The organism is Streptomyces tendae (genome assembly GCF_014650435.1).
Taxonomy (GTDB): Bacteria; Actinomycetota; Actinomycetes; order Streptomycetales; family Streptomycetaceae; genus Streptomyces; species Streptomyces tendae.
Map to the genome: position 1 here is coordinate 338,600 of NZ_BMUY01000001.1, position 57,671 is coordinate 396,270.

Genomic DNA, 57,671 nt, shown 5'->3' on the forward strand with positions numbered 1-57,671 from the left:
GTGAACGCCGCCAAGTACGGTGGCGAGGGCGGCGCCGTACAGGTCTACGCCGAAGTCGAGGGCAGGACGGTCTTCGTGTCCGTCCGGGACCGCGGCCCCGGCTTCGACCTCGACTCGATACCCGCCGACCGCATGGGCGTCAGAGAATCGATCATCGGCCGCATGGAGCGCAACGGCGGCACGGCGCGGCTGCGCGCGGTGCCGGACGGCGGCACGGAGGTCGAACTGGAAATGGAGAGGGCGGAGAAGACGTCATGAGCGACCCGACCGAGGCGAACGGAACGGCGGGAACGGCGGGAGCGGACGAGACGGCCGAGCCCGCGCAGTCCACCGGTGGCGGCACGGGGGAGCGCCACGTACGCGTGGTGCTCGTCGACGACCACCGCATGTTCCGCACCGGTGTCCAGGCCGAGATCGGCCAGACCGCCGAGACCGGGGTCGAGGTCGTGGGCGAGGCCGCCGACGTCGACCAGGCCGTCACCGTCATCACCGCGACCCGCCCCGAGGTCGTGCTCCTCGACGTCCACCTCCCCGGCGGCGGCGGGGTCGAGGTGCTGCGCCGCTGCGCGCCCCTGATGAGCGACGCCGAGCGGCCCGTCCGCTTCCTCGCCCTGTCCGTCTCGGACGCGGCGGAGGACGTGATCGGAGTGATCCGCGGCGGCGCCCGGGGCTATGTGACCAAGACCATCACCGGCACCGACCTGGTCAACTCCGTCTTCCGCGTCCAGGAGGGCGACGCCGTCTTCTCCCCGCGCCTGGCCGGCTTCGTCCTCGACGCGTTCGCCTCCACGGACGCGCCGCCGGTCGACGAGGACCTCGACCGGCTCACCCAGCGCGAGCGCGAGGTGCTGCGCCTGATCGCCCGCGGCTACGCGTACAAGGAGATCGCCAAGCAGCTCTACATCTCGGTGAAGACGGTCGAGTCCCACGTCTCGGCGGTCCTGCGCAAGCTCCAGCTGTCCAACCGCCACGAGCTGACCCGGTGGGCGACGGCACGCCGGCTGGTCTGACGGCCCGGCACGGTGCGGCGGCTCACACCACCCGCGTCGCCCCCGCGAACGGCATCTCGTCGACCGGGGCGACGCGGACCGGGGCCGACGGGTTCGGGGCGTGGATCATCTGCCCGTTGCCGACGTAGATGCCGACGTGGCTGATGCCCGAGTAGAAGAAGACCAGGTCGCCCGGGGCGAGTTCGGAGCGCGGGACGCGGCGGCCCGCGTCGATCTGGGCGTAGGTCGTGCGGGGGAGGGAGACCCCGGCGGCGCGGTAGGCGGCCTGGGTGAGGCCCGAGCAGTCGAAGGCGTTCGGGCCGGTCGCGCCCCACACATAGGGGCTGCCGAGCTTCTGGTAGGCGTAGGCGACGGCCGCCGCCGCGCGGGAGTTGGGGGCCTGGGCCGAGGCGGACAGGCTCTCCCGGGGTCCCGGCGCCGAGCGAGAGGCCCGGTCGCCGACGTCGGCGCGTTCCTCGGCGGTCAGCCGGGACAGCAGGCGGCGGGCCGATTCCAGTTTGCCGGTGACGGTCTCGCGGTGACGTTTCAGCTCGGCCCGGCGCGACTTCAGCGAGGACACCTCGACGCGGGCGGCGCCGCGCAGTTGCTCGATCTCCCGGAGCCCCTTGCGTACGCGGCCCACCTCGGCCTGCTGCCGGCTGCCCGCGCGCTCGGCGAACGCGGCGCCGTCGAGATACCGGTCCGGGTCGGACGAGAGCGCGAGTTGCAGGGCCGGGTCGAGGCCGCCGCTGCGGTACTGCGCCGCCGCGACCGAACCCAGCGCCTCCCGTGCCGAGTTCAGCCGGTCCTCCTTGCGGGCTGCCTCGTCGCGCAGGTCCTCCAGGCGCTGTTCGGCGGCGTCCGCCTTCTCCTTCGCGCCGTTGTACTTCTCCGTGGCCACCTCGGCCTCCTGGTAGAGCTTGTCCACCTTGGCCCTGACCTGTGCCGCCGTCGGCTGCGGGTCGGCGTGTCCGGTCCCGCCGCCCAGGCCCGTCGCGGTGGCCGCACCCGCGAGGGTGATCGTGGCCGCCGTACGGGCCCTGCCGCCGCCCGTCGCGCGCTGTCGCGGCCTGCGGTGCGTTCCCACCTGCGATCCACGTCCTTCCGTACGACTCGACTCCGGCCCGCGCCGGGTCGGCTCCGGTCCGCTCCGGCTGCCTGAGCGAGGACGCTAGGCGCGTCGATAACGGTCCGGTGACGGGATGCGCGGAAGTGGCGACACCGGATCGCACGGCGACCGCAAGTGACCGCCGACGCCTCCGGGGCGCGTCGTCTTCACGCAGGGTGATGACCGATGTGCCGGATCGGAGGCGGGTGGGGGAGGGGAGCTGTTATGGGGGCGGCGGGGCAGGCCGGTGTCCGGGCGTGCCGGGGCCCTCATTAGGCTCCGGCCCCATGGACGTACTCATCCACATCTTCGTCGGCCTGCACATCATCGGTATCGCCTCGCTCCTGGGCGGCTTCCTGACCCAGATGAAGGCGATGGGCCAGGGCGCGGCCCGGTTCACCCCCGCGATGCTGCACGGCGCGCTGACGATGCTGGTCACCGGCGCCGTCCTGGTCGGCCTCAACCAGGCCCAGGACTACTCCGTCGACAACGTCAAGATCGGCGTGAAGCTCGCCGTACTGATCGTGATCCTCGGCCTGGTCTACGTGAAGCGGGACGAGGAGAAGGTGGAGAAGCCGCTGTTCGCACTGGTGGGCGGGCTGACCCTGGTGAACGTCTTCATCGCGGTGCTGTGGACCTGACGGCCGTACCGGGGTCCGCTGCCGCGGACCGCAGCCCGTCCCGGGCCCGGACGACCGCGCCGGTGGCGACCGCCAGCCACCCGGCCACCGCGATCCACAGCAGCGCCCGGCCGGGCCCGTCCAGCCACGGGACGTCGACGACGGCGGCCACCGACAGCGTCGCCGCCGCCGTCATGCCGAGCGGGAAGACGGTCGACCAGCGGCGCACGTCGTAGCGCAGGCGGGGCCAGGCGATCTCCGCCGCCAGGAGCACGGCGTACCAGGCGAGGTCGAGCGTGAGCAGGAAGACGGTCACGTCGTGCAGGACGGCCTGGTCGTCGGCGTTCCACAGGTACATGCCGGTCCCGGCCGTCGCGAGCAGCTTGGCACCGGCGAGGGCCGAGATGGCCAGCGCACCGCCCGCCACCCAGTGGTCCCCGGAGCCCCGGGCCACCTGCCGCAGATCGAAGCGGAACAGCGCGATCAGGTAGAGCACGATGCCCAGCCAGAACGGCACCAGCGCCGCGTGCGCCAGCCAGGGCGTGGAGGTGGCCGCGGCCAGTGTGGCGGCCAGCACGGCGAGCCCTTCCGTGGCCACACAGCTCAGGAACACCGCCCCGGGCATCCGCCGCCCCCAGTGCCGCACCACCAGGAGCAGCAGCCACGGCCACAGCAGGGCCGCCAGCGCCAGCAGCACCGCCGCCAGGAGCGACCAGCCGAGCAGCGAGAAACGCGTGCCGAGCACGGTCGTCGCGGCGACGGCGGTGAGCGCCCCCGGCGTCCCCGCCCGCTTCACCCACTGGGCGTGGTCGGCCAGCAGCAGGTAGACGAAGTTCGCGGCCAGTATCAGCCAGGCGGCGCAGGCCAGGACGAGGGCGATCCGGGACAGGACCTCGCGGCCCGTCAGATGCAGGGCGACCGACACGATGCCGGTCGCCATCACCGCGGCCCCGGCCGCCGGTGGACGCTGCGCCCACCAGGCACGCAGCGCGGAGGGATGGGTGGCCGATGACATGGGCCCGATGCTAAAGACCCTCGACGATCAGGCCGGGCGCACCACGCTGTAGATCGACGACTCGCCGTCGTAGAAGATCGACTCCTCGCGGACGTACGCCCCCGGCTTCGGGGCGTGGATCATCATGCCGTCGCCGATGTACAGGCCGACGTGGCTGATGTCGTCGTAGAAGAAGACCAGGTCACCGGGTTGCGCCTGGGAGACGGAGACGGTCGTGCCGGCGTTGACCTGGTCGTAGGTGACGCGCGGCAGTGTCACGCCCGCGGCCTTCCAGGCGGCCTGGGTCAGGCCCGAGCAGTCGTAGGAGCCGGGGCCCGTGGCGCCCCAGACGTACGGCTTGCCGATCTGGGCGCGGGCGAAGGCGATCGCCTTCTCGGCCTTGGTGCCGGTCGAGGTGCCCGGTGTCGACGAGCCGGAGTCCGACGAACCGGTGCCGTCGGAGGTGCCCGAGGACCCGGAGCCGCTCTCCTGCTGCCGGGCGGCCTCCTCCCGGCGCTCGCGCTCGGCCTCCTCCTGCGCCGCCTGCTGCTTCGCCAGCTCGGCGGCCCTGCGGGCGGCCTCCTGCTGCTTCTTCTTCTCGATCGCCGCCAGCCGGGCCTTCTCCTCGGCGGTCAGCTCCGAGAGCAGCTCCCGCGCGGTGGCGAGCTTCTTCTGGACGGTCGACTTCGCCGTCTTGAGGTCCTTCTGCGAGTCGGTGAGCGTCTCGAGGCTCTCGGTGGCCTCCCGACGCTTCTTCATCGTCTCGGACTGCTGCGTGACGTAGTCGTCGACGGCGGTCTTCTGCCGGCCGGTGAGCCGGTTCATCAGCTGGTTCTGGTCGAAGTAGTCCTGCGGCGAGTCCGCGAGCAGCAGCGTCGCGGTCTCCGGGACCGAGGCGCCCGTGCGGTACTGGGCGGAGGCGAAGGAACCCAGCTCCTCGCGCGCGTCGTTGAGCTTCTGGGTGCGCTGGGCGACGTCGTCGAGGAGGGTGTCGACCTTCTTGCGCTGCTTGGTGGTCTTCTCCTTGGCCGCGTTGTACTTCTCGGTCGCCGACCCGGCCTGGCGGTAGAGGTCGTCGACCTTCTTCTCGACCTCTTCGAGGGTCGGCCGGTCGTCCGACGGCGTGGCGTTCGCCGTCTGGGACAGCAGGGCGACGGAGGTGAGGGCCGCGGTGGCGAGGGCCGGGGTCCGTATGCCCGCGACGCGGGTACCGGTGGGACGCGACTTGCGGTGCGACGCCAAGGAGGCGACTCCTTCCAGTGCTCCGCCTACCGGGTTAGCTGTCGGGTTCGGGCGGTGTGATGCGGAAGGGTTGCCCTACGGCGAGTCCGTCCCTCATGGAGGGCGGTGTCGCCGATTCACCCCAAAGTTCTCGGTTGGGTCCCCGGCTCCGGCTGCCGTGCGGCGTACCGGACTCGGCGGAGGCCGCGCGGCCCGGCGAGGTTCGCCGGAGGGGGTCGAGCGGCCTGTCCCGCACCGTAGCCAACTCGTGTGGCCGCTGTGAAGGTTGGTGGGTGATATGCCCGATACATTTTCGTGACCTTCTGTTCGGGTGCCTTCGGGGCGGTCACGGGCGTCACTCTTCGTGGTTCCGCTGGTCGCAGGGCGTGTCCGCGCCCGGGGTGGTGGGCATTTTCCGGGGTGGCACCGGGTTGTCGGTGGGGCGCCCTAGACTCGGAGAGCGATGAGCAGCCTCTTTGACGACAGCTTCCTGGCGAGCCTCCAGACCCCCCGGGGTCACGAGGAGGAACCCCCGCCGCCGCCCGAGGACGATCACGGACCGGAGCCGGTTCCGCACGATCTGTTCGGCGGGAAGTTCGACGCGCCCCCGGAGCGGGACACCCACTACCGGGACGGCGCCCCGCGCCCCGCCCTGGACGCCGCGGCGCTCCTGGATGGGCTGAACGACAACCAGAGGGCCGCCGTCGTCCACTCCGGCTCCCCGCTGCTCATCGTGGCCGGTGCCGGCTCCGGCAAGACCCGCGTCCTCACCCACCGCATCGCCCACCTGCTGGCCGAGCGGCACGTCCACCCCGGACAGATCCTCGCGATCACCTTCACCAACAAGGCCGCGGGCGAGATGAAGGAGCGCGTGGAGCAGCTCGTCGGGCCGCGCGCCAACGCGATGTGGGTGATGACCTTCCACAGCGCGTGCGTGCGCATCCTGCGCCGCGAGTCGAAGAAGCTCGGCTTCACCTCGTCGTTCTCGATCTACGACGCCGCCGACTCCAAGCGGCTCATGGCGCTGGTCTGCCGCGATCTGGACCTGGATCCCAAGCGCTTCCCGCCGAAGTCCTTCAGCGCGAAGATCAGCAACCTGAAGAACGAGCTGATCGACGAGGAGGACTTCGCCGCCCAGGCCGCCGACGGCTTCGAGAAGACCCTCGCCCAGGCATACGCCATGTACCAGTCGCGGCTGCGCGAGGCCAACGCCCTCGACTTCGACGACCTGATCATGACGACGGTCAACCTGCTGCGCGCCTTCCCGGACGTCGCCGAGCACTACCGCCGCCGCTTCCGGCACGTCCTGGTCGACGAGTACCAGGACACCAACCACGCCCAGTACGCCCTGGTGCGCGAGCTGGTCGGCGTCCCCTCGGAGCACCCCGTCGACGTGCCGCCCGAGGCCGAGGTGCCGCCCGCCGAGCTGTGCGTGGTGGGCGACGCCGACCAGTCGATCTACGCCTTCCGCGGCGCCACCATCCGCAACATCCTCCAGTTCGAGGAGGACTACCCGGACGCGACGACGATCCTGCTCGAGCAGAACTACCGCTCCACGCAGACCATCCTCAGTGCCGCCAACGCGGTCATCGAGCGCAACGAGTCCCGCCGCCCCAAGAACCTGTGGACCAACCAGGGCAGCGGCGCGCAGATCACCGGGTACGTCGCCGACACCGAGCACGACGAGGCGCAGTTCGTCGCCGACGAGATAGACCGCCTCACCGACGCGGGTGAGGCCAAGGCCGGCGACGTCGCGGTCTTCTACCGGACCAACGCGCAGTCCCGTGTCTTCGAAGAGGTCTTCATCCGCACCGGCCTGCCCTACAAGGTCGTCGGCGGTGTCCGCTTCTACGAGCGCAAGGAGGTCCGGGACGTCCTGGCCTACCTGCGGGTGCTGGCCAACCCGGAGGACTCGGTACCGCTGCGCCGCATCCTCAACGTCCCCAAGCGCGGCATCGGCGACCGCGCCGAGGCGATGATCGACGCCCTGTCCCAGCGCGAGAAGATCAGCTTCCCGCAGGCGCTGCGGCGCGTCGACGAGGCGTACGGCATGGCCGCGCGTTCGGCGAACGCCGTCAAGCGGTTCAACACGCTCATGGAGGACCTTCGTACGATCGTCGAGTCCGGCGCCGGACCGGCGACCGTGCTGGAGGCCATCCTCGAACGCACCGGGTACCTCGCCGAGTTGCAGGCTTCCACCGACCCGCAGGACGAGACCCGCATCGAGAACCTCCAGGAACTCGCGGCCGTCGCCCTGGAGTTCGAGCAGGAGCGGGCCGAGGGCGAAGAGGCCGGAACGCTGGCCGACTTCCTGGAGAAGGTCGCGCTCGTCGCCGACTCGGACCAGATTCCGGACGAGGAGGACGGCGACGGCGTCGTCACCCTGATGACCCTGCACACCGCCAAGGGCCTGGAGTTCCCGGTCGTCTTCCTCACCGGCATGGAGGACGGCGTCTTCCCGCACATGCGCGCCCTCGGCCAGGCCAAGGAGCTGGAGGAGGAACGGCGCCTCGCCTACGTGGGGATCACGCGCGCGCGTGAGCGGCTGTACCTGACCCGGTCGACGCTGCGCAGCGCCTGGGGCCAGCCGTCGTACAACCCGCCCTCCCGGTTCCTGGAGGAGATCCCGGCCCCCCACCTGGAGTGGAAGCGCACCGGGGCGAACGGTCCCGCGCCCTCCGCGCCGGTCTCGGGCGTGGCGGCCTCGCTGTCCTCGTCCCGTTCCCGCTCGTCGGCGTCGGGCGCGTCCGGCTTCGCCACCCGCAGGTCGGCCGGCGCCGAGCAGCCGACGGTCTCGCTGGCGGTCGGCGACCGCGTCACGCACGACCAGTTCGGACTCGGCACGGTGGTCGGGGTCAAGGGCACCGGATCGAACGCCGAGGCGACGATCGACTTCGGGGACACCAAGCCGAAGCGGCTGCTGCTGCGGTACGCGCCGGTGGAGAAGCTCTAGCGGCGTGGCGCGGGTGGCGGGTCTGGGGTATCGGCCCGGGCCCGGCCCGGCTCGGTCTGCTGAGACGTTACGGCGTCACGTCGGGCTGATGCCGTGGCTGCGCAGCCACGGCAGCGGGTCGATCGACGAGCCGCCCGCCGGGCGCACCTCGAAGTGCAGGTGCGGGCCGGTCGAGTTGCCCGAGTTGCCGGAGAACGCGATCGCGTCGCCCGCCTTCACGGTCGTACCGGAGGGGACCTGGTAGCTGGAGAGGTGGCAGTACCAGGTCTCCGTGCCGTCCTTCGCGGTCACGATCATCATGTTGCCGTAGGCGCTGTTGTACTGCGTCCGCACGGTGCCGTCGGTCGCCGCCATCACCTTCGTCCCGTACGACACGGGGAAGTCGATGCCGGTGTGGACGGACATCCAGTTGATGCCGGCCTGACCGTAGTACGCGCTGAGGCCGTGCTGCTCCACCGGGAGCGCGAACTTGGGGCGCAGCCGTTCCTTGCGGGCCGCCTCTTCCGCCGCCCGCCTCTTCTCGGCGTCCTGCTGGGCCTTGAGGTCGATGCGCTCCTGCGTCCGGCTGGCCCGGTCGGCGAAGTCGTCGGCTCCGGCGGCCAGGCTGGTGAGCTGGGTGTCCAGCTTGTTGTTGGCGGCGGACGGTTTCACCGGCGCGGCCTTCGCGTTGCCGGGGTCCGGCGCGGACGCCGCGGCGTCCGCACCCTCGTCGCCGGTCAGGCTGCCGACGGACGCGGCCGCGATACCGGCGACGCTCATCACACAGGCCGACGGCACGGCGATGGTCAGCAGCGCGGAGCGCTTGGCGGGCTGGCGGCGACGGGAACGCGCTCCGGCGCGCGAGCCGGTGCGGGCGGCCGGGATCCGAGCGGCCGGCGTGACCTCTTCCTGGTCGTCCAGCAGGGCGGTCACGGTGGGCAGTTCGCCGGTGGCGGCCAACTCGCCGTCGTACGGGGCGGGTTCGATGCCGTGGTCGACGGGCGTGGCGTCGTCCGGCGTGGGTGCGGGTGCGGGTGCGGGGTGCTCGGCCGGGCGGGCCGGGTCCTCGACCGCGTCGGTGGCCGCGGGGCCCGCGTTCCACTGCGTGGCGTCGTAGGCGCCGGTGTCCACGGGGCCGCCCGCGAACGCGCCGGTGTGGAAGGTGCCGGTCGCGAAGGTACTCGTCTCGTGGGCGCCGGTGTCGAAGGTCTGCGTGCCCCAGCCCCACTGCTGGGTCGCGTCGGCCGGAGCGCCGGACTGGTCCGGGTGGCTCCAGGCGCCGGTGTCCCACTGCCCGGTGGCCTCGGTGCCCGCGCCGTGCGGCGGTACGGCCTCGTGCTGCTGGTATCCGGATGTCCACGTCGTCGTGTCGTAGGCGCCGGTGTCGTAGGCGGCGTGGTGCTGGGCCGCGTACGCGTCGTAGTGCAGGGGCTGCTCGCCGCCGGTGGACCACTGGGTGGTGTCGTACGCACCCGTCGTCTCGTGGGTGCCGGTGTAGTGGCCCGGCATGCTGCCGAAGAGGGGGTCCGCGTCGAAGGCCGAGGTGTCGGCGGTGCCGGTGGAAAAACCGGTGGAGGCGTAGCCGCCGTACGTGGTGAGGTCGCCGTACTGGGCCTCCCCCGTGCCGTACGACGCGTACTGCGCCGAAGCGGCGTCGGAAGCCGGAGTCGGGGTGGTACTTGTCCCCGACGGGTGACGGTCGTTCACCAACTTCTCTTTCGCCTCGACAACAGGGGCTGCCAGAGCAGTGCGGCGACTGTACCCGGCGGTATACGGGCACGACAATCTTCGTCAGGTTTCGCGAGCGAAGGAAACGGGCAATCGGCCGTGATTTGGGGGACGGCGGGCACGAGTTTGGCTTTGTGTTCGAGAGTTGTTCGAGTCCGAACGGGTTGCTCCGGTCTCAGGCGACGGTCAGCCCGCCATGGTGTTTGCCCGTGTCCGTGTCTGTTTCGACGCCTGTTTCCGGTCCGGCCGTGTCGAGTGCCTGCCGAATCCCCGTGGCCACGGTGGGATGCACGGGCAGCGCGAGGTGGCCGATGCCACTCACCCGTACGTTCTGCACGCTCAGGTCGGGGTGGTCCAGGCAGGCCGTCTCCAGCGGGTCCATCACCCGGTCCAGGTCGCTCCAGAAGCTGACGAACCGCGTACGGCAGCCGGGTGCCGGCCGGGTCAGCTCCTCGATCACCGCCGAGCCGGGGCGCATCTGGCGCACGATCGGGTGCGCGTTCGCCAGCGGTACCACCTTGGTACCTGCGTGCGGGGTGCCGAGCGTCACCAGGGTGCGGACGCGGAGGTCGCCGCCGAGGCGCTGCACGTAGTAGCGCGCGATCAGCCCGCCGAGGCTGTGCCCGACGACGTCGACCCGCTCGCTGCCCGTCCGCTCGCAGATCTCCTCGATGTGCCGGCCGAGCAGCTCGGCCGCGGTGCGGATGTCGCAGGTCAGGGGGGAGTAGTTCAGCGACTCGATCTCGTGCCTGCCGTGCTGGGTCAGGCTGCGGCGCAACAACAGGAAGACCGAGCGGTTGTCGATGAAGCCGTGCAGCAGTACGACCGGCGGGCTCACCGGGGCCGGGAGCCTGGGCGGCGGAGGGGACGGCTGCGGATCCTGGGCGTTCTGGGCGTCATGGGTGTCCGTCGGCCGGAGGGTCTGGATCGGGCGCCGCTCCTGGATGATCCCCGAGGGGTAGAGGAGGAGGTGTCCGGCGAGGATCGCGGCCTCCAGGGCGCTTGCCTTCAGGAGGGTCAGCGAGAGACCGGTCAGTCGGCCCGGAAGGCTTGCCAGGTCCGGCAGGCCGGGGACCGCGGGGAGGCCGGGAAGTCCGGGGAGCCCCGGAAGTCCGGGCAGGAGACGCTGGAAGAGCGGGAGAAGGGGCAGTGCTGCCGTGGTGACCTTCATGGGCCGTCCTCCTGTCGGCACGCGCAGGGACGCCTCTGTCCCCCGTGTGCCCTCGTGGAGCGCCGTGACACCAGTGTTTGGTGCTGTTTGCGGGGTTTGTGTTCTTTGTGTTCTCTATGTCTACCCGTGTGTCGGCACGCCGTATCAGAGCCCTGTGGGCCTTGTGAGGCCGGTGGTGTCGGTGAAACGGCGACGGGGCTCGCTGCCGACCTGTGCTGCCCCCGCTGCGGCTCTCCGTGCGCGTATAGCCGCCGCGCCCTGGAGCGGTGCGCGGCGAACATGTCCCACCGTGTGATTTCCCCCTCTGTATCCACCGCGAAACTGCCGGTTGCGGGATGCTGGCGATAACGTTCGTTCACTTCCCCCGGACACAGTGGTGCGGGGTTCGCGTGCCGCGAGGACGTGGAGTGTGCGGTACTTGTCGTACGGATGGATGTAGTCGCTTCATGGAGGCAGTGATGGGTGTGGCAGCCGGTCCGATCCGCGTGGTGGTGGCCAAGCCGGGGCTCGACGGCCACGATCGCGGGGCCAAGGTGATCGCGCGGGCCCTGCGCGACGCCGGTATGGAGGTCATCTACACCGGGCTCCACCAGACGCCCGAGCAGATCGTCGACACCGCGATCCAGGAGGACGCCGACGCGATCGGGCTGTCCATCCTCTCCGGTGCGCACAACACGCTCTTCGCCGCCGTGATCGAGTTGCTCCGGGAGCGGGACGCGGCGGACATCCTGGTCTTCGGCGGCGGGATCATCCCCGAGGCCGACATCGCCCCGCTGAAGGAGAAGGGCGTCGCGGAGATCTTCACGCCCGGTGCCACCACGGCGTCCATCGTGGACTGGGTGCGGGCGAACGTGCGGGAGCCCGCGGGGGCCTAAGGCCGGCCCGTTCGTCAGGTCCGTCCGTCTGTCAGGCGGTGGAGGCCGACTGCTTCGCCGGTGCGGGGCACGCGCGGGCGTCCACCGGGCGCGCCTCGGACCGCGGTGTGCGCGGGCGGCGGGCCACGGGGTGTTGCCTCGCGGGGCGTGCGTCACGGGGCGGTGCCTCACGACCCCGCCCGGAGTTCCTCGGCCATCGCCGCCCGCAGACGCAACGTCGTGACGAGCCGCTGGAAGGCCTCCGCCCAGTACCCGCCGGCCCCCGGCGACGCGTCCTCCGGCTCGTCGGGTATCGCCAGCAGGCCGTCGAGGCGGCCCGCCTCCGAGGGGTCGAGGCAGCGTTCGGCGAGCCCCATGACGCCGCTGAAGCTCCACGGGTAGCTCCCGGCGTCCCGGGCGATGTTGAGCGCGTCGACCACCGCCCGGCCGAGCGGCGTCGCCCACGGCACGCCGCACATGCCGAGCAGCTGGAACGCCTCGGACAGCCCGTGCGTCGCGATGAACCCGGCGACCCACTCGGCGCGTTCGGCGGCGCCCAGCGTGCCGAGCAGCTTGGCCCGCTCGGCCAGGGACACCGCGCCCGGACCGCCCGCGTCGGGCGCCGTGGGCGCGCCCAGCAGCGCCCTCGCCCACACGCCGTCGCGCTGTCGTACCGCGGCTCGGCACCACGCGGCGTGCAGCTCGCCCTGCCAGCCGTCCGACACCGGCAGGGCGACGATCTCCTCGGCCGTACGACCCGCGAGGCGGGCCGGCCAGGTGGCCAGCGGGGCGGCCTCCACCAACTGGCCGAACCACCACGACCGTTCCCCGCGCCCGGCGGGCGGCTTGGTCACCACGCCGTCCCGCTCCATGCCCGCGTCGCACTCGTGCGGTGCCTCGACGACGATCGCCGGCGGGGTGCGGGTGCGGTCCAGCGACACGCACGTCGCGGCCCGCGCCGCCATCCGGGCGGCCAGCGCCGACCGCGGCAGCGCCGACAGCAACTCCGCCGCCGTGGCCCGTACGTTGCGGCTGCGGTCGGCCAAGGCCTGCTCCAGGAAGGGCTCGTCCGCAGCCTCGAGCCCCGTCCGCAGCGAGTCGAGGAACATCAACCGGTCCTCGGCCCGTTCCGTCGCCCAGGTCGACGCCAGCAGCTCGCGTGCGCCGACGGCATCGCGGGCGCGCAGGGCCGCCAGGAGAGCGACCCGTTCGGCGAACAGGCCCTCCGCCCAGAGCCTCCGCGCCCGCTCCATGGCACCGGAGCCCGGCGGCGCGGCCCCACCGCCGGGCGTCGCGCGCAGGGCGAACCGCCAGTCCGGGTTCAACCGGGCCAGCCACAGGGCCCGCGGACCCGCGAACTTCAACGCCGCCGGCCGCAGGTCCGTACGCCCCCGCGCCGCGTCCAGCAGCGCCGGAAGCGTCTGGGGCGGTGCCGCGAAACCGCGGGCGTTCGCCGTCGCCAGCCACTGTGGCAGCAGCTCCATCAGATCGGGCGCGCTGCCCCTGCGGCCGCCGCCCGCAGTGCCGGGGCGGTCGGTGAGCAGCATCGTGAGCCGACGGGCCGCCGCCTCTGGCAGCGGCGGGCGGGGGTCCTCGGGTGCGGGGTCGGGGCGACCGGCCGCGCGGGCCGGTCGGAGTCCTGCGCGACGGCGTACGGTCTCCGCCGCGACCGCGTCCAGCAACACGGCCGCCGCCCCCGGACCGCGCTCGCCGCCCGGTGGCGTACGCCGGTCCGTGCCCAGCAGCGCCGAGGTGACCAGCTCCTCCCACACACCGCCGGGCCCGGACCCCGACGTGCGCGCGCCAGAAGCCGCGGGCGGGCGGCCCGGAACCGGCTGGGCGCCGGCCTCCGCCGGGGGAGCCCACTGTGCGCCGGTCCCCGCGCCTGCGACGGCGTCGGCCCCCGGCGGGGAGTCGGCGGTGTCCGCGTCGGACTCGGGACCGGTGCCGGCCCCGGTGCCGGTGTCCGCGCGGGGCTGTGCGGGGGGTGCGGTCGCGTCGGTCGGTGGGGAGCCCGTGGGGACCACGGACGGCCACGGCACGGTGGTCGGCGTCGGTGCGGACGTGTCCGTGGGAGCGGGCGTCCTGGTCATGTCGTTCCCCTCCGGTTCCAATCCCATGGGACGGGTCAGCACAGCGGCACCGCCGTACCCCGTCCGGCCGGCCAGGCCGTCAGCGGCGCGAAACCGCGGTGCCCGCACTCGCCGAAGACCGTGACGGGCGCACCGCCCGACAGCGCGACCAGCCGCCACAGGCCCGGTTGGCCGCCAGTGGTCCGGGCGAGCGGCAGCGCCGTGTCCCCGTCGGCGTCCGCCAGCTGCCAGCCGTCGCCGTCCGGTACGGGGACGACCCGATCCAGGACCACCGGCACCGAGTCCAGCCACGGATCGTCACGGAGGGCCTCGCCGTACCGGACGGTCGCCCGCGAGGTCGTCACCCCCCTCGGACGGGCCCGGGTCGGCTCGGGCGGGGCGAACCTCCGGCCGAGGGCCACTCGCCGTCGGCCCGCGTCCGGATACGCGGAGACCTCCGCCTCCAGGGCCAGCCCCACCGGCAGCGCAAGCTCCGGTGGCCGCCCCGCGGCGCCGTAGGAGAGGAGGAGCACCGTGCGGTCCGTCTCCGCGCCGTACAACCAGACGCGACGGGTCGTCAGCCGGGCGTCCGCGGTGTCGTACTGGGCGAGGACCAGCCAGTGGTCCCGCACCGGCGGGCCGTCCGCGGAGGTGGACAGACCCACGCGTGAACGGACCGTCGCCGCCAGGGAGTCCGGCAGCCGCTCGCGGTGCAACCAGCCCCGGTCGAGCAAGTGGAGCAGCGCACACTCCTCCAGCAGCCGCACCGGCCAGCCGGGACCCGACGAGGGTATGGCGGCCAACTCCCGCACGCGCGAGGCCAGACCGGGCGCCTGGGCGTCGACCATGCGGGCCGCCGTCTCCTCCCACGGCCCGCCGCCCGTCTGCTCGGCGCCGGCCAGACCGGCGCGCAGGAGGTCCGCGAGCCGCTGCTCCAGCTCCGTGGCGCCCGCGGTGATGCGCTCCGCCCGCCGCTCCGCCCGGCGCCGTGCCGCCTCCGGGTCACCGGGCGCGGTCGCGGGGGCGGACGGGCCCGCGGTCCGCTCCACCGCGCGCTCGCGCCCACCCTCGCCACCCGGCTCTCGAACAGCCCTCACACCGTCCCCCTCGTCGCCAAGTCCCCGCCCCGGCCCACCCCGTGCCGAGCCATGCCATCGAAGGTAGATCCCCCCACTGACAACGACCTCGGCGACGGCATTTGTGCAGGTCAGAGTGATTGTCAGTGGCGTGGTGCACCGTGGATGACAGTTCGGACCGGCCTAGCTGGAGGGGGAATCAGCCATGCCCGCATTCGGAGAACAGACGTCGGCGGCCGAGGTGCTGCGGCCGCACGCCGAGGACGCGTTCGCGGCCGAACTGGCCGCGCTGGCCGCACGGGACGACCGCCCGCGCCCGGCCCGCTGGAAGCTGTCGCCGTGGGCCGTCGCCACCTACCTGCTCGGCGGCACCCTGCCCGACGGCACGGTGATCACCCCGAAGTACGTGGGCCCGCGCCGCCTCGTCGAGGTCGCCGTCACCACGCTCGCCACCGACCGCGCCCTGCTCCTGCTCGGCGTGCCCGGCACCGCGAAGACCTGGGTGTCCGAGCACCTCGCCGCGGCCGTCAGCGGCGACTCGACCCTGCTCGTGCAGGGGACGGCCGGCACCCCCGAGGAAGCGATCCGCTACGGCTGGAACTACGCGCAGCTCCTCGCCCACGGCCCCAGCCGGGACGCCCTGGTGCCCAGCCCGGTCATGAGGGCGATGACGGAGGGCACGACCGTCCGCGTGGAGGAGCTGACCCGCATCCCGGCCGATGTGCAGGACACGCTGATCACGATCCTGTCGGAGAAGACCCTGCCGATACCGGAGCTGGGCCAGGAAGTGCAGGCGGTGCGCGGCTTCAACCTGATCGCCACCGCCAACGACCGCGACCGCGGGGTCAACGACCTCTCCAGCGCCCTGCGCCGGCGTTTCAACACGGTCGTGCTGCCGCTGCCGGCCAGCGCCGAGGCCGAGGTCGACATCGTCACGCGCCGGGTCGACCAGATCGGCCGCTCCCTCGACCTGCCGTCGGCGCCCGACGGCACCGACGAGATCCGACGGGTCGTCACCGTCTTCCGCGAGCTGCGGGACGGGCTGACGAGCGACGGTCGTACGAAGGTCAAGTCGCCCAGCGGCACGCTGTCCACGGCCGAGGCCATCTCGGTCGTCACCGGTGGCCTCGCGCTGTCCGCCCACTTCGGCGACGGAGTGCTGCGGCCCGGCGACGTCGCCGCGGGCGTCCTCGGCGCGGTGGTCCGCGACCCGGGCACCGACCGCGTCGTCTGGCAGGAGTACCTGGAGACGGTCGTGCGCGAGCGGGACGGCTGGCAGGACTTCTACCGGGCCTGCCGGGAGGTGTCGGCGTGAACGCCACGGGGATGCGGACGAGTCGGGGACGGGCGGGTGCGGCGGTGACCGGTGCGACGGGCGACGACGGGGACTCGAGCTGGACCCGCAGGCGAGGAGGACGGTGTGACGGGCACTGACCGGACTGGCAGCGGCGGATCCGGTGGGCCGGGCGGTGCCGGGGAGCCCGGTGGCCGGACGATCCTGCTCGGCGTACGCCACCACGGGCCGGGGTCGGCCCGGGCGGTGCGGGCCGCGCTGGACGCGGTGCGGCCGGGGATCGTGCTGGTCGAAGGGCCGCCCGAGGCCGACGCCCTGATCCCGCTGGCCGCCGACGAGGACATGCGGCCCCCGGTCGCGCTCCTCGCCCACGCCGTGGACGAGCCCGGCCGGTCGGCGTTCTGGCCGCTGGCCGAGTTCTCCCCGGAGTGGGTGGCCGTCCGCTGGGCCCTGGAGCACGACGTTCCGGCCCGCTTCATCGACCTCCCGGCCACCCACACGCTGGCGTGGCAGGCGGCGGACGACCATGACGAGGACCATGCGGACGGCCATGCGGGCGACCGGGCGGGCGGCCGGGAGCCGGGAGACCGGCCCGGCACCGCGGCCCCCGACGTGCGGGGCGACCCGCTCGCCGCCCTCGCCGCGGCCGCCGGACACGACGACCCCGAGCGCTGGTGGGAGGACGTGATCGAGCACCGGAGCCCGGGGGAGGGGGACGCGCTCGCACCGTTCACGGCGCTGGAGGAGGCCATGACGGCGCTGCGCGAGACCGGGGAGGGAAAGGGAGAAGGGGAGGGCGGCGAGCGGGGTGCCCTGGACGCGCGGGACCTCGTGCGGGAGGCCCACATGCGGCTCCAGGTGCGGGCGGCGCGACGGGAGTTCGCCCAGGGGGTGGCCGTGGTCTGCGGGGCGTGGCACGTGCCCGCGCTGCGGCGCCCGGCCACCGTCGCCGCCGACCGGGCCCTGGTGAAGGGGCTGCCCAGGACGAAGGTGGAGATGACCTGGGTGCCCTGGACCCATCGCAGACTGTCCCGAGCGGGTGGCTACGGGGCGGGCATCGAGTCACCGGGCTGGTACGCGCATCTGTTCGCGGCGGCCGACCGGCCCGTCGAGCGATGGCTGACCAAGGTGGCGGGACTGCTGCGGGACGAGGACAGGATCGTCTCCCCGGCCCACGTCATCGAGGCGGCGCGGCTGGCCGGAACGCTCGCGGTGCTCCGTGGCCGCCCGCTGCCCGGGCTGGGCGAGACGACGGACGCCGTACGGGCGGTGATGTGCGACGGCTCGGACGTGCCGCTGGCGCTGGTGCACGACCGTCTGGTGGTCGGCGACGTGATGGGGGAGGTGCCGCCGGGGGCGCCCGCGGTGCCGTTGCAGCGGGACCTGACCCGGATCCAGCGGCGGCTGCGGCTCAAACCCGAGCCGGCACAGCGGGAGCTGGAACTGGACCTGCGCAAGGAGACCGACGCCGGGCGCAGCAGGCTGCTGCACCGGCTGCGGCTGCTCGGCGTCGGCTGGGGCGAGCCGGTCGCGTCGCGCAGCACGGGCACCTTCCGCGAGACGTGGCGGCTGCGGTGGGAGCCGGAGCTGTCGGTGCGGGTCGCCGAGGCCGGGGTGTGGGGCACGACCGTGCTGTCCGCCGCGACCGCCAGGGCCGAGACGGACGCCGTCACCGCGCGGGACCTCGCCGGGATCACCGCGCTCGCCGAACGCTGCCTGCTGGCCGAACTGCCGGACGCGCTCGCGCCGGTGATGCGGATACTCGCCGACCGGGCCGCGCTCGACACGGACGTCGGCCACCTCGCCCAGGCCCTGCCCGCCCTCGTCCGCTCGTTGCGCTACGGCGATGTGCGGGGCACGGACACCGGCGCCCTGGCCGAGGTCGCCGCGGGGCTCGCCGAGCGCGTCTTCGTCGGCCTGCCCGCGGCCTGCGCCGCTCTTGATGCCGACGCGGCCGAGGAGATGCGCGGTCACGTGGACGCCGTGCACACGGCGGTGGGCCTGCTCGGCGACGCCCGCACGCCGGGCCGCGGCGACCTGGGGTCCCGCTGGCGGGCCGTGCTGCGGGTCCTCTCCGCGCGGGCCACCGTGCCGGGCACCGTCCGCGGGCGTGCCGTGCGGCTCCTGCTGGACGACGACGAGCTGGCACCGGAGGAGGCGGCGCGGCTCATGGGCCTGGTGCTGTCCCCGGGGACGCCACCGGCGGACGCCGCGGCCTGGATCGAGGGCTTCGTCGGCGGCGGCTCGGGCGGCGGCATGCTCCTGCTGCACGACGACCGGCTGCTGGGCCTGGTCGACGCCTGGCTGACCGGCGTGCCCGCGGACGCGTTCACGGACGTACTGCCCCTGCTGCGCCGTACGTTCTCGGCCTTCGAGCCGGGAGTGCGCCGCAGCCTCGGCGAGCTGGTCGGACGCGGGCCGGAGGCACGGGGGAGCGTGACGGGGGCCGGTTCCGGCATACCCGGCTTCGCGACCGGCCTCGACACCGAGCGGGCCGACGCGGTGCTGCCGGTCGTCCGGCTGCTGCTGGGCCGGGACCCGGCGCCGGACGACAACGACCTGGTGGGGGCGGACACATGACTGGACGCACGACTGGCCACACGAGGGGACACACGACTGGACGTACGACGGGACACATGGTCGCCGACGCGGCAGAGGAGCGGCTGCGACGGTGGCGTCTCGTACTCGGCGGCGACCCGGCCGACGGCACCGGCCACGCGCTCTCCGGACGGGACGCCGCGATGGACGGGGCGCTCACCGCTCTCTACGGAAAGGGGGACACCCCGCGGGCGGGCCGGGAGCGTGCGGCGGGGCTCGGGGCGTCCGCACCGGCCGTGGCCCGCTGGCTGGGGGACATCCGGACCTACTTCCCCTCCTCCGTCGTCCAGGTCATGCAGCGGGACGCGATCGACCGGCTCGGGCTCGCCACCCTCCTGCTGGAGCCGGAGATGCTCGAGGCGGTGGAGCCCGACGTGCACCTCATCGGCACCCTGCTCTCCCTGCACAAGGCCATGCCGGAAACGACGAAGGAGACGGCGCGGGCCGTCGTGCGCAAGGTCGTCGAGGAGCTGGAGCAGCGACTGGCCACCCGTACCCGTGCCGCACTGACCGGCGCGCTGGACCGCAGTGCCCGCACCGGCCGCCCCCGCCACCACGACATCGACTGGAACCGCACGATCGCGGCCAACCTGAAGCACTACCTGCCGGAGCACCGCACGGTCGTGCCGGAGCGGCTCGTCGGCTACGGACGGGCGTCCCGTTCGGTGAAGAAGGAGGTCGTCCTCTGCGTCGACCAGTCCGGGTCGATGGCGGCGTCCGTCGTGTACGCGTCCGTGTTCGGCGCGGTGCTGGCGTCCATGCGCTCGTTGGAGACCCGGCTCGTCGTCTTCGACACGGCCGTCGTCGACCTCACCGACCAGCTCGACGACCCGGTCGACGTGCTCTTCGGCACCCGGCTCGGCGGCGGCACGGACATCAACCGCGCGCTGGCGTACTGCCAGTCGCGGATCACCCGGCCCGCGGAGACGGTGGTCGTGCTGATCAGCGACCTGTACGAGGGAGGCATACGCGACGAGATGCTCAAGCGGGTCGCGGCGATGCAGGCGGCCGGGGTGCGGTTCGTGACGCTGCTGGCCCTGTCCGACGAGGGGACGCCCGCCTACGACCGGGAGCACGCGGCGGCCCTGGCGGCGCTCGGCGCACCGGCCTTCGCCTGCACGCCCGACCTCTTCCCGGAGGTGATGGCGGCCGCGATCGAGAGGAGACCCCTGCCGATTCCGGACGCCGGGTGACGATTTGTCGATCCGAGGTGACCCGATTCCCGCGGGCAAAACGGATATGACGGCCCATCGGCAGGACCAGGCTTGCGCAACCTCCGGATCCCCGTGCGAGTATCGCGCGGCGTGTCGATGCGTTGTTCGACGCGCGGCCCGTTCCGCCGCACGGGAGGAACCTTCCCCTCTTGATCTGGTCAGCAGCCCTGCCCGGTGCCGCTCTGCGCGTCCTGCGCACGGCGGCCGGGCGGCGTGCGCTGCACCTGGCACTGCTGGTGGGCGGGTTGTTCGTACTGGGGCTGCTCTGCGGAGGGCGGGCACACGCGGCGGACGAAGAGCCGGGAAGCGTGAAGGACGCGGTCGGCCGGGTCCTCGACGTCTCCGCGCAGACCCGGAGCGGCCCGCCGGCCAAGGGATCCGCCCCGGACGCCGAAGTGGCGCCGTCGCGGCAGGGCTCCGGCGCGTTGCTTCCGGGCCTCCGCCCCGTCACCGAGAACCTCGTCCGGGCCGTGGACGACCGGGTCGTACGACCGGTCGGTGACGCGGTGGCGACCGTGGCCGAGGAGGTCGGGCTCCCCGGCCCGTCGGGTCGGCCCGGCCCGACAGACCCGTCGGGCCCGGCCGACGTGCCGGACCTCATCGATGTACCGGACCTCATCGAGGTACCGGACGTCATCGACCTGTCGGGCCTGAGCGACGTGCCGGATCCGGGCGGGCAGAGCGATCCTTCCGGTCGCGCACGGCCGGCCGTCCCGGATCCGCAGGCCGATCCCGCGCCGACGGTGGCGGACACCTCCGGTACCGCAGATCCGTCCGATGCCGCCGATGCCGCCGATGCCATCCGTGCCGCGGTCGCCGAGGGGGCCGGAGGCCCGGCACCCGTCGTCGGGTACGGGCCGGAGTCCGGCATCGGAGCGGCGCCCAGCGCGCACCCCCGCACGCATCGGGCAGCCGGGTCCGCGTACACCGAGTACGCCCCCGCCCACCCCGCACCCCACGGTGGTCACGGCGATCACGGCGATCCCGACGGCGCGCTCGGCACGGCGTCCGGCGCCGACCAGGGCACGCCGCGTCACGGGGACACCCGCGCGGTCGCCCCGCAGTACCGGTTCACGTTCCGGCTCGTACCCGGCGCCGCCGAGCGGGCCGACGCGGCCGGGGTCCGCGAGCCGTACCGGGACATCCCGGTCTCCCCTGCCTAGAACGGGGCGGTCCCTTCGCCGCGCCCCTGTCGCGCGCCCGCCCCTCCGTGCATCCGCCCCGGATGCCGCGTCTGCCCCATCCGCTGCGTACGCCAGGTGCTCCAAGCCCCGCGCCGGCTGCATCGCCCGCACCGGCCGAGAGGACTGCTCACTGTCCGGCGCCTCATGGCCGTTTCCGCGGCAGGCGGGCAGACGCAGCAGACGGCCACGGCAGACAGGCACGACAGACACGCACGGCAGACAGGCACAGCAGGCAGACACAGACCCCGCGGGGCGGCAGGCCCCGGACGGCCGAAATCCGTCGGCCTCCGTCCGGCCGAAACCCCGCGGTCCGGGCCGGATGGTCCCCATTGGGGTGGGGATCATCCGGCCCGCACCCCGGCGAACCGCTCCCGTGCGGCCGCCCGGGGAGCCCACGGGCCTCACCGGGTCATACCCCAGCCCGGTGAGGCCCTCCACCGGCGCTCGGGACTCCTGTGTCCGGCTCACACGCGGCACCGCGTGCCAGTGAGCGCGGCATCATGTGACAGGCATCACCGCTCAGGTGTGACCCACGATTTAGAGACCCCCCGCAAGCGGCGATAACCTGCGAGACGGACATGCCGCGCGCTCGGACACCGTGTGCGCCCCCCTTGTGACTCACAGCGGACGTCACGTTGCCCTTCGCGGCACGCCCACGCATCCAACGAACCGCGAGATCACTGATAGGGACGGAAGCGCGTGGACCTGTTCGAGTACCAGGCGAGGGACCTCTTCGCCAAGCACGATGTACCGGTGCTGGCCGGTGAAGTCATCGACACGCCTGAGGCGGCGCGCGCGATCACCGAGGGTCTGGGCGGCAAGTCCGTCGTCAAGGCTCAGGTGAAGGTCGGTGGCCGCGGCAAGGCCGGCGGCGTGAAGCTCGCCGCCTCGGCGGACGAGGCCGTCGCCCGCGCGACGGACATCCTCGGCATGGACATCAAGGGCCACACGGTCCACAAGGTGATGATCGCCGAGACGGCCCCCGAGATCGTCGAGGAGTACTACGTCTCCTTCCTCCTCGACCGTGCCAACCGCACCTTCCTCTCCATCGCCTCCGTCGAGGGCGGCATGGAGATCGAGGAGGTGGCGGCCACCCGCCCGGAGGCCGTCGCCAAGACCCCGATCGACGCGATCGACGGCGTGACGCCCGAGAAGGCGCGCGAGATCGTCGAGGCCGCGAAGTTCCCGGCCGAGGTCGCCGACAAGGTCGCCGACATCCTGGTCAAGCTGTGGGACACCTTCATCAAGGAGGACGCCCTCCTGGTCGAGGTCAACCCGCTGGCCAAGGTCGTCTCCGGGGACGTCATCGCCCTGGACGGCAAGGTGTCGCTGGACGACAACGCCGAGTTCCGTCACCCCGACTTCGAGGCCCTCCACGACAAGGCCGCGGCCAACCCGCTCGAGGCCGCCGCCAAGGAGAAGAACCTCAACTACGTCAAGCTCGACGGCGAGGTCGGCATCATCGGCAACGGCGCGGGTCTCGTCATGAGCACCCTGGACGTCGTCGCGTACGCCGGTGAGGCGCACGGCAACGTCAAGCCCGCCAACTTCCTGGACATCGGTGGCGGCGCCTCCGCCCAGGTCATGGCGAACGGCCTGGAGATCATCCTCGGCGACCCGGACGTCCGCTCCGTGTTCGTCAACGTCTTCGGCGGCATCACCGCCTGCGACGAGGTCGCCAACGGCATCGTCCAGGCGCTGAAGCTCCTGGAGGACCGCGGCGAGAAGGTCGAGAAGCCGCTCGTCGTCCGTCTCGACGGCAACAACGCCGAGCTGGGCCGCAAGATCCTCACCGACGCCAACCACCCGCTGGTCCAGCGCGTCGACACCATGGACGGCGCGGCCGACAAGGCCGCCGAGCTGGCTCACGCCGCCGCCAAGTAAGCACTCAGGACGAGGACACCAACACACCATGGCTATCTGGCTCAACAAGGACAGCAAGGTCATCGTCCAGGGCATGACCGGCGCCACCGGCATGAAGCACACCAAGCTCATGCTGGGTGACGGCACCGAGGTCGTGGGCGGCGTGAACCCGCGCAAGGCGGGCACCTCCGTGGACTTCGACGGCAACGAGGTACCGGTCTTCGGCACCGTCAAGGAGGCCATCGAGAAGACCGGCGCCAACGTCTCCGTCATCTTCGTGCCGGAGAAGTTCACCAAGGACGCCGTCGTCGAGGCCATCGACGCCGAGATCCCGCTGGCCGTCGTGATCACCGAGGGCATCGCCGTGCACGACTCGGCCGCCTTCTGGTCGTACGCCGGCAAGAAGGGCAACAAGACCCGGATCATCGGCCCGAACTGCCCCGGCATCATCACCCCGGGCCAGTCCAACGTCGGCATCATCCCGGGCGACATCACCAAGCCGGGCCGCATCGGCCTGGTCTCGAAGTCGGGCACGCTGACGTACCAGATGATGTACGAGCTGCGTGACATCGGCTTCTCGACCGCCGTCGGCATCGGTGGCGACCCGATCATCGGCACCACGCACATCGACGCGCTCGCCGCGTTCGAGGCCGACCCCGAGACCGACCTGATCGTCATGATCGGCGAGATCGGCGGCGACGCCGAGGAGCGTGCGGCCGAGTACATCTCGAAGAACGTGACCAAGCCGGTCGTCGGCTACGTCGCGGGCTTCACCGCGCCCGAGGGCAAGACCATGGGCCACGCCGGCGCCATCGTCTCCGGTTCGTCCGGCACCGCCCAGGCGAAGAAGGAGGCCCTGGAGGCCGCCGGCGTCAAGGTCGGCAAGACGCCGACCGAGACGGCGAAGCTCGCCCGCGCCATCCTGGCCGGCTGACACCGCCTCGCGCGAAGTCCCGGCGCCCGCGCCACACCGAGTGGCCCGCTCCCTGCTCCCAGGGGGCGGGCCACTCGGCGTTCCGGACGCCGGGACCGCCCGGGCCAGGACACCTCATTCGAGCCTCGGGCTCAGCCGTTCCGGCCCGTCCTGCACCTGGTCCCGCAGCTTCTGCCGCAGCTCCAGCTCCTCGTCCGACAGTGCGCCCGGGGCCACCCGCTGCGGCACGCCGCGCACCGCCTGCCCGGGGGAGACGGGCGGTTCGTAGTGCGTGGGCGCGGTGCGCACGGTCAGGGCCGTCGTCCCGATGAGGGCGACCGTGAACGCGATCGCGGCCCGGGTCCGCAGTCGCGCCCGCCGTTCGCCGCCCCTGCGCACGGTCGGCGGTTCGGCTGCCCGCAGCCGCTCGTTCGACGCCAGCTCGGCCAGCCTCCGGTGCAGTACCTGCGGGTCGGCCAGCGCGGGCAGCCGTCCTGCGACGGCCTCGCGGGCGCGCAGCAGCCGGTTCGCCGTCGCCGGGGTGCTCGCCTCCGTCTCCGCCGCCGTCTCGGGCAGGTCCAGGCCCACACCGTCGTACAGCACGAGCGTGCGGCGGTGCCGCGGGGGGAGCCTGAGCAGGGTGTTCAGCAGCGTGCGGTCGCCGGGATCGGCGGGCGGCGGCTCCGGGTGCCGGTGACGCGGGCGCAGCCGCTGCCAGGGCGAGAGCGCGTACTCGTACGCCGTCGCCCGCACCCAGCCCACCGGGTCCCGGTCTCGGGCCACCTCGGGCCAGTGCTCCCAGGCGGCCTGGAAGGCCCGCTCCACCGACTCGCGCGCCTGCTCGCGCCGGCCGGTCAGCAGGAAGGTCTGCCGTACGAGGGCGGGGGCGCTGAACGCGTAGAGCGCGTCGAATGCCTGAGCGGGCGTCAGCGCGACGGGCTCGGGCGCCGCAACGGGCTGCGGCTGCGGCTGCGGCTGGGGTTGTGGCTGCGGCTCCGGCTGCGGCTCGGGCTTCGCGTCCGGCTCCGGCTCCGGCTGGGGCTGGGGCTTCGCCTCCGGCTCAAGTTTCGGCTCCGGCTCCGGCTCCGGCGCTTGTACCGTCTCCTCCTCGGCCAGCGTCTTCAGCAACTTCGCGTACGCCTCCCGCTTCCGGCCTCGCGGAGTCGTGCGGCCGCTCTCCCACGCACGGACCGTCGCGGGCGTGACGCCCACCCGGTCGGCGAGCTGAGTCTGTGTCAGGGCGGCGGTCTCACGCAGGCGTCGGCGGGCCTTGGGAGGGGGGAGCGGGGTCGCGGGACTGCGTGTCACAGGGCACCCCTTCGTACGAAAAAGTACATAAGCATATATTGAGCGACACAACGGTGCTTCGCCCGTTACACCGCGAAAGCGCGTGTCGTTGGGAGCATGGCGGGCGTGATCCAGACGACCGCTCGACCAGCCCCGCTCTCCCTGTTGCGCGCCCGCTGGCGGGACCGGTCGCCCGGGCTGGCCGCCGGGCTGCTCGGCGGAGTGGTCGCGGCGGTGCTGGGGCTCGCGGCGTGCGCCGCGCTCGTGACGCTGCTGTGGATCAGTTCGCCGTACCCCGACAGCGGGCCCGGGGGCGCCCTCCACGTCGCCGCCGCGCTGTGGGTGCTGGCCCACGGTGCCGAACTGGTGCGCGCCGACACGCTCTCCGGCACGCCCGCTCCCGTCGGCGTCACCCCGTTGCTGTTCCTGCTCCTGCCGGTGTGGCTGCTGCACCGCGCCGCCCGGGACGCCACGGACCCCGGGGACGGTGTGGGCGTGGCCGTGGGCGCGGCTCCCAAGGCGGGGTCCGGGGCACGCCCCGCTTGGCTGGCGGGTGCCCCGGACGCCGGGCCGCCGCCGGTCTCCGCGCGCGTGGCCTGGACGGGGGTCGTCCTCGGCTACCTCGCCGTCGCCGGGCCCGTCGTCCTGTACGCGCAGGGCGGCGCGCTGCGGCCCGCTGCGTGGTGGGCGGCGGTGTGTCTGCCGCTGGTCGCCATGGGAGCGGCGGGCGCCGGTGTGTGGACGGCGTTCGGCCGGCCGGGCGGGCCCGTGGGACGGGCGCTGCGCGTGCTGCCGCGCAAGCTGCGGGAGCTGATGGTGGAGCCGGACGCGCGCCTGGGCGCCGCGACGCGCGCCGCGGGCGCCGGTGCGGCGGTACTCGTCGGAGGCGGCGCGCTGCTGCTCGCGGTCTCCCTCGTATGGCACTCGGCCGCCGCGGGGGAGGCGTTCCTGCGGCTGACGGAGGGGTGGTCGGGGAGGTTCGCCGTCCTGCTGCTCTGTCTGACGCTGGTGCCGAACGCGGCGGTGTGGGCGGCGGTGTACGCCCTCGGCCCCGGCTTCGTCCTGGGGGCCGGGCATGTCGTGGCGCCGACCGCTTCCGCTCCCGCGGCGCTGCTGCCGCCGTTCCCGCTGCTGGCGGCGGTGCCGGACGCGGGGCCCGGTACGCCGCTGCACTGGTCGGCCGGGGCGGTGCCGCTGGTGGCGGGGGCGGTGGTGGGGTGGTTCACGGCGCGGGCGGCCTGCGCGGGCGCACCGGGCGCACCGGGCGCACCGGATGGGCCGGGCGCACTGGGTGCACCGGACGCGCCGGGGGCGGGCCCGGCCGCCGGGGTGTGGTCGTGGCGGCGGACCGCTGCCGCCGCTTTCGTGGCCGCCGTCCTGTGCGCGGTACTCGTCGCCCTGCTGGCCGCGTTCGCCGGCGGACCGCTGGGGAGCGCCGCGCTCGCCCGGTTCGGGCCGGTGTGGTGGCAGGCCGGGGGAGCGACGCTGGCGTGGATCGGGATGGTGGCCGTTCCGGTGGCCGTGGTGGCGCGGGCGTGGCGGTGCCGGGGCGCTGCCGCGCGGGAGACGGTGGTGGAGGTCGCCGGGGCCCAGGAGGCGGCCGACGGGGGTGCGCGGCCGGGCCGGTGGGCGCGGGTCCCGGTGCCGTCCGTGGGGCGGTGGTGGAGGCGGGACACGAAGGGCGCGGAGGGCGCGAAGGGCGCGAAGGCGGAGGCCGGGGCGGACGCAGACGCGGTGCCGTTCGGGTTGTACGACGACGACGGCGGCGGGTCGGGCTATGACCTGTTGCCGGTCGACGGGACTGCGGAGCCGCCTCGCGGTGGGGGGTGACGGTGGGCGCCGGGTGCCGACGGAGCCTTTTCGCCCCCGCCGCCCCTTCCCTTTCCCGTCCCTGGGGGCCGTGCCCCCAGACCCCCCTTCGGCCTGGACGGCCTCGTCCTCAAACGCCGGACGGGCTGGAAGAGCTCAGTCCTCCGAGCCCAGGAGCGGGCGGAGCTGCTCCGGCAGGTGGCGCTCGCAGGACTGTTCCGCCGCGTTGGTCAGGGCGTCCTCGCGGCAGGTGTAGTAGTCGCTGTAGATCAACTGGGCGCCGAAGGACGCGGCGACCAGGAGGATGGCCAGGGACGACGTGACCAGGCCGCTGATCGCGGCGGTGCGTTGCGGGCGGCCCGTCTGCTGCTCGGGCGGGGCCGGGGTGTCCGGGTCGGAGGAGGCGGTGCGCGGCTTGGCGCGCAGCGCGCTGATGCCCCAGTACAGGGCGAGGGCGCCGAGCAGCAGGGCCACGTACGGCCAGGTGAAGAGGGCGAAGAACAGGGCCCACATGCCGCTCAGCAGGGCGTACCGGGCACGCCGCTGGGCGGGGTCCGTCGGGTCCCAGCGCGGGCCGGGGCCGCCGCTCTGGCCCTCGGGACCACCCGAACCGCCGGGTCGCTCACCGAAGCCGCCTGGGGACCGGCCGGGCTGCCGGTCGCTCCACTGGCCGCCCCACGGGGAACGCCCGCCCTCGCCCTGGGAGCCGGACGAGCCCCGGGAGTCACCGTCGCCCGACGGGTGCCGCGGCTGCCAGGGGCGGTCCGGCGTGCCCTCGGGCGGGGGCGCGAACGGGTTGTCCTGGTCGGAGGAGCCGTCCTGCCCGCCGCCGTTCTGCCGGTCCGAGGGCGTGTCGGGCGGTGACGAGGGGCGCTCCCGCAGCAACACGGTGCTGCGCTCCCCTGGCTGCGCCGACTGCTGGGGGAGCGTGAGCAGTCGCAGGCTGCGGTCCGGCATCAACTGAGCGTCTTCCCCTTGGCGACGATGAACGGGCGGCTGGTGGAACGGGTGAGCTGGTGAAGCGGCGAACAGGTCGGTACGTCTGGTGAACGCCCGACGCACAGGCCGCGTTCCCGCACCGGCTCCACGCAGACGCTACCTTCCGGCCACGCCCCCGTCCCGAGGGGGCCGTCCGGTGTGCCGGTATCGTTGCTGACGGTCGGCCGCTTCGTAGACTTCCCCGTATCCGGGGACGCGAAGCATTCGTACGACCGTACAAACAGATCCGACCGTACAAAGTGATTCGCTTTCCCGAGAAAGGCCCCCACCGTGGCCGCCAAGCCCGTGGACCGGCGAGCCAAGCGCCTCGTCGTGCTGGTCTCCGGATCCGGCACCAACCTCCAGGCACTCCTCGACGAGATCGCCTCCACCGGCGCCGACGCCTACGGGGCCGAGATCGTGGCCGTCGGAGCCGACCGCGACGGCATCGAAGGGCTCGCCCGCGCCGAGCGTGCCGGGGTGGCGACCTTCGTACGGAAGGTCAAGGACTACGGCACCCGTGAGGAGTGGGACGCGGCGCTCGCCGAGGCCGTCGCCGCCCACGAGCCGGACCTCGTCGTCTCGGCCGGGTTCATGAAGATCGTGGGGAAGGAGTTCCTCGCGCGGTTCGGCGGGCGGTTCGTCAACACCCACCCCGCCCTCCTCCCCAGTTTCCCGGGGGCCCACGGTGTGCGGGACGCGCTCGCGTACGGCGCCAGGGTCACCGGCTGCACCGTCCACTTCGTCGACGACGGCGTCGACACCGGGCCGATCATCGCGCAGGGCGTGGTGGAGGTCCGGGACGAGGACTACGAAGACGAAGGTGCCGCTCTGCACGAGCGCATCAAGGAAGTCGAGCGAAGGCTGCTCGTCGATGTCGTGGGGCGGCTCGCCCGCAACGGCTATCGCATTGAGGGACGAAAGGTAGTTATCCAGTGACCGCCACCGCCGGAAGCAACAAGCGGGCCATCCGTCGCGCACTCGTCAGCGTCTACGACAAGACCGGGCTGGAAGAGCTCGCGCGCGGGCTGCACGAGGCCGGCGTCGAGCTGGTCTCCACCGGGTCCACCGCCGGGCGGATCGCCGCCGCCGGTGTCCCCGTCACCAAGGTCGAGGAGCTGACCGGCTTCCCCGAGTGCCTGGACGGCCGGGTCAAGACCCTGCACCCCAAGGTGCACGCCGGCATCCTCGCCGACCTGCGTCTGGAGAGCCACCGGCAGCAGCTCGACGAGCTGGGCGTGGCGCCGTTCGACCTGGTCGTGAGCAACCTCTACCCGTTCCGCGAGACCGTCGCCTCGGGCGCCACCCCGGACGAGTGCGTCGAGCAGATCGACATCGGCGGCCCCTCGATGGTGCGCGCCGCCGCCAAGAACCACCCGTCGGTCGCCATCGTCACCAGCCCCGCCCGGTACGCCGACGTGCTCTCGGCGGTCAAGGACGGCGGCTTCGACCTGGCCGCCCGCAAGCGCCTGGCCGCCGAGGCCTTCCAGCACACCGCCGCGTACGACGTGGCCGTCGCCTCCTGGTTCGCCGCCGAGTACGCCCCCGTCGACGAGTCCGGCTTCCCCGACTTCCTCGGCGCCACCTACGAGCGCGCCCACACCCTGCGCTACGGCGAGAACCCGCACCAGCCCGCCGCGCTCTACACCTCCCCCGAGGGCGGTGGCCTCGCACAGGCCGAGCAGCTGCACGGCAAGGAGATGTCGTACAACAACTACACGGACACGGACGCCGCCCGCCGTGCCGCGTACGACCACGCCGAGCCCTGCGTCGCGATCATCAAGCACGCCAACCCGTGCGGCATCGCGGTCGGCGCCGACGTCGCCGATGCGCACCGCAAGGCGCACGACTGCGACCCGCTGTCCGCGTTCGGCGGCGTGATCGCGGTCAACCGGCCGGTGTCCAAGGAGATGGCCGAGCGGGTCGCCGAGATCTTCACCGAGGTCATCGTCGCGCCGGACTACGAGGACGGCGCGCTCGAAGCCCTCACCAAGAAGAAGAACATCCGCGTGCTGCGCGCCCCCGAGGCGCCCACCGCCCCGGTCGAGGTCAAGCCCATCGACGGCGGTGCCCTCCTCCAGGTCACCGACCGCCTCCAGGCCGAGGGCGACGACCCGGCCACCTGGACCCTCGCGACCGGCGAGGCCCTCTCCGAGGCGGAGCTGGCCGAGCTGGCCTTCGCCTGGAAGGCGTGCCGGGCCGTCAAGTCCAACGCGATCCTCCTCGCCAAGGACGGTGCCTCCGTCGGCGTCGGCATGGGCCAGGTCAACCGGGTCGACTCCGCGAAGCTCGCGGTGGAGCGGGCCGGCGCCGAGCGCGCGCAGGGGGCGTACGCCGCCTCCGACGCGTTCTTCCCCTTCCCGGACGGCCTGGAGATCCTCACCGCGGCCGGTGTGAAGGCCGTGGTCCAGCCCGGCGGCTCGGTCCGCGACGAGCTGGTCGTCGAGGCGGCGAAGAAGGCCGGCGTGACGATGTACTTCACGGGGACGCGGCACTTCTTCCACTGAGCGGCGGTACATGCGGGGCCGCCCGCCGGCAGTGCCCGCCACCGCTGCTGAGTCGCCCCGTTGCCACGCCCACCCCGCGGCCCGTCCTCCCTCAGGGAGAGGACGGGCCGCGGCGCTGCCCCGAGGCCGTCACCGAGACTCCTCGCTCTTGCGCAACGCCCGCCACGTCGCCGGGCCCACCATGCCGTCCGCGTCCAGGCCCGCCCGCTGCTGGAAGGTGACGACCGCGCCCTGGGTCTTCGGGCCGAAGTCGCCGTCCACCTCGCCCACCTCCTCGATGCCGTGGAGGTGGCGGAGCAGGCACTGCAACTCCCTGACCTGGCTGCCGCCGTCTCCCCGCTTGATGGTGAAGTCCCAGGTGCCGCTGTGGCCCGCCATGTAGCCGGCGCCGTGCGCGGCGTCCTCGTACACCACGGGCTTCTCGCAGGTGGGAGGCGCCGCGGCAGCCGGGGCCGGTTCCCAGGGGGCGGTGTAGGCGAGGCTCACCGCAGCCGCGATCGCCGCCGTGACCGCCGCCGACAGGACGGGCCGCCGCCACCGGCGGGGGCGCAGCCTCGGCAGCCGTGCCGACCGGGAGGCCCCCGTCGCCTCCTCCACCCGGCGCAGCAGCACGGCGGTATCGGTGGCGCGTTCCGCGTGGGTCGGGGCCAGGCAGTCCCGCAGGATGTCCCGCCAGGCGTCGGGCAGGGCGGGGGACAGGCGCAGTTCCTCACGGCCTCGGGCGTAGCGCATCGCGGCGTCGGAGCGTGTCTCCGAGGTGCCGCCGGGCAGCGGGAAGGCACCGGTGAGGACGACGTGCGCGAGGACGCCGAAGGCCCACACGTCGGCCGACGGGCGGATGCGGGTGCCGCGTTCGTCGACCTCGGGCCACAGGAGTTCGGGCGGGGTGTAGTCCGGGGTGGCGAAGGCGGGCGTGTAGGCGTGGGTGCCCTCCAGCTCGGCGGCCATGTTGAAGTCGGCGAGGCGGACCGAACCGTCCGCCATCAGCAGCACGTTGGCCGGCTTCAGGTCGCCGTGCACCCAGCCCGCGTGGTGCAGCTGGTGCAGGCCCTCGCAGATCTGGGCCAGCAGGGCCGGCCCGGACTCCGGGACCGGCGTCCGCGCCAGTACGGCGTCCAGGGAACCCTCGGCCCGCTCCAGGACGAGGACGGTCGCGCCGTCCAGCTCGGGACGGTCCGGATCGTCGACCGTCAGCGCGTCGTACATCCGGATGAGGCGGGGCGCCCGCAGCCGCCGCAGCACCTGCACCTCGCGTTCGGCCAGGTCGCGCAGGTGGTGCAGCTGGCGCGGGGTGCGGGTGCCGGTGGGCAGGAACTTCAGTGCCGCCCGGCGCGGCGGTTCGCCGCCGTCGGACGTGCCCGGCACGCCGGACGCGTCGCGGACCGCCTCGTAGACGGTGGCGAACGCGCCGGAGGCGACCGGCTCGCCCACCTCCCACGGCCCGACCCGGTATCCCTTCGGCACCGGGACCGCGTACGGCCGCCCGGTCACCGCTTCGCCCCGCTCGGGACCGGCGCGAGCACCACGAGGTCGTCCTCGCGGACCAGGTCGAAGCGGAGGGCGAGGGAGGCCAGCGACTCCTTCTTGCCGTGGGTGCGCCGGCCCGCCTCCGCGGTCTCCGGGCCGGGTCTCAGCCGCAGTTTGACGGCGAGGTAGTCGATGTTCCAGTACACGGCGGAGCGGCTGACCTTGGGCCAGCTGGGCCGCAGCCGCTCCACGATCTCCTCGACCGCGGGCAGCGGCGCCCGGGGTTCACCGCGCAGGCGGCGCTCGCACAGGGCGGCCAGCACCGCGAAGTACCGTTTGGTACGGTCCAGCGCGAACGCCGGTACGGTGCCGGTCCCCTCCAGTCCCCGGCGCTCGACGCTGCGGAAGGCGTGCCGCGGTGCCCAGACGTCGAAGCTGAGCAGGTCCCCGGCGGCGGGCAGGGTCACGCGCGACAGCTCGAACGGCACGGGTGCCTCCACGCGGCCCGGCGCGACCTTGATGTGCTCGCCGGCCCCCTCCGGGTTCTCCACCACGTAGGTCTGGTCCTCGCTGAGGTTGCTCAGCAGCCAGAACGTCCGGTGTGCGGTGATCTCCCCGGCGACCCGTGGCACGCCCTCGTGCGCGATGGTGAGTCCGCCGCTGCCGGACTCCGCCCGGCCGAACTCGACGCGGTCCCCGGTGCCGATCCTCAGTTGTTCCGCGACGCTGCCGCACGACGGCGGTACGACGATGACGCTGTACATGGAGTCGTCCCCCTCCCCCGATTCCCCTCGGGGTCAACTTTCCCCAGTCCAACAGGGGGCAGCGTACGAGGAGCGGGCGAGGGTCACCCAAGGGTTCGGGCCCTTCGGCGGGTCGGTGACGTCGGAGACGTCGGAACGGCGAAAGGGCGGCCCCCGGTCCCCTCCGCGGAGGAGACCGAGGGCCGCCGTAGACCGGGACGGACAAGCCGGCCCGGAAGGGCGGATCAGCAGGGGCGCAGCGACCAGATCGGGTCCCAGGCCGCCGTGCCCGCGTCGTAGGCCCTCGACGTCCAGCGGACGCTGCCGTCCTTGTTGAAGAACTTGGCGACCGTGCCCGGCGTCTGGTTGTTGGTGAAGGGTCCGTCGCCGGTCCAGTTGGTGAGGTTCCACGTCTGGCACTTGTAGAAGTCGAACTTCGTGCCCTTGACGATCATGCACAGGTGGCCGTAGCCGCAGGCCAGGTCCCGGGCGCCCAGGGTCTTGGGCGCGTCCGTCACGGTCAGGCCCCGGTACTCGACCGCGTCCGCGGTCACGCGCAGGGGCTTCGGGCTGTCGGCCAGCACCTGTTCGGCCTTCTGCTGGAGGCCGGTCACCCGGGTGCCGTCCGGGTCGTCGGCGGCCGTGGCCGCGACCGTGGAGCCGGCGGCGAGGGCCGTGGCCGCGACGAGGAGTGCTGCGGGCTTGATGAGGTTCATCGTTGTTCCCCCGTGAACGTCGGTGTGTCTTCCCGCCGAAGCGGTGTGCCCACACCGTGCCCCCGGACGGCCGCGGGGCGGAACCTCGCAATTCCCAGGGTCACTTCTCGCCGCGCGGCGGGTACGTCTGGAGGCGGTGAGCGACGCGGCGGCGCAGTCGCGGTACTCCGGGGCAGCCCGCCCACGTCGCTCACCCCGCCTGCTACCAGGTGAGCCAGCCGATGGCCGAGTCGATCACCCCGCCGGTGAACTCGGACACCTTGGCGCCGACCTCGTCCGCGAAGCCGAACTTCTTGAACATCGCGCCCTTGCCCATGAAGATCCCGCCGACCAGGAACTGACCCAGCGAGGTCTTGAACTCGCTGCTGTCCCAGCCGTACCCGACCCCGTTGAGGACGGCGCTCGTGGCGGACAGGGCGAGTCCCGCCAGTCCGAGCCCCAGACCGATGGCCTGACCGCCCGGGATGAGGGAGGCCACCGTGCCCGCGGTGCCCAGGATGGTGGCCCAGTGGCTGGTGACGCTCGCCCAGTCCTTGGGGTCCTCGACGTCCTCGGGCCACAGGCCCCAGTCCACGTAGAAGGGCGTGTCCTGGTCGCCGCTCTGCGCGGGGTCCGTGCCGTTCTGCTCGTTCTCGGCCGCCTCCTGGGCCGCCCGCAGCGCCTCGGCCTCCAACTCGGCCTGCCGCAGCGCCGCCGCGGTTTCCTGGGCCTGGCTGGCGGCGTCGGCCGCGGCCTGCGCGTCCTGGCCCGCCTGATCGGCGGACGCCTGCGCCCGGGCGGCGGAACTCTGGGCGCCGGCCGCGTCGCTCACCGCCTGCTGCGCCGCGGCCGTCGCCCGCCGCATCGAATAGTTGGCGCTGCGGGCCGCGCCGCGTGCCACCGACGCGGCCTGCTTCGCGCTCGCGGCCGACCGGGCGGCGTCCGCGGCCGACTGGTCGGCGGCGTCCGCGTTCGCCAGCGCCTGCTCGGCGGAGTCCGCCGCGTCCTCGGCGTACCCCTTGGCCTTCGCCGCCCACTCGGTCGCCTCTTGCGCCGCCTTGCGGGCCTCGGCCGCGGCCTTGGAGGCCAGGGCGGCGTCCCGCAGCGCCTGCGCGGCGATCTTCGCCGCGTGGGCGATCGCGGCCCGTACGGCGGCGACATGGGTGGCGTGGTCGTGGTCGAGGCGGGCAATGGCGAACTGGTCGTGGACGACGAAGTTCCGCCGCATCCGGGCGGGGCCCTCGAGCGCGACCCGGGCCGCCGACTCCAGGTAGGGGCCGGCGGAGCCGACGAGGCGGAGGATCGCGACCCGGTCGTCCTCCTTGACCGCCTGGGGCAGCTCGACGGTGAGGAACCGGTGCAGGGCGGTGGCGCTTCCGTCGTCGAGCGCGGCCTGCGCCTTCGCGCGGACGGCGGCGCCGGGGTCGTCGTTCAGCACGCGCAGCACGGCGACGCGGTGCTCGGCCTGGGCCGCAACGACGGCCCCGGTGCTCAGGAAGTCGGCCGCGGCGTCCGGATCGTCGCTGGTCAGGGCGGTGTGTGCGGCGGTGGCGACGGCTGCCGCGGACACCTTGGCGACGGCGGCCACCGTCTCCCGGTCGTCCTGCCGCCGGGCCAGGGAACGGTCGGCGTCGACCCAGTTCAGGACGGACTCGTCCCCGCCCGCCAGCGCGTACTCCGCGGCCTCCCGGGTCCAGGTACCGGTCGAGTCCAGGAGCGCGACCGCCGCTCTGCGGCCCGACGCGAGGGCCGTCGCGACGTCCCCGTCGCGCAGCGCGGCCTCGGCGGCCGCGATCAGGTCCTTGGTCTCCGATGCCGTCTTGTCGGCCTGGGTGCGCTCCCTGTTGGCCCGCTCGGCCTCCTCGATCTCGGCCTGCGCGTACAGCCGGGCCTCCGCGATGCCCAGCTCGGTGTCCTGGGCGATGAGCGCGGTCTCCGCCGCGCGGGCGGCCTGCTCCACCTCCTGCGCCTCCCGCACCGCGTTCGAGGCGGTCGTCGCCGCCTCCAGCGCCGCCGCGGCATGGGCCGTGGACCGCTTGGCGTATTCGATCGCCTTGCCGGCGTTCGCCGCCGCCTCCTCGGCCGCATCTGCGGCGGCCTCGGCGTGGTCGGCGGCGCTGTTCGCGGCGTCGCGGGCCACCCGGGCGGCGGCCGCGGCGCGGTTGGCCAGCGTCTGGGCGGTGCTTGCGGCGCGGGTGGCCCGCGCGGCCGCCGCGTCCGCCTCGGCCGCCGCCTGCCGGGCCCTGGCGGCCTGGGACTGAGCGACGCCCGCGGAGTCGGCGGCGTCGGCGGCGGCATTGGCGGCCGCGGCGGCGTTGGTGGCCGCGCTCGCGGCGGCGTCTCCGGCGGCGGAGGCCTCCGCGGAGGCGACGGCGGCCTGGTCCGCGGCCGCGGCGGCGGTGCGCGCCCGCCCCGCGGCGGCCCGGGCGGTCTCGGCGGCCGCACGGGCGGCACCGGCCTTGGAGGCGTCGGCCGAGGCGGCGATGGCGGCGTGATAGGCGCGGGAGGCGGCGTTCCCGGCCGAGGCCGCCGCGGCGGCGGCGGCCTGTGCGGCCCGGGCGGCGCGGCCCGAGGCGTCCTGCGCCGTACGGGACGCGGCGATCGCCGTGTTGGCCGCGTTCGCGGCGCCGCGCGCCGCACTCGCCGCGGCGTTCGCGGCCTTCGCCGACCTGGCCACGTCCTCCTTGGCCGCCCGCGCCTCCTCGGCCGCCTTCAACGCGGCGGCCTTGGCCTTCGCCGCGGCCTCCTTCGCCTGCGCCGAGGCGGCGACGGCCTGGTCCGTGCGGAGCCGGGCCCGCCGACCCTCGCGCTCCACGACGGCGACCAACTGGTCGATCGTCGCCGCCTCCTCGTCCCGGGCCCGGGCGATGTACTGGCCGGAGACCAGGAACCGGGTGATCGCCTCGGGCGAGCCGTCGTCCAGGGCCCGCCCGGCGTACTTCTTCACCTCCGGGGAGGCGGTGCCCAGCATTCCGAGGACGGCGACCCGGTCGTCCTCCTGCTGCGCGGTGTACTGAGTCTCCGTCAGGAAGGTGCGCAGCGCCTTCCAGGTACCCGTCCCCAGCGCCTTGCCGGCCTCCCGCCGCACGGCGGCACCGCCGTGGTTCATTACGGTGAGGACCGACACCCGCAGGTCTTCCAGGACGGGCGTCTCGTAGCCGCCCCCCAGGAAGGCGGACACGGCGTCGTCCCCGGTGGCCAGCGCCGTGTCGGCGCCGGCCCGGGTGGCCCGGCCCGCGTGGGCGAGGCTGGAGATGACCGCGAGGCGGTTGTCCTCGGCCCGGGCGAGCGGCAGCCGGCCGGTGAGGAAGTCGGACACGGCGGCCGGGGTGCCGGCGGCCAGCGCGGCGGTCGCGGCCTCGCGCACCGCACGCCCGCCGATCTTGTACGCCCATACGGCCCGGCCCCGTTCGGTGTCGGGCAGGCCGTTGTAGGTGCCCTCCGGGTCGGCGGCCCGGGCGGGGGCGGCGGTGCTCAGGGCGAGGGCGGCGGGCAGGGCGGGGGCGGCGGCGACTCCCGCGAGCGACGCCAGTAAGCGGCGTCTGCTCCACAGTGAAGGCGGCAAGGCGAAGGTCCTTCCGTGCGGATCCGGGCATGGGCGTCGCACGGTAACCACCGGTGCCAGGAGGAACATCCTGGAACTTTCGAGGGTGGTGGGGAGCGGGTTCGTTGATACGTCTTGAGCCGTCATGTCCGTCAACTCCCTTGCAAAGGAGCTGTTGTGAGACGCTGGGTGCCTTTGGGCCTCGGTGCCGCGGTCACCGCCGCGGTCGCCGCCGCATCGATGCTGTTCACGCCCGCCCCGCAGGCCGCCGCCGACGACGTACCGCCGGTCGCCGTCGAGGACTTCGCCTACCCGGACGCCGACCGGATCCACGAGGACACCGGCATCCGGCTGATCAGCGGCGACGGCCACATCCTGCTCGCCGAATGCGGCCCCGCCGGCCTGATCGAGGTCTGGGCGCGCGGCAGGGACGACCGGTTCTGCCTGTCCGTGCGGGGCGCCTCCGGTCGACTCGCGCTGGAGGTGCCGCAGGTCTACGGCATCAAGGGCAACGACTACCGGATCGTCGCCGACATGACCGTGGACGGCGCCGAGACCTCCTACGACATCACCCCGAACAGCTGGACCGCCGTCGGCGAGACCGCCGACCCCGAGGGCCGCGACCACACCCTCGTGGAACTGCACGCCGCCAAGTAGGCCACGACCGTTCCACCGAGAGGGATTCCATGCTCACCGCCCCGCGCCGCCCCGGCCGCCTCAGACTCGGCCTCTCCCTGCTCGCCGCCTGCGCCGTCCTGGCCGCGCCGGTCCCCGCCGCGCACGCCGTGGCCGGCGGCACCCCCACCCCCGACGGCACCCACTCCTTCGCCGCCCACCTCGACATCGGCGACGGCAAGCGGTCCTGCTCCGCCGCCCTCGTCGCCGCCGAGTGGCTGGTCACCGCCGCCTCGTGCTTCGCCGCCGACCCGCAGTCCGGCACCGGCCCGGCGGCCGGCAAGCCCGCGCTGAAGACCGTCGCCACCATCGGCCGCACCGACCCGACCGGCACCGGCGGCCACGTCGCCGAGGTCACGCAGATCGTGCCGCGGGCCGGCCGCGACCTGGCCTTCGCCCGCCTCGCCTCACCGGCGACCGGCATCACCCCGGTGAAACTCGCGGCCGGCGCCCCGGCCGCCGGCGACACGCTGACCGTCCTCGGCTACGGCCGCACCAGCACCGCATGGGTGCCCGACCGCCTCAACGAGGCCGACTTCACCCTGGACGCGGTCACCGCCGACACCCTGGCCATGACCGGCAAGACCGACGACGACGCCGTCTGCAAGGGCGACACCGGCGGGCCGGTCCTGCGCCGCGCCGACGACGGGACGTACACACTCGTCGCGGTCAACTCCCGTTCCTGGCAAGGGGGATGCCTCGGCAGCACGGAGACCCGCCGCGGCGCCGTCGCCGCCCGCGCCGACGGCTCACCGGGCGGCGCGACCCTCACCGCCGGGCAGACGCTGCGCTCCGGCGACTCACTGCTGTCGAACGCCGCCAAGGTCACCATGGGCACCGACGGCGACCTGACCGTGTCGTCCAACGCCGGAAAGACGCTCTGGTCCTCCGGGACCGCCGGGCACGCGGGTGCCACCGCCTCCCTGAGCGAGGCCGGGAACCTCTCGGTGAAGTCGCCCGACGGCGCCGTCCTGTGGGAGTCGAAGACCTCCGCGTCCGGCGGCCAGGTGCTGCTCCAGGACCGCGGCAACATGGTCGTGCGGACCGCCTCCGGCGAGAACGTCTGGTCCAGCAACACGGTCGTGCGGGGCGACCACGACGGCGACGGCCGCTCCGACGTCACCACCTGGTACGACTACTCCGACGGACGGGACGCCGCCTTCCGCTTCCCCACCGGGACGGACGGCTCCTTCAAGGCACCCGTCCGCTCCTGGGAGGCCCCCGCAGGCAGTTGGACCGCGTCCAGGGCGAAGCTGCTGCGCGGCGACTACAACGGCGACGGCCTGTCCGACCTCGCCGCCGCCTACGACTACTCCGACGGCACCATGGGCATGTGGACCTGGCTCGCCGAGCGGGACGGCGAGTACGGCACGCCCTTCCGCTCCTGGCGGTCCGTGGACGACAACTGGACCTACGCCCGGTCCACCCTCGTCAGCGGCGACTTCGACGGCGACGGCAGGGACGACATCGCCGCCTGGTACGACTACGCCGCCGGACACGACCGGCTCTTCACCTTCCGGTCCGACGAGACCGGCCACTTCACCGCGCCCACCGCGTCCCTCACCCTCGCGGAAGGCAAGTGGACGGCCGCCGCCGCCAAGCTGGTCACCGGCGACTACGACGGCAACGGCCGCGACGACATCGGCATCTTCTACAACTACGACAGCGGACTCGCCCGCACGTACACCTACCTCTCCACTCCGTCGGGCGGCTTCGCCTCCGGGGTCAAGGGCTGGGAGGGCGCGACCTGGGGCTCCCGCGCCCGGACCTCCGTCTACTCCGGCGACTTCGACGGAGACGGCCGCGACGACCTCGCCACCTGGTACGACTACAGCGACGGCACGGACGGAGCGCACACCTGGCTGTCCGACGCCGAGGGCGTTCTCGGCACCCACAAGGAGTCCGTGCGGTTCGCGGCCGGCAAACTCACCCGCACCGCCATGAAGATCGCCGCCGGTGACTTCGACGGCGACGGCCGGGACGACCTGGGCTTCATGCACGGGTACGGCAACGGCACCGTGCGGATGTGGACCATCCCCGCCCTGAGCGACGGAACCTTCGGCGGGTACACCGGAGGCTGGGCGTCCACCGGGTCGTCCTGGAGCTTCTCCGCCGTCACGGTGGCGGAGCGGTACACCTGACGGCACGCCCCCGGCGCGGAGCGGTACCTGGAACTTCCCAGGGTCACTTCCCGCCGGAAGGCGTGTACTCCTTGAGGTGGTGAGCGACGCGGTCGGCGTAGTCGCGGTACTTCGGGGGAACACCGCCCGCGTCGTTCACCTTCCGGTACGACGTCCGGTACGCGACGGCGACCAGCACGCCGCGGTCGCCCCGCAGGCCGGCGTCGAGGCGGGGCGTGATCCAGCACAGGTAACGGCCCATCGCCGGAATGGACTCGGCGGGCGGGAACGGCGGCTGGGGCACGGTCTCACCCGGTGTCCCGTCCTCGTTCATCCACCAGCGCAGCACGCTCGGCGTCCAGCGGGCGATGCCGTACTCGTCCTTGGCCGGGTCGGCCAGGTCCGGGTCGAAGTCGCTCTCGACCTTCAGCATGGCCGCGATCAGGGCTGGGCTGACCTCCTCGTGACCGCAGTCGTGCGCCGTCTCCACGATCAGCAGGCGGTAGGCGGGCGGTACGTCCCGGTCGGTGCGCAGTTCGGCCGCGCCGTAGGAGGCGGCGGCCACGCTCGCGGTGCCGCCGGGGCGCGGGCCGGCGCCGGGGTCCCGGCCGTCGTCAACCCAGCGGGCGATGCCGTATCCGAGTGCGGCGAGGGTGACGAGCGCCGCGGCCGCGGCGGCCGGGACCCCGCGCCGGCGGCGTGCGCGGGGCAGCCGGAGCGAGAGCCTCGCCGTGCCACTCGTGGCCCCCGTCGCGCCTGTCACCCGGCGCAGCAGCGCGTCGGTGCCGATCCGGTCGGCGTGCGTACGGGTCAGGCACGCCCGCACGATCTCCCGCCACGGCGCGGGCAGTTCGGGGGACAGGCGCAGCTCGTGGGTGCCGCGGGCGTAGGCGACGGCCGCGTCGCGGCGGGCCGTCGCGGTGCCGCCGGGCAACGGGAAGGAACCCGTGAGCACCAGGTGGGCCAGGACGCCGAAGGCCCACACGTCGGCGGAGGGACGGATCCGGCGGCCCCGTTCGCCGATCTCGGACCACAGCAGCTCGGGTGGGGTGTAGTCGGGGGTGGCGAAGGCGGGCGTGTACGCGTGGGTGCCCTCCAGCTCCGCGGCCATGTTGAAGTCGGCGAGCCGCACCGAACCGTCCGCCATCAGCAGCACGTTGGCCGGTTTCAGGTCGCCGTGCACCCAGCCCGCCCGGTGCAGTTGCTGCAGGCCCTCGCAGACCTGCGCGAGCAGCGCGGGCCCGGCCGGCGGGCGGGGCTCGGCGGCCAGCAGGGCGGCCAGCGAGCCCTCGGCCCGCTCCAGGACGAGGACGGTGGCGCCGTCGAGCCGGGGGTGGCCGGGGTCGTCGACGGTGAGGGTCTCGTACATCCGGATCAGCCGGGGCCGCCGCAGCCGGCGCAGCAACTCGACCTCGCGCTCGACCAGGTCCCGCAGATGGGACAACTGCCGCGGGGTGCCGGTGCCGGTGGGCAGGAACTTCAGCGCGACGGTGTCCGGCAGCCCCCCGCCGCCACCCACGCCTACGGTGTCCTGCGTGCCGCCGGTGTGCCGCGCCGCGTACACGCTGCCGAAGGCGCCGGTCGCGAGCGGCTCGCGCACCTCCCAGGCGCCCACCCGGTACCCCCTGGGCACCGGGACGGCGTACGGCTCGGTCATCGCAGGGCCCGACCGGACGGTGCCGCCAGGACCACCAGGTCGTCCTCGCGGACCAGGTCGAAGCGGAGCGCCAGCGAGACCAGCGACTCCTTCTTGCCGTTCAGCCGCGGACCCGGCTCGGCGGTCTCCGGGCCCGGCTTCAGCCGCAGCTTCACGGCGAGGTAGTCGATGTTCCACTGCACCGACGTACGCGAGGCGGCCGGCCAGGACGGGCGGAGCCGCTCGACGACCTGGTCCATGGTCGGCAGTGGTGCGTGCGGCGCCCCGCGCAGCCTCGGCTCGCACAGCGCGGCCAGCACCGCGAAGTACCGCTTGGTGCGGTCCACGGAGAAGGCCGGGGCGGTCGGTTCGCCGTCGGTGCCGTCCTCGCCGCGCAGATAGTCGTGGCGCGGCGCCCACACCTCGACCGGGAGCAGGTCACCGGCGGCGGGCAGCACGATCCGCGAGAACTCGAACGGCACCGGTGCGTCCAGGCGCCCCGGCGCCACCTTGATGTGCTCGCCCGCGCCCTCCGGGTTCTCCACCACGTAGGTCTGGTGGGCGCAGAGGTTGCTCAGGGTCCAGAAGGTGCCGTGCGCCGCGATCTCACCCGCTCTGCGGGACACCCCGTCGTGCCCGATCCGCAGCCCGTCCTCGGGCACGGACCGTCCGAAGACGAGTCGTTCGCCGGGTGCGAGCCGGTACTGGGTGCGGGCGGGTTCGTCCTCCGTGGTCGGCGGAGGTACCACGATGATGCTGTACAAGGTGCGTCTCCCCGTGCCTGACGGCTACCCACGCCAGACTAGGGCGACGCACCAGGGCCGTGCCCCCCTCGTACGGGTGAGACACGGCCCTGCGTGGTGATTGGCGCGAACTGTTCAGTCGCGCGGGTACCCGGCGCCCGGGTCCTCAGTAGCGGGGACGCTTGTACCAGGCCGAGCCGTTCGAGTTCCCGACGAAGACGGCGACCAGGACGGCGAGCACCGTGTGGACCAGGCCCACGAGGATGAACGGGTACAGGCCGAGGATCGCGGTGATGATGGCGAAGATCATGGTCGTTATCCGGACGCCGTTGCCGCCGCTGCCGACCTTGATCGCCATGACGAGCGCGATCACACCCCACACCAGTGCGAACGCCACGAGACCCCACAGCATGCCGGACGAGTAGTCGGCCAGCTGCTGGAAGGCGGCGTCGTCCTTCAGCTGCTCGTCGTTCTTCGCGGCGTCCACGCTCGCGGCGCTGATGGCGAACAGGGCCACGCCGACGAGCTGGAGACCGAAGATGACCCACAGCATGACGCGGGCCGCGCTGACAGTGCCGGGCATCGAGGTCGGGGCGGCCGGGTAGCCGTAGCCCGGCGACACCGGGGGAGCCTGGGGGTAGCCGTAGCCGGGCTGGCCCTGGGGCTGCTGCTGCGGGTAGCCGTAGTTCGGCTGCTGGCCGCCCTGCGGCGGGCCGTAGGGGTTGTTCGGATCGCCGAAACTCATGGCGGGTCTTCCTCCGTCGCTGTCAAGTGCGGGGACGACGCGCGGCTCGACTCGGAGGAGATTCTTCTGGAGCGGTTCGTCCCCCCGGTACGGCCCCGCGGCACTGTGCAGCCCAATCGTTCTTGACCGAACTCTTACTTGTCCAGCCCGTTCACAAGGCGTTGTGCAAGTGCAACAACATTGATCATGAGCGGATAGGGCGGGACCTGTCCCACGACGTCCCGAAGGTTCCCGCGCGGTGCCCGCCTGCCGGCCCGAGCGGTGCCCGCATGGTGACCTGATTGGAACCGGGGGCCGGTCATCCGCGAGGATGGGGGCATGACCGCCCAGATTCTCGATGGCAAGGCCACCGCAGCCGCGATCAAGTCCGAACTGACCGCCCGCGTGGCGGCGCTGAAGGAGAGGGGTGTCACACCCGGCCTCGGCACCGTCCTGGTCGGCGACGATCCCGGCAGCCAGAAGTACGTCGCCGGCAAGCACCGCGACTGCGCCCAGGTCGGCATCGCCTCCATCCAGCGCGAACTGCCGGCCACGGCGACGCAGGAGGAGATCGAGGCGGTCGTCCGCGAGCTGAACGAGGACCCGGCCTGCACCGGCTACATCGTCCAGCTCCCGCTGCCCCGCGGCATCGACGAGAACCGCATCCTCGAACTGATGGACCCGGACAAGGACGCGGACGGCCTGCACCCGATGAACCTGGGCCGCCTCGTCCTGAACGAGCCGGCGCCGCTGCCCTGCACCCCCAACGGCATCCTCACCCTCCTGCGCCGCTACGGCGTCGAGATCAAGGGCGCCGAGGTCGTGGTCGTCGGCCGCGGTGTCACCATCGGCCGCCCGATGCCGCTGCTGCTCACCCGGCGCAGCGAGAACGCCACGGTGACCCAGTGCCACACCGGCACCCGGGACCTGGCCGCCCACCTCAAGCGCGCGGACATCGTCATCGCCGCGGCCGGTTCCCCGCACCTGGTCCGCCCCGAGGACGTCAAGCCGGGCGCGGCCGTCCTCGACGTCGGCGTCTCCCGCAACGCCGAGGGCAAGATCATGGGCGATGTGCACCCCGGCGTGGCCGAGGTGGCCGCCTGGATCTCCCCGAACCCCGGCGGCGTCGGCCCCATGACCCGGGCCCAGCTGCTCGTCAACGTGGTGGAGGCGGCGGAGCGCAGTGCCGGCTGAGGACACCAACGCCGAGCGCCCGGGCGACGCGCGGGCCGCGCAGGACCCGGCCCCGCGAGACGCACACGCCGCACGGGTCTCCGACGACCCGGACGGCATCACCGTCCGCGATCCCGTCAGCGCCCCCGACGCCAAGGGACGGCCGCGGCGCACCACGCGCCGGTTCCCGCTCTTCACCCGCGACACCGCCCGTCCCGAGGGCGGCGGCCGGGCGGCGGCCGGCGACGCCCCGGCGCCCGCCCGGCAGTGGCCGGTGCTCACGGTGGTGCTGCTGGTCGCACTCGGCCTGCTGCTGACCTCGCTCGGCGTGTTCCGCTGGGGGCTGGTCCTGGTCGGCGCCGCCTTGCTGCTCGGCGCCGTGCTCCGCTGGACGATGCCCCGCGTCGGCATGCTCGCCGTGCGCTCGCGCTTCACGGACATCGCCACCTACGGCGTCTTCGGGCTCTCCATCGCCCTGCTGGCGCTGATGGCCCAGCCGAACCCGGTGCTGGAGATCCCGTTCCTCAAGGACACGCTGCACTTCACGGTCAGCTGACGCGGCGCGTACGACGGCCCGTCCTCACCCCCGTAGGAGGACGGGCCGCCGTCGACACCAAGCCTCCTGCACGGCGAACGCCCTGTTCAACGCCTGGCAGGGCGCTGTGGCACGGAAGTGACCGTTCCGCTACTCCGCTACGTGAGTCCTTCTCGGGGGTTCCGTTCCGGTCACGGGAACGCCGATGGGACACTGGACCACGGGTCGGTGGGCGTGCGACGGTGCACGTTCGCGGCCTCTGTGCTCCTGTGCGCCCCCACCCCGGGAACTGGGATCCTGACCGGGCGCATCCCTGTGGGTAGCCAGAACCAGGTACCGCGCGGGGGGACGCCGCGCGCGGGCACCAGCGGGGGAACGACCAGCACGTCACCGGGGGAAGAGGGGGAAGCAGTGCCTCGTTGGAAGGCCTTGCCGGATGAACTCGATCCGCAGATCAGGGAGTTCACCAGCCAGCTGCGCCGGCTCGTGGACCGCAGCGAGCTGAGTGTCGCGTCGGTGGCCGACGCCACGGGCTACAGCAAGACGTCCTGGGAGCGCTATCTGAACGGCCGGCTGCTGGCGCCGAAGGGTGCCATCGTGGCCCTGGCCGAGGTGACGCGGACCAACCCGGTCCACCTGACCACCATGTGGGAGCTGGCCGAGCGCGCCTGGAGCCGCTCGGAGATGCGCCACGACATGACCATGGAGGCCATCCGGATCTCCCAGGCCCGCGCCGCGCTCGGCGAACTGGGCACGCCCGCGGCCAAGTCGGGCGGCTCCGGATCCAAGCCGGGCGGCGGCGGCAGGAACGGCAAGGGGAGCCGGACCGGCCGGCACGGCGGCGGTGCGGCCGCGGGGGTCGCCGGACCGGCGGGTGTGTCACCGACGGTCCCGGCCCAGCCGACGGCCGCCGACAGCCCCGACTCGGCGCTCGGCGCACCCCGGGACGGCGGCGGACCCGGCACCGCCGCCACGCCGTCCTCCGGCGGAGCGACCGACGGCAACTCCTGGGGCCTCGCCGGATACCGGGGCCCCGCGCCGACCGGCGACCGCGCGTCCCGTCCCGGACCCCGGACCGGCGCCGGCGAGGCCGCGAGGCCGACCGCACCCGCCGCACCGAACGGCCCCCGCCCCGGCACCGGCCCTTCGGGCACCTACGGCACTTCCGGCACGTACGGGGCTTCCGGCGCGTACGGCGAGTCGGGCGCGTACGGGGAGCCTCCGCACGGTGGGCCGCCGCACGGCGAGTCCCCGCACGGCGGCCCCCGTTCGTCCGGCCGGCCCCCGCGCGGGGGCAACAAGCGGACGGCCACCCTCGTCGCCGGTGTCGTCGGCGTCCTCGTCGTGATCGCGGGCGCCTTCTTCCTCCTGAAGGACGGCGGGGACAAGAAGAACGAGGGCACCAAACCCTCCCCGTCGCCCACCGTGAGCAGCAAGCCGAAGCTGCCGCCGGGCGTGAAGTGCAGCGGCGACGCCTGCACCGGCAAGGACCCCGAGGTCATGGGCTGCGGCGGCGACCTGGTGACCACCGGCGCGACCGCCGTCGTCGGCACGGCCGCCGTCGAGGTCCGGTACAGCAAGGTCTGCGGCGCCGCGTGGGCCCGTGTCACCCAGGCCGCCCAGGGCGACGAGGTCCAGGTGAACGCCGGCGGCGCGAACGAGCAGCGGGCGACGGTCGGTAACGCGGGCGCCACCGTCGCGTACACCATGATGGTCGCCGTGGACTCCGCGGCGGACGCCACCGCGTGCGCGACGCTGGCCTCGGGGCAGCAGGGCTGCACCAAGTAGGCGCGGTCGCGCGTGGGAGCGGGCGGGCCGACGAAGAAAGTTCGCCCGCGGCAGGCATGCTCCGCGGTGTCACGGGCACGCGAGAAGTACCCCCACGGGAGTCCGGCAACGGTATCCCCGAACGGCGGTCGCCTTCGTCCCCCCTCTCCCGGACAGGCGGCCGCCTCTTTTCTCGTGTCAATCGTGCGGTCGCGCCTCCCCGTCCCGCGCGCACGGGTGACCCGGCGGCGGCCTTGTGGGCCGGGCCACACCGACCCGGACGTGCCGGGCACCACGGGCGCGATAGCCTGACGGCTGGATCGATCTCTTGATACCAAGAGATCGATCAAACGCCCGGGGCCGGGACGCCCCACCGCCAGCTGTCATACGGAGAACGCCATGACTCGCACTCCCGTGAACGTCACCGTCACCGGCGCGGCCGGCCAGATCGGTTACGCCCTGCTCTTCCGCATCGCCTCCGGCCAGCTGCTCGGCGCGGACGTGCCGGTCAAGCTGCGCCTCCTGGAGATCACTCCGGCGCTCAAGGCCGCCGAGGGCACCGCGATGGAGCTGGACGACTGCGCGTTCCCGCTCCTCCAGGGCATCGAGATCACCGACGACCCGAACGTCGCCTTCGACGGCGCCAACGTCGCCCTCCTCGTCGGCGCCCGCCCGCGTACCAAGGGCATGGAGCGCGGTGACCTCCTGGAGGCCAACGGCGGCATCTTCAAGCCGCAGGGCAAGGCCATCAACGACCACGCCGCGGACGACATCAAGGTCCTCGTCGTCGGCAACCCGGCCAACACCAACGCCCTGATCGCCCAGGCCGCCGCTCCGGACGTACCGGCCGAGCGCTTCACCGCGATGACCCGCCTGGACCACAACCGCGCGCTGACCCAGCTCGCGAAGAAGACGGGCTCGACGGTCGCCGACATCAAGCGCCTGACCATCTGGGGCAACCACTCCGCCACCCAGTACCCGGACATCTTCCACGCCACCGTCGCCGGCAAGAACGCCGCCGAGGTCGTCAACGACGAGAAGTGGCTGGCCGACGAGTTCATCCCGACCGTCGCCAAGCGCGGCGCCGCCATCATCGAGGCCCGCGGCGCCTCCTCGGCCGCCTCCGCCGCCAACGCCGCCATTGACCACGTGTACACCTGGGTGAACGGCACCGCCGAGGGCGACTGGACCTCGATGGGCATCCCGTCGGACGGCTCCTACGGCGTCCCGGAGGGCATCATCTCCTCCTTCCCGGTCACCACGAAGGACGGCTCGTACGAGATCGTCCAGGGCCTGGACATCAACGACTTCTCCCGCGCCCGCATCGACGCCTCCGTCAAGGAGCTGTCGGAGGAGCGCGAGGCGGTCCGCGGTCTCGGCCTCATCTGAGCCCGCCCCGACGCCCGCACGGGCCCCGTTCCCGCTCCGGCGGGTACGGGGCCCGTGCCCGTTCCCGGGCTCCCGACGGCCGCGTCGAGGTCAGACTCCCGGCAGCCGCTTCTCGAACCAGTGCCCGGCGTAGACGTGGTCGGAGTACGCCGGGATCTCGGTGTAACCGGCCCGCTCGTACATCGTCCGCGCCTCGGTGAGCGCGGGGTGCGTGTCGAGCCGTACGACGGCCAGGCCCCGGGCGGCGGCCTCGGCCTCCAGCGCGTCGAGCAGGCGCCGGGCCAGCCCGAGCCGCCGGGCGTCGGCGTGCACCCACACGTGCTTGATCTCGCCGACCCCGGGCTCCGTGCGCCTCAGCGCGCCGCAGCCCACCGGCCGCCCCTCCTCGTACGCGACGAGGAACGCCCCGGCGTCCCCCGACACCTCCCCGGGCCCCACGAGGTCGGCCGGGTCGAAGCCCTCGGGGAAGCGCGCGTCCAGGTCGGCGGCGTAGGCGTCCAGACAGGCGCGGGCGTCCGCGGTGCGGGCGTCGACCGGTACCACCGTGACGGCGGCCAGCCGCAGCAGGCGCTGGGCGGTGGCCACCGCGTCGGTCAGCCGCAGACGCTGGTCCGGGGCCAGCCCCCGGAGCAGCCCGGAGACCAGCACGTCGGCCCGGCGGTTCTGCTCCGCCACCTCGGCCCGCCCGGCGTCGGTCGGCTCGACCGTGCGCATCCGGCTGTCGTCCGGGTGGGTGCCCAGCCGGACCATGCCCTGTGCCTCCAGGGCCTTCACCATCCGGCTCAGGTATCCGGCGTCCAGTCCCAGGCGGGTGCGCAGATCGCGCAGCGGCACCTCGGGGCCGCGCTCGGCGGTCTCGGCGATCTCGAAGAGCAGCCGGGCCTCGCCGAGCGGCCGGTCCTGACCGAGGTAGCGGTCGTCCAGGGCGCCGATGCGGCGCGTGAAGTAGCGGTTGAAGCGCCGCAAGGCGGTGACGTCCTCCCGTACCGACTCCATATGTCGAGCCTATTGCTTGACCTCGGTCAAAGAAAACCCCCTTCCCTCCGGCCGTTTTGCCCCTCTCATCCCTTTTCTCAGTGATGCGCCGCACTTTCGACGACCGAATCGGCATGCATGCCGGGCAGTGGGGCAGGGGCTCACGGTCCCCGAGAGTGACATGCGTGTGACGCAGGGGCGTTGACCAGGAACGGAAGGCACATCCCACCATGGCGAACAGAACGGAAACCCGGACCGAGCGGGCCCACCGGACCATCCACGCGGGCGGCGAGTGGCTCGCGGCGTCCTCCGGCGCCACCCGCGAGATCCTCGATCCCGCGGACGCCCTGCCGTTCACCGTGGTCGCGGAGGGCGACGAGAAGGACACCGACCTCGCGGTGGCCGCCGCCCGGCGCGCCTTCGACGCGGGCGAGTGGCCGCACACCCCGGTCGCCGGACGCGCCGCCCTGCTCCGCCGGGTCGCCGAGCTCCTGGTGCGCGACCGCGAGGAACTCGGTCTGCTGGAGAGCCGCGACGCGGGCAAGACCGTCGAGGAGGGGCGCGTCGACATCGACTGCGTCGCCGACGCCTTCCGCTACTTCGCGGACCTGGTCGCCGGCGAGGCCCCCGGCCGGGTCGTCGACGCGGGCTCGCCCGAGGTCCACAGCGTCGTCGTGCACGAGCCGGTCGGCGTCTGCGCGATGATCACGCCCTGGAACTACCCGCTTCTCCAGGCCAGCTGGAAGGTCGCCCCGGCGCTCGCCGCCGGCAACACCTTCGTGATCAAGCCAAGCGAGATCACCCCGCTCACCACGATCGCCCTGATCGACCTGCTCGTCGAGGCCGGCCTCCCCACCGGCGTCGCGAACATCGTCACCGGCCCGGGACACACCGTCGGCGCCCGGCTCGCCGAGCACCCGGACGTCGACCTGGTCTCCTTCACCGGCGGCCTGACCAGCGGCACCAAGGTCGCCCAGGCCGCCGCCGTCACCGTCAAGAAGGTCGCCCTCGAACTCGGCGGCAAGAACCCCAACGTGGTCTTCGCCGACGCCTGCGAGACCGAGGAGGGCTTCGACACCGCCGTCGACCAGGCACTCAACGCCGCCTTCATCCACAGCGGCCAGGTCTGCTCCGCGGGCGGCCGGCTCATCGTCGAGGAGTCCGTGCGCGAACGCTTCGTCGCCGAACTCGCCCGCCGCGCCCAGAAGATCCGCCTCGGCCGCGGCACCGAGGACGGCGTCGAGTGCGGCCCGCTCGTCTCCGCCCAGCAGCGCGCCAAGACCGAGGACTACGTCGCCTCCGCCCTCGCCGAGGGTGCCGAACTGCGCTGTGGCGGCAAGCGCCCCGAGCCGTCGCCCCAGCGGCCCGAGTCCGGCTACTTCTACGAGCCGACCGTCCTCGACCACTGCCACCGCGAGATGCGGGTCGTACGGGAGGAGGTCTTCGGACCGGTCCTCACCGTCGAGACCTTCCGTACCGAGGACGAAGCCGTAGCCCTCGCGAACGACACCGAGTACGGTCTGGCCGGTGCCGTCTGGACCGCCGACGCCGGCCGGGCCCGCCGGGTCGCGGGCCGGCTGCGGCACGGCACCGTGTGGATCAACGACTTCCACCCCTACCTGCCGCAGGCGGAGTGGGGCGGCTTCGGCAAGAGCGGCGTCGGCCGCGAACTCGGCCCCGCGGGCCTGGCCGAGTACCGAGAGAGCAAGCACGTCTACCAGAACCTCGCGCCGAAGCCCGTTCGCTGGTTCGCCGGCTGACCCTCCCTCACCCGTTCTCCCGCACTCCCGTCGCACCCCGTCCCCACCCCCCTCTGGAGTACCCCCATGCCCGAAACCACCCAGGTCTACGACTACGTCGTCATCGGCGGCGGCACGGCAGGCTCGGTGATCGCCTCCCGCCTCACCGAGAACCCGGACGTCACCGTCGCCGTCATCGAGGGCGGCCCCAGTGACGTCGGCCGCGACGACGTGCTGACCCTGCGCCGCTGGATGGGCCTGCTCGGCGGCGAACTGGACTACGACTACCCCACCACCGAGCAGCCGCGCGGCAATTCGCACATCCGGCACAGCCGCGCCCGGGTCCTCGGCGGCTGCTCCTCGCACAACACCCTCATCGCCTTCAAGCCGCTGCCGTCCGACTGGGACGAGTGGGAGGCGGCCGGCGCCAAGGGCTGGGGCGCGGTGCAGATGGAGGCGTACTTCGCCCGGCTGAAGAACAACATCGTCCCGGTCGACGAGAAGGACCGCAACGCCATCGCCCGCGACTTCGTCGACTCCGCGCAGCAGACGCTTCAGGTCCCCCGCGTCGAGGGCTTCAACAAGAAGCCGTTCACCGAGGGCGTCGGCTTCTTCGACCTCGCCTACCACCCCGAGAACAACAAGCGCTCGTCGGCGTCGGTGGCCTACCTGCACCCCGTGATGGACGAGCGCCCCAACCTCACGCTCATGCTGGAGACCTGGGCGTACCGGCTCGAACTCGACGGCACCCGCGCCGAGGGCGTCCACGTCCGCACCAAGGACGGCGAGGAAATCCTGGTCAAGGCCCGCAACGAGGTCGTCCTCAGCGCCGGCGCCGTCGACTCCCCGCGCCTGCTGCTGCACTCCGGCATCGGCCCGAAGGAGCAGCTGGAGGCCCTCGGCATACCCGTGGCGCTCGACCTGCCCGGCGTCGGCGAGAACCTGCTCGACCACCCCGAGTCGGTGATCGTCTGGGAGACCAACGGCCCCATCCCGGACAACTCCGCGATGGACTCCGACGCCGGTCTGTTCGTGCGCCGCGACCCCGAACACGCGGGCCCCGACCTGATGTTCCACTTCTACCAGATCCCGTTCACGGACAACCCGGAGCGCCTCGGCTACGAGCGCCCCGAGTTCGGCGTCTCCATGACCCCGAACATCCCCAAGCCGAGGTCCCGCGGCCGCCTCTACCTGACCAGCGCCGACCCGTCCGTCAAGCCCGCCCTGGACTTCCGCTACTTCACCGACGAGGACGACTACGACGGCCGCACCCTCGTCGACGGCATCAGGATCGCCCGCGAGATCGCCCAGTCCCAGCCGCTGGCCGGCTGGCTCAAGCGCGAGGTCTGCCCCGGCCCGGACGTCACCGGCGACGAGGAGCTGAGCGAGTACGCCCGCAAGGTCGCCCACACCGTCTACCACCCGGCGGGCACCTGCAGGATGGGTGCCGCCACCGACGAGAGCGCCGTCGTCGACCCCGAGCTGCGCATCCGCGGCCTGCAGGGCATCCGCATCGCCGACGCCTCCGTCTTCCCGACCATGCCCGCCGTCAACCCGATGATCGGCGTCCTCATGGTCGGCGAGCGCGCCGTCGAGCTGATCGGCGGTGACGCCCGATGAGTACGACCCCCAAGAACACCACCACCGCGGCCGCCACCGACACCGTGTCCGAGCGACCCCCGGTCTTCTCCGTCGACGGCCTGTGGAAGGTCTTCGGCCCCAAGGCCGCCCGCGTCCCCGCCGACCCGGACCTCACCGCACTCAGCCCGGCCGAGCTGCGCTCGCGCACCGGCTGCACCGCCGCCGTCGCGGACGTCTCCTTCGACGTGCGCAAGGGCGAGGTCTTCGTCGTCATGGGCCTGTCCGGCTCCGGCAAGTCCACCCTCGTACGCTGCCTGACCCGCCTCATCGAGCCCACGGCCGGATCCATCGCCATCGACGGCGAGGACGTCCGCGCCATGGACAAGTCCCGGCTGCGTGAACTGCGCCGCCACCGTGCCGCCATGGTCTTCCAGCACTTCGGCCTGCTCCCGCACCGCACGGTCCTGGACAACGTCGCCTACGGCCTGGAGGTCCAGGGCCTGGGCCGCGCCGAGCGCCGCGAGCGCGCCGCCGCGATCGTCGCCAAGGTCGGCCTTGAGGGCCTGGAGCAGCGCCGCCCCGGCCAGCTCTCCGGCGGCCAGCGCCAGCGCGTCGGCCTCGCCCGCGCCCTCGCCGTCGACCCCGAGGTGCTGCTCTTCGACGAGCCGTTCAGCGCGCTGGACCCGCTGATCCGGCGGGACATGCAGGAGGAGGTCGTCCGGCTGCACCGCGAGGAGGGCCGCACGATGGTCTTCATCACCCACGACCTGCAGGAGGCGCTCAAGCTCGGCGACCGCATCGCCCTGATGCGCGACGGCCGCGTGGTGCAGCTCGGCACCCCGGAGGAGATCGTCGGCTCGCCCGCCGACGACTACGTGCGCGAGTTCGTCCGCGACGTCCCGCGCGAACAGGTCCTCACCGTCCGCACGGCGATGCGCCCCGCGACCTCCGCCGACGAGGCGGGCACGGGCCCGGCGATCCGCCCCGAGGCCACGGTCTCGGAGGCCATCGAGGCGGTGGCAAGGGCAGGCTCGGCAGCCCGCGTCATGGACGAGGGCCGCTGCCTGGGCGTGGTCGACGCATCCGACCTCCTGTCGGTGGTAGCGGGCACAGCCGACGCGCCCGCCGCAGCAGACGGTGCCGCAGCCGCCGCAGCTGCGGGCAGTCGTGCCGCTGGGGCGGCACGGGTGGGCGATGGGGGTCCCCCCGCGCGAGCGAAGCCGAGCGTGGGGGAGGCACCGGCCCAGCGCCGCAAGCCGACGACCCCCGCCGAGCCCACCACCGAGGAGCCGGCGTAATGGCAACGATCACCGCACCGACCTCGCAGAAGGCCGCCCCGCCGGGCATACTCACCCACCCTGCGACCCGCAAGCTCCTCGCCCTGGCCGCCCTGGCCGCCGTCCTCGTCCCCCTGGCCGTCACCCAGTGGGGCGGCGCCACCTGGCCGAGCGCGCTGACCGTCGACGTCTCCGAACCCCTCGGCAAGGCCAGCGACTGGATCATCGACAACCGCGACAGCCACCCCCTGTTCCTCTACTTCTTCGGCCACGTCAGCAACGTCGTCGTCATCGCCGTACGCGCCGTGTACCTCGCCCTCCTCGCCGTCGGCTGGGCCGGGGTCAGCGCGATCGGCGCCCTGGTCGCCTGGCGCGTGGCCGGCGTGCGGCTGGCCCTCGGCACCGCCGCCGCGTTCCTGGCCTGCGGCCTGCTCGGCATGTGGGTGCCGACGATGCAGACGCTCGCCCTGATGGTCGTGGCCGTCCTCGCCTCCGTCGTCGTCGGCGCCCTGCTGGGCCTCGCCGCGGGCCTCTCCGACCGGATGGACCGCGTCCTGCGTCCGGTGCTCGACACCATGCAGGTGCTGCCCGCCTTCGCCTACCTCCTCCCCGTCGTCCTGGTCTTCGGCATCGGCGTCCCCGCTGCCGTCCTGGCCACCGTCGTCTACGCCGCCCCGCCCATGGCCCGGCTCACCTCGCTGGGCCTGCGCGGCGCGGACAAGGAGGTCCTGGAGGCCGTCGAGTCCCTCGGCACCACCGCCCGCCAGCGCCTGCTGACCGCCCGCATCCCGCTGGCCCGCAAGGAACTCCTCCTCGGCGTCAACCAGACGATCATGATGGCGCTGTCCATGGCCGTCATCGCCTCCGTCATCGGCGCCGGCGGCCTCGGCGATCGCGTCTACCAGGCGCTCGCCTCCGTCGACGTCGGCGCGGCTCTCGCGGCCGGCATCCCGATCGTGCTGCTCGCCGTCGTCCTGGACCGCGTGACCGGCGCGGCGGGGGAGCGGCTCGGCGAGTCCGGGAGGTCCCCGGTGACCTGGCTGTACGCCCTGGTCGTCGCCGCGGCCGTCGCGCTCGCCGGGCGCCTGGCCGGCTTCCTCGACTGGCCCGACGGGTGGGAGGTGGACATCGCCGAGCCCGTCAACCGGGCCGTCGACTGGATGACCGCCCACCTGTACTCCGGTGTTCCCGTCGTCGGCGGCACCGCCGACTGGGCCGGGCACTTCACCAGCTGGGTCCTCAACCCCTTGCGCGACGGCCTCCAGTGGCTGCCCTGGTGGTCCGTACTCCTGATCGTCGCCGCCCTGGCCTGGCTGATCGGCACCTGGCGCACCGCGCTCACCGCCGTCCTCGCGATGGCCGCGATCGGCGTGCTCGGCGTGTGGGACCCGTCCCTGGACACGCTCTCGCAGGTGCTCGCCGCCGTCGCCGTGACCCTGGTCGTCGGCTTCGCCACCGGCATCGCCGCCGCCCGCAGCGACCGCTTCGAGCGCCTGCTGCGGCCCGTCCTCGACGTCTTCCAGACGATGCCGCAGTTCGTGTACCTGATCCCGGTCGTCGCCCTGTTCGGCGTGGGCCGCGCGCCCGCCGTGGCGGCAGCGGTCGTCTACGCCCTGCCCGCCGTCGTCCGCATCACCGCTCAGGGCCTGCGCCAGGTCGACCCGGCCGCCCTGGAGTCGGCCCGCTCGCTCGGCGCCACCAGCGGCCAGCAACTGCGCCAGGTCCAGCTCCCGCTGGCCCGCCCGGCCCTGCTGCTCGCCGTCAACCAGGGCGTCGTCCTGGTCCTCGCCGTCGTCATCATCGGCGGCCTGGTCGGCGGTGGCGCGCTCGGCTACCAGGTCGTCTTCGGTCTCGCCCAGGGCGACCTGGCGACCGGGCTGGTGGCGGGCGCCGCGATCGTCTGCCTCGGCCTGATGCTCGACCGCGTCACCCAGCCCACCGAACGCCGCGCGAAGAAGGGAGCCTGAGATGTCCCGCAAGCGGATCACGGTGGCCGCCGCCGTGCTGGTGCTGGCCACCGGCTGCGGCGCCGCCGACATGACCAAGCAGGCGTCCCCGTTCGCCAACGCCCAGGGCGCCAAAACCGTCACCCTGTCCGTGCAGTCCTGGGTCGGCGCCCAGGCCAACGTGGCCGTCGCCCAGTACCTGCTGGAGCACGAGCTGGGCTACCGCGTCGACACCGTCCAGGTCGACGAGGTCCCAGCCTGGGACGCGCTCAGCCAGGGCCGCGTCGACGCCATCCTGGAGGACTGGGGCCACCCCGAGCAGGAACAGCGCTACGTCCAGGACAAGAAGACCATCGCCGCGGGCGGCGACCTCGGCGTCACCGGGCACATCGGCTGGTTCGTGCCGACGTACTTCGCGAAGAAGCACCCGGACGTCACGAACTGGAAGAACCTCAACAAGTACGCCGACCTGCTGCGCACCGCGGAGAGCGGCGGCAAGGGCCAGCTCCTGGACGGCTCCCCGTCCTACGTCACCAATGACAAGGCCCTGGTGAAGAACCTGGACCTGGACTACCAGGTCGTCTTCGCCGGTTCCGAGGCCGCCCAGATCACCCAGATGCAGCAGTTCGCCAAGGAGAAGAAGCCCTTCCTGAGCTACTGGTACACCCCGCAGTGGCTGATGGAGAAGGTCCCGATGACCGAGGTGAAGCTGCCGCCGTACGAGGAGGGCTGCGACGCCGACCCGGCGAAGGTCGACTGCGCCTACCCCGTCACGCCGTTGCAGAAGTACCTCAACGCCGACTTCGCGAAGGACGGCGGCAAGGCGGCCGAGTTCCTCAGGAAGTTCAAGTGGACCACGGAGGACCAGAACCAGGTCTCCCTGATGATCGCCGAGCAGAAGATGCGGCCCGAGGAGGCCGCGAAGAAGTGGGTGGACAGCCACGAGTCCGTCTGGAAGGCGTGGCTGTCCTGACCCTCATCGCCCCGGCCGGGCGGCGAGCCGTTCCGCGTGCTCCCGCACCGCCCGCTCGGCCTGCCGCTGCAGCCCGGGCCCGAAGGTGATCCGGGTGGCCCCGAGTCCGCCGAGTTCGGCGGGCGAGGGGCCCTCACCGGGACGCGCGAGCACGTTCAACGGCCCCTGGATCCCGGCCCGCAGCAGCGGCAGTACGGCAACGGGGGCGGCGATGGGATACACGCAGTCGGCGCCCGCGGCGACGTACGCGGCGGCCCGCTCGATCGCCGCTCCCGGATCCGCCACGCCCCGGACGAACGTGTCGATCCGGGCGTTCAGGAACAGCCGGTCGCCGGCCTCCTCCCGCACCCCGGCCAGCCACTCGGCGTGCTCCGCCGGGTCCTTGAGTCCCTCCCTGGTGGAGTCCTCCAGGTTGCAGCCGACGACGCCCGTCTCCAAGAGCCGCTCCACCAGCTCCTTCGGCGGCAGGCCGTAGCCGCCCTCGACGTCCGCCGACACGGGCACGTCCACGGCGCGCACGATCCGCGCGACGGCGGCGAACATCTCGTCGGCCGGGGTCCGCCCGTCCTCGTACCCGAGCGAGGCAGCCACCCCGGCGCTCGGTGTCGCCAGCGCCGGGAACCCGGCCGCCGCGAACACCCGGGCGCTCGCGGCGTCCCAGGGACCCGGCAGGACGAGGGGGTCGTCCGGGACCCGGCCGTGGTGCAGGGCGCGGAAGGCTGCGGCGTGACTCACGGTGTGTAACCCCCTGGTGCGACCCTGCGGCTGACCATCAGCCGGTTCCAGCCGTTGATGGCGGTGATCAGCCCGATCAGATGGGCCAGTTCACCGTCTGCGAAGTGCTTGGCTGCCCCCTCGTACACCTCGTCGGACACGAAGCCGTCGGTCAGGACGGTCATCGCCTCGGTCAGCGCGAGCGCGGCCCGCTCCCGCCCGTCGTACAGGTCCTCGGCCTCCTCCCAGGCGGCGAGCAGGCCCAGGCGCTCCTCGTCCACCCCGTTCCCGCGGGCCAGCGTGAGGTGCATGTCCAGGCAGAACGCGCAGTGGTTGAGCTGCGAGGCCCGGATCATCACCAGCTCGGCGAGCACGGGGTCGCCCAGCCCCTTCTTGGCCGCCGCGCTCAGCGCCGACAGCGCCTTCCCGACCTCCCGGTCAAGGAGCTGCGTGCGTGCCGTCACGCGTGCCCGCCGGGCGTGTAGTGGCCCGGCGTCATCCGGCAGGTCACGCCGAACCGGTTCCAGGCGTTGATCGTCGTGATCGCGGCGATCAGCTGCGCCAGCTCCGGCTCGTCGAAGTGCTCGGCGGCCTTCGCGTACACCTCGTCCGGCACGAAGCCGTCGGTCAGCACGGTGACCGCCTCGGTCAGCTCGATCGCCGCCAGCTCCTTCTCCGTGTAGAAGTGCCGCGACTCCTCCCAGGCGGCCAGCTGCACGATCCGCTCCACGCTCTCACCGGCGGCGAGGGCGTCCTTGGTGTGCATGTCGAGGCAGAAGGCGCAGTGGTTGATCTGCGAGGCGCGGATCTTCACCAGTTCGTACAGCGCCGGGTCCAGCCCCC

Annotated in this window: 45 protein-coding genes and 1 riboswitch (2 of these 46 running past the window's edge); of the genes, 25 read left to right on the top strand and 20 right to left on the bottom strand. The window is 73.3% G+C overall.

Annotated elements, in window-relative coordinates; translation table 11 throughout:
• Together IE258_RS01645 and IE258_RS01650 are read left to right on the top strand one after the other, a co-directional pair.
• A protein-coding gene (locus tag IE258_RS01645; protein ID WP_127894815.1) for an ATP-binding protein crosses the window boundary here: on the top strand, positions 1-258 show its 3' end. 1,035 nt of this gene lie to the left of the window's left edge; 258 of the gene's 1,293 nt are visible here — the last part of the coding sequence; its start codon lies off the left edge, out of view; its stop codon occupies positions 256-258.
• Complete coding sequence (locus tag IE258_RS01650) at positions 255-1,010, top strand: LuxR C-terminal-related transcriptional regulator (RefSeq protein WP_189737901.1); 756 nt, start codon at positions 255-257, stop codon at positions 1,008-1,010. Before IE258_RS01645 ends, IE258_RS01650 begins: the two co-directional genes overlap by 4 nt.
• Positions 1,011-1,032: 22 nt before the next feature.
• Here the strand turns inward: IE258_RS01650 and IE258_RS01655 are convergent, their stop codons facing one another.
• A complete protein-coding gene (locus IE258_RS01655) occupies positions 1,033-2,076 on the bottom strand; it encodes a C40 family peptidase (RefSeq protein ID WP_189737904.1) in 1,044 nt (347 codons plus the stop codon).
• Positions 2,077-2,384: 308 nt separating this feature from the next.
• Here IE258_RS01655 and IE258_RS01660 point away from each other — a divergent pair, with 308 nt between their 5' ends.
• Positions 2,385-2,738 (top strand): hypothetical protein, encoded by a 354-nt coding sequence (locus IE258_RS01660; protein ID WP_159323928.1) that lies wholly within the window; start codon positions 2,385-2,387, stop codon positions 2,736-2,738.
• Here IE258_RS01660 and IE258_RS01665 read toward each other — a convergent pair.
• Together IE258_RS01665 and IE258_RS01670 are read right to left on the bottom strand one after the other, a co-directional pair.
• Positions 2,716-3,732 (bottom strand): tellurite resistance/C4-dicarboxylate transporter family protein, encoded by a 1,017-nt coding sequence (locus IE258_RS01665; protein ID WP_189737908.1) that lies wholly within the window; start codon positions 3,730-3,732, stop codon positions 2,716-2,718. The genes IE258_RS01660 and IE258_RS01665 overlap by 23 nt on opposite strands.
• Before the next feature lie 27 nt (positions 3,733-3,759).
• A complete protein-coding gene (locus IE258_RS01670) occupies positions 3,760-4,953 on the bottom strand; it encodes a C40 family peptidase (protein WP_189737911.1) in 1,194 nt (397 codons plus the stop codon).
• A 6-nt stretch (positions 4,954-4,959) separates the two neighbouring features.
• Positions 4,960-5,142: riboswitch (cyclic di-AMP (ydaO/yuaA leader) on the bottom strand.
• A 253-nt stretch (positions 5,143-5,395) separates the two neighbouring features.
• Here IE258_RS01670 and pcrA point away from each other — a divergent pair.
• Positions 5,396-7,885 carry a DNA helicase PcrA gene (gene pcrA / locus IE258_RS01675; RefSeq protein WP_189737914.1) on the top strand — a complete coding sequence of 830 codons (2,490 nt, stop codon included), beginning with the start codon at positions 5,396-5,398 and terminating at the stop codon, positions 7,883-7,885.
• Positions 7,886-7,960: 75 nt separating this feature from the next.
• On the opposite strand, the gene IE258_RS01680 is transcribed toward pcrA, so the two are convergent.
• Positions 7,961-9,571, bottom strand: a complete 1,611-nt coding sequence (locus IE258_RS01680) for a M23 family metallopeptidase (protein WP_189737919.1) — start codon at positions 9,569-9,571, stop codon at positions 7,961-7,963.
• Positions 9,572-9,767: 196 nt separating this feature from the next.
• Entirely contained in the window at positions 9,768-10,763 is a 996-nt protein-coding gene (locus IE258_RS01685) for an esterase/lipase family protein (protein WP_189737922.1), read from the bottom strand.
• A gap of 458 nt (positions 10,764-11,221) precedes the next feature.
• On the opposite strand from IE258_RS01685, the gene icmB reads away from it, so the two are divergent.
• On the top strand, positions 11,222-11,638 hold the full coding sequence (gene icmB / locus IE258_RS01690) for a coenzyme B12-dependent isobutyryl CoA mutase small subunit (RefSeq protein ID WP_003974171.1): 417 nt from the start codon (positions 11,222-11,224) through the stop codon (positions 11,636-11,638).
• A gap of 167 nt (positions 11,639-11,805) precedes the next feature.
• Here the strand turns inward: icmB and IE258_RS01695 are convergent, their stop codons facing one another.
• Positions 11,806-13,710 carry a DUF5691 domain-containing protein gene (locus IE258_RS01695; RefSeq protein WP_229891900.1) on the bottom strand — a complete coding sequence of 635 codons (1,905 nt, stop codon included), beginning with the start codon at positions 13,708-13,710 and terminating at the stop codon, positions 11,806-11,808.
• 35 nt (positions 13,711-13,745) lie between these two features.
• Positions 13,746-14,786, bottom strand: coding sequence for an SWIM zinc finger family protein (locus IE258_RS01700; protein ID WP_189737925.1), 1,041 nt, complete (start codon positions 14,784-14,786; stop codon positions 13,746-13,748).
• Between the two features lie 184 nt (positions 14,787-14,970).
• Here IE258_RS01700 and IE258_RS01705 point away from each other — a divergent pair, with 184 nt between their 5' ends.
• The 6 genes from IE258_RS01705 (at position 14,971) to sucD (ending at position 23,852) form a co-directional block, all read left to right on the top strand.
• Positions 14,971-16,080 carry an ATP-binding protein gene (locus tag IE258_RS01705; protein ID WP_189737928.1) on the top strand — a complete coding sequence of 370 codons (1,110 nt, stop codon included), beginning with the start codon at positions 14,971-14,973 and terminating at the stop codon, positions 16,078-16,080.
• Positions 16,081-16,185: 105 nt separating this feature from the next.
• The gene (locus tag IE258_RS01710) at positions 16,186-18,639 is read left to right on the top strand and encodes a DUF5682 family protein (protein WP_189737930.1); all 2,454 of its coding nucleotides are present in this window, start codon (positions 16,186-16,188) and stop codon (positions 18,637-18,639) included.
• A gap of 56 nt (positions 18,640-18,695) precedes the next feature.
• Positions 18,696-19,850 (top strand): VWA domain-containing protein, encoded by a 1,155-nt coding sequence (locus IE258_RS01715; protein ID WP_189737933.1) that lies wholly within the window; start codon positions 18,696-18,698, stop codon positions 19,848-19,850.
• A gap of 170 nt (positions 19,851-20,020) precedes the next feature.
• Complete coding sequence (locus tag IE258_RS01720; RefSeq protein ID WP_189737936.1) at positions 20,021-21,034, top strand: hypothetical protein; 1,014 nt, start codon at positions 20,021-20,023, stop codon at positions 21,032-21,034.
• A 720-nt stretch (positions 21,035-21,754) separates the two neighbouring features.
• Complete coding sequence (gene sucC / locus IE258_RS01725) at positions 21,755-22,939, top strand: ADP-forming succinate--CoA ligase subunit beta (RefSeq protein WP_159323939.1); 1,185 nt, start codon at positions 21,755-21,757, stop codon at positions 22,937-22,939.
• Between the two features lie 28 nt (positions 22,940-22,967).
• Positions 22,968-23,852: a succinate--CoA ligase subunit alpha gene (sucD, locus tag IE258_RS01730; RefSeq protein WP_003974163.1), complete on the top strand. Its 885-nt coding sequence runs from the start codon at positions 22,968-22,970 to the stop codon at positions 23,850-23,852.
• A 114-nt stretch (positions 23,853-23,966) separates the two neighbouring features.
• Here the strand turns inward: sucD and IE258_RS01735 are convergent, their stop codons facing one another.
• Positions 23,967-25,139: a helix-turn-helix domain-containing protein gene (locus IE258_RS01735; protein ID WP_189737939.1), complete on the bottom strand. Its 1,173-nt coding sequence runs from the start codon at positions 25,137-25,139 to the stop codon at positions 23,967-23,969.
• A 96-nt stretch (positions 25,140-25,235) separates the two neighbouring features.
• On the opposite strand from IE258_RS01735, the gene IE258_RS01740 reads away from it, so the two are divergent.
• Entirely contained in the window at positions 25,236-26,948 is a 1,713-nt protein-coding gene (locus IE258_RS01740; protein WP_189737942.1) for a cell division protein PerM, read from the top strand.
• Between the two features lie 135 nt (positions 26,949-27,083).
• On the opposite strand, the gene IE258_RS01745 is transcribed toward IE258_RS01740, so the two are convergent.
• Entirely contained in the window at positions 27,084-27,884 is an 801-nt protein-coding gene (locus IE258_RS01745) for a hypothetical protein (RefSeq protein WP_189737945.1), read from the bottom strand.
• A 312-nt stretch (positions 27,885-28,196) separates the two neighbouring features.
• Here IE258_RS01745 and purN point away from each other — a divergent pair, with 312 nt between their 5' ends.
• Together purN and purH are read left to right on the top strand one after the other, a co-directional pair.
• On the top strand, positions 28,197-28,844 hold the full coding sequence (gene purN, locus IE258_RS01750) for a phosphoribosylglycinamide formyltransferase (RefSeq protein ID WP_189737949.1): 648 nt from the start codon (positions 28,197-28,199) through the stop codon (positions 28,842-28,844).
• Positions 28,841-30,412 (top strand): bifunctional phosphoribosylaminoimidazolecarboxamide formyltransferase/IMP cyclohydrolase, encoded by a 1,572-nt coding sequence (purH, locus tag IE258_RS01755; protein ID WP_189737952.1) that lies wholly within the window; start codon positions 28,841-28,843, stop codon positions 30,410-30,412. Before purN ends, purH begins: the two co-directional genes overlap by 4 nt.
• Positions 30,413-30,541: 129 nt before the next feature.
• Here the strand turns inward: purH and IE258_RS01760 are convergent, their stop codons facing one another.
• From IE258_RS01760 to IE258_RS41675, 4 genes are all read right to left on the bottom strand, one after another.
• Positions 30,542-31,903, bottom strand: coding sequence for a protein kinase domain-containing protein (locus tag IE258_RS01760; RefSeq protein WP_189737955.1), 1,362 nt, complete (start codon positions 31,901-31,903; stop codon positions 30,542-30,544).
• Positions 31,900-32,643 (bottom strand): FHA domain-containing protein, encoded by a 744-nt coding sequence (locus tag IE258_RS01765; protein ID WP_189737959.1) that lies wholly within the window; start codon positions 32,641-32,643, stop codon positions 31,900-31,902. The genes IE258_RS01760 and IE258_RS01765 overlap by 4 nt, the downstream gene beginning before the upstream one ends.
• Positions 32,644-32,867: 224 nt before the next feature.
• Complete coding sequence (locus IE258_RS01770; RefSeq protein ID WP_189737962.1) at positions 32,868-33,338, bottom strand: hypothetical protein; 471 nt, start codon at positions 33,336-33,338, stop codon at positions 32,868-32,870.
• Positions 33,339-33,540: 202 nt separating this feature from the next.
• A complete protein-coding gene (locus IE258_RS41675) occupies positions 33,541-36,882 on the bottom strand; it encodes an ALF repeat-containing protein (protein WP_268256312.1) in 3,342 nt (1,113 codons plus the stop codon).
• Positions 36,883-37,038: 156 nt separating this feature from the next.
• On the opposite strand from IE258_RS41675, the gene IE258_RS01780 reads away from it, so the two are divergent.
• Both IE258_RS01780 and IE258_RS01785 read left to right on the top strand, forming a co-directional pair.
• Positions 37,039-37,518: a hypothetical protein gene (locus tag IE258_RS01780; protein WP_229891901.1), complete on the top strand. Its 480-nt coding sequence runs from the start codon at positions 37,039-37,041 to the stop codon at positions 37,516-37,518.
• 29 nt (positions 37,519-37,547) lie between these two features.
• Positions 37,548-39,677: an FG-GAP-like repeat-containing protein gene (locus IE258_RS01785; RefSeq protein WP_189737969.1), complete on the top strand. Its 2,130-nt coding sequence runs from the start codon at positions 37,548-37,550 to the stop codon at positions 39,675-39,677.
• Between the two features lie 43 nt (positions 39,678-39,720).
• Here IE258_RS01785 and IE258_RS01790 read toward each other — a convergent pair whose 3' ends face one another.
• From IE258_RS01790 to IE258_RS01800, 3 genes are all read right to left on the bottom strand, one after another.
• Complete coding sequence (locus IE258_RS01790) at positions 39,721-41,313, bottom strand: serine/threonine protein kinase (protein ID WP_189737972.1); 1,593 nt, start codon at positions 41,311-41,313, stop codon at positions 39,721-39,723.
• A complete protein-coding gene (locus IE258_RS01795; RefSeq protein WP_189737975.1) occupies positions 41,310-42,056 on the bottom strand; it encodes an FHA domain-containing protein in 747 nt (248 codons plus the stop codon). Before IE258_RS01795 ends, IE258_RS01790 begins: the two co-directional genes overlap by 4 nt.
• A gap of 145 nt (positions 42,057-42,201) precedes the next feature.
• Positions 42,202-42,780 (bottom strand): hypothetical protein, encoded by a 579-nt coding sequence (locus IE258_RS01800; protein WP_189737978.1) that lies wholly within the window; start codon positions 42,778-42,780, stop codon positions 42,202-42,204.
• Positions 42,781-43,098: 318 nt separating this feature from the next.
• On the opposite strand from IE258_RS01800, the gene IE258_RS01805 reads away from it, so the two are divergent.
• From IE258_RS01805 to IE258_RS01820, 4 genes are all read left to right on the top strand, one after another.
• Positions 43,099-43,953: a bifunctional methylenetetrahydrofolate dehydrogenase/methenyltetrahydrofolate cyclohydrolase gene (locus tag IE258_RS01805; protein WP_003974148.1), complete on the top strand. Its 855-nt coding sequence runs from the start codon at positions 43,099-43,101 to the stop codon at positions 43,951-43,953.
• A complete protein-coding gene (locus tag IE258_RS01810; RefSeq protein WP_189737982.1) occupies positions 43,943-44,488 on the top strand; it encodes a DUF3017 domain-containing protein in 546 nt (181 codons plus the stop codon). Before IE258_RS01805 ends, IE258_RS01810 begins: the two co-directional genes overlap by 11 nt.
• Before the next feature lie 408 nt (positions 44,489-44,896).
• Positions 44,897-46,255: a helix-turn-helix domain-containing protein gene (locus IE258_RS01815; protein WP_229891902.1), complete on the top strand. Its 1,359-nt coding sequence runs from the start codon at positions 44,897-44,899 to the stop codon at positions 46,253-46,255.
• Positions 46,256-46,633: 378 nt separating this feature from the next.
• A complete protein-coding gene (locus IE258_RS01820; RefSeq protein WP_189737988.1) occupies positions 46,634-47,623 on the top strand; it encodes a malate dehydrogenase in 990 nt (329 codons plus the stop codon).
• A gap of 90 nt (positions 47,624-47,713) precedes the next feature.
• Here IE258_RS01820 and IE258_RS01825 read toward each other — a convergent pair whose 3' ends face one another.
• Complete coding sequence (locus tag IE258_RS01825) at positions 47,714-48,619, bottom strand: MarR family winged helix-turn-helix transcriptional regulator (protein WP_189737991.1); 906 nt, start codon at positions 48,617-48,619, stop codon at positions 47,714-47,716.
• A gap of 209 nt (positions 48,620-48,828) precedes the next feature.
• Between IE258_RS01825 and IE258_RS01830 the strand changes: the two genes are divergently transcribed.
• The 5 genes from IE258_RS01830 (at position 48,829) to IE258_RS01850 (ending at position 56,114) form a co-directional block, all read left to right on the top strand.
• Positions 48,829-50,358, top strand: a complete 1,530-nt coding sequence (locus IE258_RS01830; protein ID WP_189737994.1) for an aldehyde dehydrogenase family protein — start codon at positions 48,829-48,831, stop codon at positions 50,356-50,358.
• Positions 50,359-50,424: 66 nt separating this feature from the next.
• Positions 50,425-51,957 carry a GMC family oxidoreductase gene (locus IE258_RS01835; protein ID WP_189737998.1) on the top strand — a complete coding sequence of 511 codons (1,533 nt, stop codon included), beginning with the start codon at positions 50,425-50,427 and terminating at the stop codon, positions 51,955-51,957.
• Entirely contained in the window at positions 51,954-53,216 is a 1,263-nt protein-coding gene (locus IE258_RS01840; protein WP_189738001.1) for a quaternary amine ABC transporter ATP-binding protein, read from the top strand. Before IE258_RS01835 ends, IE258_RS01840 begins: the two co-directional genes overlap by 4 nt.
• Positions 53,216-55,162, top strand: coding sequence for an ABC transporter permease (locus IE258_RS01845; RefSeq protein WP_189738004.1), 1,947 nt, complete (start codon positions 53,216-53,218; stop codon positions 55,160-55,162). Before IE258_RS01840 ends, IE258_RS01845 begins: the two co-directional genes overlap by 1 nt.
• Position 55,163: 1 nt before the next feature.
• Positions 55,164-56,114, top strand: a complete 951-nt coding sequence (locus IE258_RS01850) for an ABC transporter substrate-binding protein (RefSeq protein WP_189738007.1) — start codon at positions 55,164-55,166, stop codon at positions 56,112-56,114.
• A 3-nt stretch (positions 56,115-56,117) separates the two neighbouring features.
• Here IE258_RS01850 and IE258_RS01855 read toward each other — a convergent pair whose 3' ends face one another.
• The 3 genes in view from IE258_RS01855 to IE258_RS01865 are tightly spaced (each overlapping or abutting the next) and all read right to left on the bottom strand, a layout consistent with a single transcriptional unit that may run on beyond the window.
• On the bottom strand, positions 56,118-56,849 hold the full coding sequence (locus tag IE258_RS01855; protein WP_189738010.1) for an isocitrate lyase/PEP mutase family protein: 732 nt from the start codon (positions 56,847-56,849) through the stop codon (positions 56,118-56,120).
• The gene (locus tag IE258_RS01860; RefSeq protein ID WP_189738013.1) at positions 56,846-57,292 is read right to left on the bottom strand and encodes a carboxymuconolactone decarboxylase family protein; all 447 of its coding nucleotides are present in this window, start codon (positions 57,290-57,292) and stop codon (positions 56,846-56,848) included. The genes IE258_RS01855 and IE258_RS01860 overlap by 4 nt, the downstream gene beginning before the upstream one ends.
• Positions 57,289-57,671: the 3' portion of a carboxymuconolactone decarboxylase family protein gene (locus IE258_RS01865; protein ID WP_189738016.1), read on the bottom strand. It continues 127 nt past the right edge of the window; 383 of the gene's 510 nt are visible here — the last part of the coding sequence; its start codon lies beyond the right edge, outside the window; the stop codon is at positions 57,289-57,291. The genes IE258_RS01860 and IE258_RS01865 overlap by 4 nt, the downstream gene beginning before the upstream one ends.

Excerpts from the sequence above, each read along its gene's own strand:
- IE258_RS01845 (WP_189738004.1), top strand. The coding sequence starts at position 53,216 with ATGGCAACGATCACCGCACCGACCTCGCAGAAGGCCGCCCCGCCGGGC.
- IE258_RS01665 (WP_189737908.1), bottom strand. The coding sequence starts at position 3,732 with ATGTCATCGGCCACCCATCCCTCCGCGCTGCGTGCCTGGTGGGCGCAG.
- IE258_RS01770 (WP_189737962.1), bottom strand. The coding sequence starts at position 33,338 with ATGAACCTCATCAAGCCCGCAGCACTCCTCGTCGCGGCCACGGCCCTC.
- IE258_RS01745 (WP_189737945.1), bottom strand. The coding sequence starts at position 27,884 with ATGCCGGACCGCAGCCTGCGACTGCTCACGCTCCCCCAGCAGTCGGCG.
- pcrA (WP_189737914.1), top strand. The coding sequence starts at position 5,396 with ATGAGCAGCCTCTTTGACGACAGCTTCCTGGCGAGCCTCCAGACCCCC.
- IE258_RS01830 (WP_189737994.1), top strand. The coding sequence starts at position 48,829 with ATGGCGAACAGAACGGAAACCCGGACCGAGCGGGCCCACCGGACCATC.
- IE258_RS01850 (WP_189738007.1), top strand. The coding sequence starts at position 55,164 with ATGTCCCGCAAGCGGATCACGGTGGCCGCCGCCGTGCTGGTGCTGGCC.
- IE258_RS01785 (WP_189737969.1), top strand. The coding sequence starts at position 37,548 with ATGCTCACCGCCCCGCGCCGCCCCGGCCGCCTCAGACTCGGCCTCTCC.
- IE258_RS01740 (WP_189737942.1), top strand. The coding sequence starts at position 25,236 with ATGGCGGGCGTGATCCAGACGACCGCTCGACCAGCCCCGCTCTCCCTG.
- IE258_RS01695 (WP_229891900.1), bottom strand. The coding sequence starts at position 13,710 with ATGACCAGGACGCCCGCTCCCACGGACACGTCCGCACCGACGCCGACC.
- IE258_RS01790 (WP_189737972.1), bottom strand. The coding sequence starts at position 41,313 with ATGACCGAGCCGTACGCCGTCCCGGTGCCCAGGGGGTACCGGGTGGGC.
- IE258_RS01765 (WP_189737959.1), bottom strand. The coding sequence starts at position 32,643 with ATGTACAGCGTCATCGTCGTACCGCCGTCGTGCGGCAGCGTCGCGGAA.
- IE258_RS01820 (WP_189737988.1), top strand. The coding sequence starts at position 46,634 with ATGACTCGCACTCCCGTGAACGTCACCGTCACCGGCGCGGCCGGCCAG.
- IE258_RS01685 (WP_189737922.1), bottom strand. The coding sequence starts at position 10,763 with ATGAAGGTCACCACGGCAGCACTGCCCCTTCTCCCGCTCTTCCAGCGT.
- IE258_RS01705 (WP_189737928.1), top strand. The coding sequence starts at position 14,971 with ATGCCCGCATTCGGAGAACAGACGTCGGCGGCCGAGGTGCTGCGGCCG.
- IE258_RS01660 (WP_159323928.1), top strand. The coding sequence starts at position 2,385 with ATGGACGTACTCATCCACATCTTCGTCGGCCTGCACATCATCGGTATC.
- IE258_RS01835 (WP_189737998.1), top strand. The coding sequence starts at position 50,425 with ATGCCCGAAACCACCCAGGTCTACGACTACGTCGTCATCGGCGGCGGC.
- IE258_RS01805 (WP_003974148.1), top strand. The coding sequence starts at position 43,099 with ATGACCGCCCAGATTCTCGATGGCAAGGCCACCGCAGCCGCGATCAAG.
- IE258_RS01650 (WP_189737901.1), top strand. The coding sequence starts at position 255 with ATGAGCGACCCGACCGAGGCGAACGGAACGGCGGGAACGGCGGGAGCG.
- IE258_RS01800 (WP_189737978.1), bottom strand. The coding sequence starts at position 42,780 with ATGAGTTTCGGCGATCCGAACAACCCCTACGGCCCGCCGCAGGGCGGC.
- IE258_RS01840 (WP_189738001.1), top strand. The coding sequence starts at position 51,954 with ATGAGTACGACCCCCAAGAACACCACCACCGCGGCCGCCACCGACACC.
- IE258_RS01715 (WP_189737933.1), top strand. The coding sequence starts at position 18,696 with ATGGTCGCCGACGCGGCAGAGGAGCGGCTGCGACGGTGGCGTCTCGTA.
- sucD (WP_003974163.1), top strand. The coding sequence starts at position 22,968 with ATGGCTATCTGGCTCAACAAGGACAGCAAGGTCATCGTCCAGGGCATG.
- IE258_RS01825 (WP_189737991.1), bottom strand. The coding sequence starts at position 48,619 with ATGGAGTCGGTACGGGAGGACGTCACCGCCTTGCGGCGCTTCAACCGC.
- icmB (WP_003974171.1), top strand. The coding sequence starts at position 11,222 with ATGGGTGTGGCAGCCGGTCCGATCCGCGTGGTGGTGGCCAAGCCGGGG.